The sequence below is a fragment of the Acinetobacter sp. LipI_15 genome, from assembly GCF_058242865.1.
Genome location: NZ_JBZAYN010000001.1, coordinates 2,306,122 through 2,363,792 on the forward strand (window position 1 = coordinate 2,306,122; position 57,671 = coordinate 2,363,792).

At 40.8% G+C, this 57,671-nt stretch carries 38 protein-coding genes and 2 pseudogenes (2 of these 40 only partly in view); 21 read left to right on the forward strand and 19 right to left on the reverse strand.

The genetic code is table 11. The features are described from left to right. Window positions 1-8,832, reverse strand: partial view of a BapA/Bap/LapF family large adhesin gene (locus AC4CU0_RS11035; protein WP_490743142.1) — the 5' portion only. Its footprint begins 111 nt before the window's first position; the window shows 8,832 of its 8,943 coding nt (coding positions 1-8,832); the start codon lies at window positions 8,830-8,832; the stop codon falls past the left edge of the window. Window positions 8,833-9,203: 371 nt separating this feature from the next. Further along, window positions 9,204-10,703 carry a cation:proton antiporter gene (locus AC4CU0_RS11040; protein WP_078189922.1) on the reverse strand — a complete coding sequence of 500 codons (1,500 nt, stop codon included), beginning with the start codon at window positions 10,701-10,703 and terminating at the stop codon, window positions 9,204-9,206. Between the two features lie 219 nt (window positions 10,704-10,922). Between AC4CU0_RS11040 and AC4CU0_RS11045 the strand changes: the two genes are divergently transcribed. Then, the gene (locus AC4CU0_RS11045; RefSeq protein WP_180134574.1) at window positions 10,923-11,480 is read left to right on the forward strand and encodes a hypothetical protein; all 558 of its coding nucleotides are present in this window, start codon (window positions 10,923-10,925) and stop codon (window positions 11,478-11,480) included. Between the two features lie 57 nt (window positions 11,481-11,537). Here the strand turns inward: AC4CU0_RS11045 and ypfJ are convergent, their stop codons facing one another. Further along, window positions 11,538-12,443 (reverse strand): KPN_02809 family neutral zinc metallopeptidase, encoded by a 906-nt coding sequence (ypfJ, locus tag AC4CU0_RS11050; RefSeq protein WP_180007459.1) that lies wholly within the window; start codon window positions 12,441-12,443, stop codon window positions 11,538-11,540. Between the two features lie 46 nt (window positions 12,444-12,489). Then, window positions 12,490-13,416, reverse strand: a complete 927-nt coding sequence (locus tag AC4CU0_RS11055; RefSeq protein ID WP_180007458.1) for a DUF808 domain-containing protein — start codon at window positions 13,414-13,416, stop codon at window positions 12,490-12,492. 202 nt (window positions 13,417-13,618) lie between these two features. On the opposite strand from AC4CU0_RS11055, the gene trpS reads away from it, so the two are divergent. Then, window positions 13,619-14,632 carry a tryptophan--tRNA ligase gene (gene trpS / locus AC4CU0_RS11060; RefSeq protein WP_168379231.1) on the forward strand — a complete coding sequence of 338 codons (1,014 nt, stop codon included), beginning with the start codon at window positions 13,619-13,621 and terminating at the stop codon, window positions 14,630-14,632. 355 nt (window positions 14,633-14,987) lie between these two features. Here the strand turns inward: trpS and lysS are convergent, their stop codons facing one another. Next, entirely contained in the window at window positions 14,988-16,514 is a 1,527-nt protein-coding gene (lysS, locus tag AC4CU0_RS11065) for a lysine--tRNA ligase (protein ID WP_490743143.1), read from the reverse strand. A 461-nt stretch (window positions 16,515-16,975) separates the two neighbouring features. Here lysS and AC4CU0_RS11070 point away from each other — a divergent pair, with 461 nt between their 5' ends. After that, entirely contained in the window at window positions 16,976-17,482 is a 507-nt protein-coding gene (locus AC4CU0_RS11070; RefSeq protein ID WP_180177990.1) for a YqiA/YcfP family alpha/beta fold hydrolase, read from the forward strand. Between the two features lie 99 nt (window positions 17,483-17,581). Here AC4CU0_RS11070 and AC4CU0_RS11075 read toward each other — a convergent pair whose 3' ends face one another. After that, entirely contained in the window at window positions 17,582-18,127 is a 546-nt protein-coding gene (locus AC4CU0_RS11075) for an adenine phosphoribosyltransferase (RefSeq protein WP_078189930.1), read from the reverse strand. Window positions 18,128-18,654: 527 nt separating this feature from the next. Between AC4CU0_RS11075 and rubA the strand changes: the two genes are divergently transcribed. The 5 genes from rubA (at window position 18,655) to AC4CU0_RS11100 (ending at window position 23,356) form a co-directional block, all read left to right on the forward strand. Further along, window positions 18,655-18,819, forward strand: a complete 165-nt coding sequence (gene rubA, locus AC4CU0_RS11080) for a rubredoxin RubA (RefSeq protein ID WP_005179369.1) — start codon at window positions 18,655-18,657, stop codon at window positions 18,817-18,819. Between the two features lie 77 nt (window positions 18,820-18,896). Beyond that, a complete protein-coding gene (locus tag AC4CU0_RS11085) occupies window positions 18,897-20,075 on the forward strand; it encodes an NAD(P)/FAD-dependent oxidoreductase (RefSeq protein WP_472584945.1) in 1,179 nt (392 codons plus the stop codon). Window positions 20,076-20,133: 58 nt separating this feature from the next. After that, window positions 20,134-21,072: an alpha/beta fold hydrolase gene (locus AC4CU0_RS11090; RefSeq protein ID WP_490743144.1), complete on the forward strand. Its 939-nt coding sequence runs from the start codon at window positions 20,134-20,136 to the stop codon at window positions 21,070-21,072. 11 nt (window positions 21,073-21,083) lie between these two features. After that, entirely contained in the window at window positions 21,084-21,989 is a 906-nt protein-coding gene (oxyR, locus tag AC4CU0_RS11095; RefSeq protein WP_180007453.1) for a LysR family transcriptional regulator OxyR, read from the forward strand. 755 nt (window positions 21,990-22,744) lie between these two features. After that, complete coding sequence (locus AC4CU0_RS11100; protein ID WP_490743145.1) at window positions 22,745-23,356, forward strand: DNA-binding response regulator; 612 nt, start codon at window positions 22,745-22,747, stop codon at window positions 23,354-23,356. Window positions 23,357-23,445: 89 nt separating this feature from the next. Here AC4CU0_RS11100 and ppk1 read toward each other — a convergent pair whose 3' ends face one another. After that, window positions 23,446-25,527, reverse strand: coding sequence for a polyphosphate kinase 1 (gene ppk1, locus AC4CU0_RS11105; protein ID WP_078189935.1), 2,082 nt, complete (start codon window positions 25,525-25,527; stop codon window positions 23,446-23,448). Window positions 25,528-25,673: 146 nt separating this feature from the next. After that, on the reverse strand, window positions 25,674-26,351 hold the full coding sequence (gene mtgA / locus AC4CU0_RS11110; protein ID WP_078193019.1) for a monofunctional biosynthetic peptidoglycan transglycosylase: 678 nt from the start codon (window positions 26,349-26,351) through the stop codon (window positions 25,674-25,676). A gap of 78 nt (window positions 26,352-26,429) precedes the next feature. On the opposite strand from mtgA, the gene AC4CU0_RS11115 reads away from it, so the two are divergent. Further along, window positions 26,430-27,254 carry a rhomboid family intramembrane serine protease gene (locus tag AC4CU0_RS11115; RefSeq protein ID WP_490743146.1) on the forward strand — a complete coding sequence of 275 codons (825 nt, stop codon included), beginning with the start codon at window positions 26,430-26,432 and terminating at the stop codon, window positions 27,252-27,254. 129 nt (window positions 27,255-27,383) lie between these two features. Here the strand turns inward: AC4CU0_RS11115 and AC4CU0_RS11120 are convergent, their stop codons facing one another. After that, window positions 27,384-29,885: an ABC transporter permease gene (locus AC4CU0_RS11120; protein WP_490743147.1), complete on the reverse strand. Its 2,502-nt coding sequence runs from the start codon at window positions 29,883-29,885 to the stop codon at window positions 27,384-27,386. Next, window positions 29,882-30,613: an ABC transporter ATP-binding protein gene (locus AC4CU0_RS11125; RefSeq protein ID WP_180122197.1), complete on the reverse strand. Its 732-nt coding sequence runs from the start codon at window positions 30,611-30,613 to the stop codon at window positions 29,882-29,884. The genes AC4CU0_RS11120 and AC4CU0_RS11125 overlap by 4 nt, the downstream gene beginning before the upstream one ends. A gap of 11 nt (window positions 30,614-30,624) precedes the next feature. Between AC4CU0_RS11125 and AC4CU0_RS11130 the strand changes: the two genes are divergently transcribed. After that, a complete protein-coding gene (locus AC4CU0_RS11130; RefSeq protein WP_180133809.1) occupies window positions 30,625-31,254 on the forward strand; it encodes an arylesterase in 630 nt (209 codons plus the stop codon). An 83-nt stretch (window positions 31,255-31,337) separates the two neighbouring features. On the opposite strand, the gene AC4CU0_RS11135 is transcribed toward AC4CU0_RS11130, so the two are convergent. After that, window positions 31,338-31,952 carry a carbonic anhydrase gene (locus AC4CU0_RS11135; RefSeq protein ID WP_111884438.1) on the reverse strand — a complete coding sequence of 205 codons (615 nt, stop codon included), beginning with the start codon at window positions 31,950-31,952 and terminating at the stop codon, window positions 31,338-31,340. A 391-nt stretch (window positions 31,953-32,343) separates the two neighbouring features. Between AC4CU0_RS11135 and AC4CU0_RS11140 the strand changes: the two genes are divergently transcribed. Continuing rightward, window positions 32,344-33,327 carry an alpha/beta fold hydrolase gene (locus AC4CU0_RS11140; protein WP_490743148.1) on the forward strand — a complete coding sequence of 328 codons (984 nt, stop codon included), beginning with the start codon at window positions 32,344-32,346 and terminating at the stop codon, window positions 33,325-33,327. A gap of 46 nt (window positions 33,328-33,373) precedes the next feature. Beyond that, window positions 33,374-34,381 (forward strand): hypothetical protein, encoded by a 1,008-nt coding sequence (locus tag AC4CU0_RS11145; RefSeq protein WP_490743149.1) that lies wholly within the window; start codon window positions 33,374-33,376, stop codon window positions 34,379-34,381. Between the two features lie 37 nt (window positions 34,382-34,418). Here the strand turns inward: AC4CU0_RS11145 and AC4CU0_RS11150 are convergent, their stop codons facing one another. Then, on the reverse strand, window positions 34,419-36,611 hold the full coding sequence (locus tag AC4CU0_RS11150) for a TonB-dependent siderophore receptor (RefSeq protein ID WP_490743150.1): 2,193 nt from the start codon (window positions 36,609-36,611) through the stop codon (window positions 34,419-34,421). A gap of 229 nt (window positions 36,612-36,840) precedes the next feature. Next, window positions 36,841-37,479: a Fe-S biogenesis protein NfuA gene (gene nfuA, locus AC4CU0_RS11155; RefSeq protein ID WP_078189947.1), complete on the reverse strand. Its 639-nt coding sequence runs from the start codon at window positions 37,477-37,479 to the stop codon at window positions 36,841-36,843. A gap of 158 nt (window positions 37,480-37,637) precedes the next feature. On the opposite strand from nfuA, the gene AC4CU0_RS11160 reads away from it, so the two are divergent. The 3 genes from AC4CU0_RS11160 (at window position 37,638) to AC4CU0_RS11170 (ending at window position 40,451) form a co-directional block, all read left to right on the forward strand. Beyond that, entirely contained in the window at window positions 37,638-38,255 is a 618-nt protein-coding gene (locus AC4CU0_RS11160) for a rhomboid family intramembrane serine protease (RefSeq protein WP_111884441.1), read from the forward strand. 246 nt (window positions 38,256-38,501) lie between these two features. Next, window positions 38,502-38,681 (forward strand): hypothetical protein, encoded by a 180-nt coding sequence (locus tag AC4CU0_RS11165; RefSeq protein ID WP_180005268.1) that lies wholly within the window; start codon window positions 38,502-38,504, stop codon window positions 38,679-38,681. A gap of 219 nt (window positions 38,682-38,900) precedes the next feature. Further along, the gene (locus AC4CU0_RS11170; RefSeq protein WP_490743151.1) at window positions 38,901-40,451 is read left to right on the forward strand and encodes a hypothetical protein; all 1,551 of its coding nucleotides are present in this window, start codon (window positions 38,901-38,903) and stop codon (window positions 40,449-40,451) included. A 165-nt stretch (window positions 40,452-40,616) separates the two neighbouring features. Here AC4CU0_RS11170 and AC4CU0_RS11175 read toward each other — a convergent pair whose 3' ends face one another. Next, window positions 40,617-42,236, reverse strand: coding sequence for an inorganic phosphate transporter (locus AC4CU0_RS11175; RefSeq protein WP_180024086.1), 1,620 nt, complete (start codon window positions 42,234-42,236; stop codon window positions 40,617-40,619). Window positions 42,237-42,715: 479 nt separating this feature from the next. On the opposite strand from AC4CU0_RS11175, the gene metH reads away from it, so the two are divergent. Both metH and AC4CU0_RS11185 read left to right on the forward strand, forming a co-directional pair. Then, window positions 42,716-46,405: a methionine synthase gene (gene metH / locus AC4CU0_RS11180; protein WP_490743152.1), complete on the forward strand. Its 3,690-nt coding sequence runs from the start codon at window positions 42,716-42,718 to the stop codon at window positions 46,403-46,405. 193 nt (window positions 46,406-46,598) lie between these two features. Further along, on the forward strand, window positions 46,599-47,897 hold the full coding sequence (locus AC4CU0_RS11185; RefSeq protein WP_180162782.1) for a hypothetical protein: 1,299 nt from the start codon (window positions 46,599-46,601) through the stop codon (window positions 47,895-47,897). Between the two features lie 122 nt (window positions 47,898-48,019). Here the strand turns inward: AC4CU0_RS11185 and AC4CU0_RS11190 are convergent. Continuing rightward, window positions 48,020-48,388: pseudogene (locus AC4CU0_RS11190) on the reverse strand (endonuclease domain-containing protein). Between the two features lie 293 nt (window positions 48,389-48,681). Between AC4CU0_RS11190 and dhaK the strand changes: the two are divergent. From dhaK to AC4CU0_RS11205, 3 genes and pseudogenes are all read left to right on the forward strand, one after another. Then, window positions 48,682-50,412: a dihydroxyacetone kinase subunit DhaK gene (gene dhaK, locus AC4CU0_RS11195; RefSeq protein WP_490743153.1), complete on the forward strand. Its 1,731-nt coding sequence runs from the start codon at window positions 48,682-48,684 to the stop codon at window positions 50,410-50,412. 222 nt (window positions 50,413-50,634) lie between these two features. Continuing rightward, window positions 50,635-51,312: a DUF421 domain-containing protein gene (locus AC4CU0_RS11200; RefSeq protein ID WP_180026487.1), complete on the forward strand. Its 678-nt coding sequence runs from the start codon at window positions 50,635-50,637 to the stop codon at window positions 51,310-51,312. 600 nt (window positions 51,313-51,912) lie between these two features. Next, window positions 51,913-53,101, forward strand: a pseudogene (locus AC4CU0_RS11205) (ammonium transporter). Between the two features lie 48 nt (window positions 53,102-53,149). Here AC4CU0_RS11205 and AC4CU0_RS11210 read toward each other — a convergent pair. Further along, a complete protein-coding gene (locus AC4CU0_RS11210) occupies window positions 53,150-53,848 on the reverse strand; it encodes an HAD family hydrolase (RefSeq protein ID WP_472584953.1) in 699 nt (232 codons plus the stop codon). A 163-nt stretch (window positions 53,849-54,011) separates the two neighbouring features. Between AC4CU0_RS11210 and AC4CU0_RS11215 the strand changes: the two genes are divergently transcribed. Further along, window positions 54,012-54,719 (forward strand): phosphatase PAP2 family protein, encoded by a 708-nt coding sequence (locus AC4CU0_RS11215; protein WP_472584954.1) that lies wholly within the window; start codon window positions 54,012-54,014, stop codon window positions 54,717-54,719. A 30-nt stretch (window positions 54,720-54,749) separates the two neighbouring features. On the opposite strand, the gene AC4CU0_RS11220 is transcribed toward AC4CU0_RS11215, so the two are convergent. The 3 genes in view from AC4CU0_RS11220 to AC4CU0_RS11230 are tightly spaced (at most 17 nt apart) and all read right to left on the reverse strand, a layout consistent with a single transcriptional unit that may run on beyond the window. Beyond that, a complete protein-coding gene (locus AC4CU0_RS11220; RefSeq protein ID WP_472584955.1) occupies window positions 54,750-56,081 on the reverse strand; it encodes an ATP-binding protein in 1,332 nt (443 codons plus the stop codon). A gap of 17 nt (window positions 56,082-56,098) precedes the next feature. Further along, window positions 56,099-56,767: a response regulator transcription factor gene (locus AC4CU0_RS11225; protein WP_472584956.1), complete on the reverse strand. Its 669-nt coding sequence runs from the start codon at window positions 56,765-56,767 to the stop codon at window positions 56,099-56,101. 3 nt (window positions 56,768-56,770) lie between these two features. Next, window positions 56,771-57,671: the 3' portion of a phosphoethanolamine transferase gene (locus tag AC4CU0_RS11230; RefSeq protein ID WP_490743154.1), read on the reverse strand. Its footprint extends 770 nt past the window's final position; the window shows 901 of its 1,671 coding nt (coding positions 771-1,671); its start codon lies off the right edge, out of view; its stop codon occupies window positions 56,771-56,773.

A 57,671-nucleotide genomic window follows, 5' to 3' on the forward strand; every position in this document is an offset into this window, starting at 1 on the left:
AATGCTGATCACGGTGTTGCCCTTGCCATCAGATTTCACCGAAACAAACTGATCAATATTCGACTGATTGACATTTTGACCTTGTAACAAGGCTTTGATATTCACTTTATCGCCTTCAGACGCATTAAAGTCATTCCAAGTATCATGTCCATTGCCACCCGTTGCATCTGCTTGATCCAATACTTTATAAATAACCGTATCAATCCCCGCTTTGGTGCTGAATTGATCATTGCCTGCAGTGCTAGTGATTTCATCGTTACCGACACTCCCTGTGAAGTTCACACCTGCTTTAATGGTCAAGGTTGCCGCTGAAATATCACCATTTGGTGCAACCAGTTTATACGTAAACTGTTCTGCTGCACCTGAGGTAAGATTCGTATCTTTAAGAGTGTAGGTGTAGCTACCATCTGATTTCACCACCATTTCGCCATATTTCGCCGTAATGGTTGTACCCGTAGAACTCACTTGGGTAAAGGTTAAGCCACCATCTTTAGACACATACAAATCTGTATATTTTGAAGCGACAGTATCAACACCAAATCCATCATTATCAGTTAATAAATTGCCTTTGGTTGCAGCGTTCGCAGCAGATTTTACGGTAAAGCTATCAAGGTCAATAATGCTCCGCGAAATGACCGCCGATACACTGCCGCCCAAGCTTATGCCTTTATTGGTTACGGCTTGAATCGTATAGGTTCCTGCTTTCAACCCATTGACCGTGACAGAATTACCATTTGGCAATAGACCAATAACATCAACTACAGTCGAAGCACCCGAAGTCGCAACTAATTTACCTTTTTCGTCGTAGACGTTAATCGTGGTATTACCCAGTAATGAAACCAGTTGTGAAGAACCAAAATCAACTTTGATGTCTTCTACAGTTCCATCTGCAACGGTGATTTTGGTCGAACCTGCTTTCGTGCCACCAAATCCAATCGACCAACTGTAGCTAATTGAACTTGAATTACCTGTAGATACCGTATTCGATGCATCCAAACCGATCATGTCAATATTGTTGGTAGCAACAACTGTACTTGCATGATCTTTTGGCTCCGCTGCATTCCAGTTCAACGCCAAATCGCTTTGCGTATCAATGTGAATTATCAGGTCAGCACTACTTGCTTTGCCCGAAACCGGATCAACCACGGAATAGCTAAACACTTCTGCCTTACCAATCGCTGTGACATCAGCTTTCGGTTTATAGCTATACGAGCCATCTTGATGAATGGTTAATGTGCCATAGTTCCCTTTGACTGTGGTCGTACCATTGATCAATTGGCCATTGATACTGTTGACGATTGCACCTGCTGGAACAGCGTCCTGACCATAAAGTGCATCATGATCTGAGATGACATTTCCTTTGGCTTCTTCTACATGGCTCACTTCAGGTTCTACTGAAGTATCAAACACTTTTAACGATAGATTTGCACTGACCGATGTTGCAAGACCAATAGCCGAACCACCGACAAACTCAAACTTATATTCACCTGATTGTAAGTTTTTCGCGCGTACAGCCGTTTCTTCGCCAAAGATGCCGATAAAATCTAATAAACCATAGTCTTTATTCGACGCGATCAGCTTCCAGCTACCATCGGCATTTTTCACAAATAGTCGCATTTCTGCTTTATCAAACAGGTTGATCAATGAACCTGTATGTACACTGATCGTTGCCTCACCAACTTCTTGATCCCCGATAGAGAAGTAACCTGTATGTACTTTTGAACCAATATTAATCAGATCAAAAACATTGAATAGTTTATTGGTACGGACTTCTTCAACTGGATATTCAAAGTTGATGTTAGCATTGACTCGATTATCTGCTGCGTGAATGCTAACAGTTGGCGCGATTAATTCTTGAGGTGCAGACTCACCACCATCATCTTTCGCAGTCACTAAAATGTGCTGACCATCTGTCACTGCTGGCTGTAAGACAACTTTGAAATTGCCTTCAAGATCAGCAATTGCAGAGCCTAGAATGGTTTTAGCATCGGCGGCATACACAGTGATATCTGAACCCGCTTCAGCATGACCCGTGACCACAGCACCTTGACTATCTAAAGCTGCAAATGGTGTTGCTGGTGCGTACAAGTCTGGTGCCAATGCTGGTGTAGCTAAAGATTCGCCACCTGCATCTTTTGCGGTCACTTTCACTTGCTCGCCATCCACAAGTGCAGGTACAAGTGCAATACTATAATGACCATTGGCATCCGCAGTCGCTGTACCCAATGGGGTTGTACCTTTGCTACCACCGTATACGGTAACAATGGCAAAAGCTTCGGTCACACCTTCCACAGCAGTTCCTGTTGCATTGACTTTCGCTGTCGGTGCATCAGGGGCAAATAGATCTGGAGCTTGCGCTGTGATTGCTGCTGATTCACCGCCCACATCTTTCGCCGTGACTTTTACTTGCTCACCATCCACTAAAGCAGGTTGAAGTTGAACGCTGTATGCCCCATTTGCATCGGCTACAGCCGTCCCAAGCTTTTGCTTTGCATCAGATGTATATACCGTCACTTCTGAACCCGGTTGAGCTTTACCAAAGACAGTAGAGCCATCTTTTTGGTTCACTTCCGCAGTTGGAATTACCGGCACAGTTGCATCTATTAAATCATCAGATGCAGAACTTTGATTTCCTGCTTGATCTGTAGCAGTCGCTGTATATGTGCCTTCTGCTGCTGTTGCAGGAACTTGTGCGATGAAATGACCATCGGCATAGACAGTGACATCCAGATCTTTGCCTTGTGGATCAGTTATTGAAACTTTCGCACCTGATTCAGTTTTACCTGTAATGGTTGCAGAGCCATCTGGATTTGATAAGACTTTAAAATCATAGATTTGCGGCGCAAGTTGGTCATCTAGATCTGCCGTTGCAGAACCTTGATTTCCTGCTTGATCAGTTGCAGTTGCGGTATATGTACCTTCCGCAGCAGGTGATGGAATCGTTGCTATAAACTGAGCGTTGGCATCAACAGTTGCCGGAAAGGTTTGTCCATCTGGCGTAGTGATTTCAACGCTTGCACCCGGTTCAGTTTTACCTGTCACCATTGCAGAACCATCGGCATTTGCATCGACTTCTAGATCAGCGATTTGCGGGGCAACTTGGTCATCTAGATCTGCTGTTGCAGAACCTTGATTACCAGCTTGATCGGTTGCTGTTGCGGTATATGTACCTTCCGCAGCAGGTGTTGGAATCGTTGCTGTGAATTGACCGTTGGCATCAACTGTTGCAGGATAGGTTTGACCGTCTGGCGTAGTAATTTCAACACTTGCACCCGGTTCAGTTTTACCTGTTACCGTTGCAGAACCATCGGTATTTGCATCGACTTCTAGATCAGAGATCTGCGGTGCAACTTGGTCATCTAGATCTGCCGTTGCAGAACCTTGATTTCCGGCTTGATCGGTTGCTGTTGCGGTATAAGTTCCTTCCGCAGCAGGTGTTGGAATCGTTGCTGTGAAATGACCATTGGCATCAACTGTTGCAGGATAGGTTTGACCGTCTGGCGTAGTGATTTCAACGCTTGCACCAGGTTCAGTTTTACCCGTTACCGTTGCAGAACCATCGGCATTTGCCTGAACCGCAATACTCACTTCAGCAGTGCTATCAATTGTTGTGCTCGTCGCTACTTTTTGACTCGAGTTTCCGGCAGCATCTTTCGCAATCGCTTCAATATGATAAAGACCATTTGTCAGGTTTGATTTTGCTTGGTAACTCCAGTTTCCTTGAGCATCAACAAGTGCCTGTCCTGTTTCGACAACATTTCCGAGTTGATCTTTCACACTTACGCTAACAGTTACGCCTTTTTCAGTTTTTCCACTAAAACTTGGAGATGGATCTGTAATAACACCGACATCATGAATATCAATAAGTGGTGGAATGGTATCGACAATAAATTGTTTCGTTGACGGCGCACTGATATTACCAGCGATATCTTTTGATATGGCTTCTAAGGTTAATAATCCCTCTGGTAAAGCAACCGATGGTGTATACGTCCACTTACCTGTTGCCGTATCGAGTTTCGCTAAGCCTGAATCCAATAATTTATTTTCAGCATCATAAATATTGATCTGAACTTCAGTACTCTTGCTCGATGTCCCCGAGAAAGTCTGTTTATTGTTGTTGGTTTGTGGAATTGACGGTGTGGATAACGTCGTCGCTCGCATAGCAAATGTAGCGAGTGGAGCCACTGCTGGAGCTGCAAAGAAATCAAAATCATCAATATCAACAGTTGGCGGAGTCGTATCGATTTCAAATCCGTCATTCGCTTCAGCTGTGTTACCTGCTTTGTCCGTTGCAATCGCAACAGCCGTATATTCACCATCATCTAAATTACGAGGAGGTGTAAATGTCCATGCGCCGTCTGCAAATACACTTGCTTGGCCTTCAAATTTCACCACACCTGCAAGGTCTTTAATATATACATAGACCGATGCACCCGGCTCAGTTTCTCCACTGATCGTTGGCGTTTGATCATTTGTAATGATTAGATCATCGATAGTAATGGTCGGTGCTGTACTATCGACACTTGCCACGCTGTGCGAAGCTGTCGCGGCTTGACCTGCATTGCCTGCAGCGTCGCTATAACTGCCTGCAGCAATATCCAGTTTCACGGTCGCTGCACTGCCATCGTTGCCATTCGCCACGACTTTAGCAGTCCAACTGCCATCGGCTTGTTGTGCCAAGTCTTTGAGTTTGCCACCAGTAACTTGTACATCGTCTGCATCAAAACCAACAATTTTTTCACTGAAGCTGATCTTCACATCGCCATTATCAGTAATGCTAATCGTCGCTTTTGGTGCTGTGCTATCGATACTTGCCACACTGTGCGAAGCTGTTGCTGCTTGACCTGCATTGCCTGCAGCGTCACTATAACTACCTGCAGCAATATCGAGTTTAACGGTCGCTACACTACCATCGTTGCCATTCGCCACGACTTTAGCAGTCCAACTACCATCGGCTTGTTGTGCCAAGTCGTTGAGTTTGCCGCCAGTGACCTGTACATCGTCTGCATCAAAGCCAATGACTTTTTCACTGAAGCTGATCTTCACATCGCCATTATCAGTAATGCTAATCGTCGCTTTTGGTGCTGTGCTATCGATACTTGCCACACTGTGCGAAGCTGTTGCTGCTTGACCTGCATTGCCTGCAGCGTCACTATAACTACCTGCAGCAATATCGAGTTTAACGGTCGCTACACTACCATCGTTGCCATTCGCCACGACTTTAGCAGTCCAACTACCATCGGCTTGTTGTGCCAAGTCGTTGAGTTTGCCGCCAGTGACCTGTACATCGTCTGCATCAAAGCCAATGACTTTTTCACTGAAGCTGATCTTCACATCGCCATTATCAGTAATGCTAATCGTCGCTTTTGGTGCTGTGCTATCGACACTTGCCACACTGTGTGAAGCTGTCGTGGCTTGACCGGCATTACCTGCCGCATCGCTATAACTGCCTGCAGCAATATCGAGTTTCACGGTTGCTGCACTGCCATCGTTGCCATTCGCCACGACTTTAGCAGTCCAACTGCCATCGGATTGTTGTGCCAAGTCTTTGAGTTTGCCGCCAGTAACTTGTACATCGTCGGCATCAAAACCAACAACTTTTTCACTGAAGCTGATCTTCACATCGCCATTGTCGGCAATCGTAATCGTCGCTTTCGGTGCTGTGCTATCGATACTTGCCACACTGTGTGAAGCTGTCGCGGCTTGGCCTGCATTGCCTGCCGCATCGCTATAACTGCCTGCAGCAATATCGAGTTTCACGGTTGCTGCACTGCCATCGTTGCCATTCGCCACGACTTTAGCAGTCCAACTGCCATCGGATTGTTGTGCCAAGTCTTTGAGTTTGCCACTAGAAACTTGAACATCGTCTGCATCAAAACCAACAACTTTTTCACTGAAGCTGATCTTCACATCGCCATTGTCAGCAATCGTAATCGTCGCTTTTGGTGCTAAACTATCAACAGTCACTTGGGTCTTTACATCATCACTGATGTTGTCAGCTTTGTCTTTTGCATTAGCAGTAACTTGATATGCACCATCCGTTAAATTTGCCTTAACGCTATAGTTCCAATCACCTTTCGCATCCACTGTCGCGGTACCAGTCTCAATAACATCTCCGTTCGGCTTTTTAACTGTAACCGTCACGGTAGAACCAATTTCAGTTTTGCCTTTTACATCAGGAGTTACATCATTGGTGAGTACTGCATTTTGAATTTCAATTACTGGATCAGTGATATCAATCACGAAGGTTTTAGATGCTGGGCTACTAATATTACCGGCTGCATCTTTTGATACAGCTTCAAGTACATAATAGCCTTCGAGCAATTCATTCGCTGGCGTGTAGGTCCATTTACCTGTAGCGGTGTCGAGTTTCGCTAGGCCTGAATCGATAACTTTATTATTGGCATCGCGCAGGTAAACCGTCACTTCTACACTTTTGGTCGAAGTTCCTGAGAATGTTGGCTTCGTTTGATTGGTCTGCGGAACGTTTGCAGGCACGCTTAATTTGCTGACACGAGAAAATGCTGCAGCAAAATTCGATGTACCAAATAAATCGTCAATATCAACCGTCGGTAAAGTGGTATTAACCGTTCCCTTTTCTGTCTGTTGATTACCCGCAGCATCAGTTGCAGTCACAGTCACTGTATAATCAGCTTCGGCAACAGGTGAATCTGGAGTAAATGTCCAAGTACCATCTTTTACCGTTGTCGTGCCAGCAATATCCTTGCCATTTGAATCTTGTACTTGGACTTGAATATTCGCATCTTCATTCACAGTACCTATAAAATTAGGTTCTTTAAAATCGTCAATCGTGACAATTGGTGCTGTAGCATCTATTGTAAATGATGTGTCTGTGGCACGACCGATATTACCAGCAGCATCTGTAGCAATGGCCTCAACTGAGTATTCTCCATCAATCAGGGTTTTATCAGCACGATAACTCCACTGATCACCGATGACCTCTGCCTTTCCTTGATTAACAATTTCGCCTTTAGTATCTCTGATAACAACGCTAACGTCAGTGCCAACTTCTGTTTTACCTTTAAATGTAGGCATTGAATCCTGAGTTAAAGTTGTATCTTCAATAGATATTTCAGGATTAATCGTATCTTTTGCACCAATCACGGTAGTTGGATCAGAGGTATTTCCTACTGCATCTTTCGCTGTCACTTTGGCAGTTTCACCATCGGTCACTGCTGGTGATACAGGGATTTCAAATTCACCTTGACCGTTTGCAGTTCCTGAACCAATTAATTTGCCATTTTCATCGCGCACTTCAACTTTTGCGCCCGGCTCAGTTTTACCCGTTACTGCTGTGCCGTCTGCATTTAATGTTGCGTCAGGCGATGCTGGTTTTAAAGTATCTTTACCACCTGTTACGGTAGTTGGATCAGAAGTATTTCCTGCTGCATCTTTCGCTGTCACTTTGGCAGTTTCACCATCGGTTACGGCAGGTGATACAGGGATTTCAAAGTCACCGAGACTGTTTGCTGTTCCTGAACCAATTAATTTGCCATTTTCATCACGAACTTCAACTTTTGCACCCGGCTCAGTTTTACCCGTTACTACTGTGCCGTCTTCATTTAATGTTGCGTCAGGCGATGCTGGTTTTAAAGTATCCTTACCACCAGTAACGGTTGTTGGATCAGAAGTATTTCCAGCTGCATCTTTCGCTGTCACTTTGGCAGTTTCACCATCGGTCACTGCTGGCGATACAAGGATTTCAAACTCACCTAGACTATTCGCAGTTCCTGAACCAATTAATTTGCCATTTTCATCGCGCACTTCAACTTTTGCGCCCGGCTCAGTTTTACCCGTTACTACTGTGCCGTCTGCATTTAAAGTTGCATTAGGCGCATCAGGTTTGGTGGTGTCTTTTGCAGTCGCTTCTGTCGGTTCTGACTCATTGCCTACTTTATCTGTCACAGTAACATCAACAGTTTCACCATTGGTTAATGGATCTTTAAGTTCAACATCAAAATTCCCTGATGAATCCACTGTACCTGTGCCAATGATTTTGCCGTCTTGATCTTTCACTTCTACAATAGTACCCGGCTCGCCTTTACCTGTGGCGTGCTCACCATCATCGGTAACCACCACATCTTTAGGTGCATCAGGTTTGGTCGTATCTTTTGCAGTAGCTTCTGTTGGTTCTGACTCATTGCCTGCTTTATCTGTCACAGTGACATCAACGGTTTCACCATTGGTTAATGGATCTTTAAGTTCAACATCAAAATTCCCTGATGAATCCACTGTGCCTGTGCCAATGACTTTGCCATCTTGATCTTTCACCTCTACCGTAGTACCCGGCTCACCTTTACCTGTGACGTGCTCACCATCATCGGTGATCACCACATCTTTAGGCGCGTCCGGTTTAGTCGTATCCTTAGAACCACCAGAAGAATCAGATCCACCACCAATAGCTGCACCCAATAAACCAGCGCCACCTGCTCCCGCAATCCACGGTAAAATTACACCTGTCAAAGAATCGTTATAAAGCAGCGGTTCAATTTCATCTAAAGGTTGATACTGAATAACATCCGCAATATCACCATTGGCTGTTGTAAATTTTGCCCAATACAATGTGCCGTCTTCATCCTCAAACACCAAACTATTATCTGGTGTCGCCTCACTAAAATAGTTTTGTACAGTAATCACTTCCCCATTTTTTAAGGTGATTATTGCGTCAACACCATTCTTTGTAATTGAAGCAACATCTTCTTTCGGGATTTTGACGACGATGACAGAATTTTCGATAAGCCCCACTTGATTGGATTCAACTTGATCCAAAACTTTATGACTTTCTTTAGAAATGACAGAAATTTGCGGCATGGGTAAAACCTCATTTATTTGTATTAGGGTCGTTTTTATGTTTTTAGTTTTGTAATGAATTGTTGGTGCTTAATAATTTCTTTAATTACAACTCATTAAAAACGAATTTTTAATTGTGTGCGTTATATCACGCTTTATATTTATTTTGCACAATTGCTTGAATATTGTATTATTTTTATCAATAGGCTCAGATTTTAGATCCATCTTTATACAAGTAATAACAAACACTTATTTGTGTGATGCAAGTCACAATAATACCGATGAATGACTAGTCATAATTTCACGCATTTTGATGTTACTTGGTGGAATACAACTAGTAATAAAAAAGGAAATGCCCTCGCATTTCCTTTTTTAAGTCAAACAAATCAGTTTTAGAAGTTTTCGGGGTTCTCCAAACGACGAACTTCTTGCACTTTTTCTGGGTTATGTACCGCAGCTACACCATCATCCGCTTTGGTATCTATTAACGCTTCAGGGTTATAAACCGTAATGGTTTCATTACCATGGATATCTTCGCCCACAATATATTGGAAGCCCTTTTTATTCATTTTATGGCACATTCTTTGGTACCAACCTTTGAAGCCTTTGGTTTCTTCATTCGGATTGTAATAAAAAGCATTCATCACAGCAGGTAAACCTAAGCCACACACGAGGCCCGACATTAATACTGCGATAAATGTATATCCAATCAAAATACTACTGTATTCACTAAGTTCAGGAATATTGGCAACCGCAAGGATTAGGGCCAATGAAATACCGCCACGAACCCCACCCCACGATAAAATCGCAAGACTACCGTTATAGCTTTTTTTGCGGAAACTCGGGAAAAATGCGAAGGATAAATAGTTTGCTGCAAAGCGCGATGCATGCAAAATAATAAACGCCACCATACCGCCTAAAATCAAACTGATACTTAAATCTAAGATAAATAACTCAAGACCGATCAGGGTAAATAAGAAGGAATTGATGATCCCTTCCACGGTATGCCAGAAATGATTGACTTCCCGAATTTCACGATCTTGAAGGATTTCTTTCCATTTATTCCCAACAATCAAACCACCAATAACGCATGCAATTGGTGCTGATGCATGTGCGAATAAAGCGACTAGATAAGAACCACTTGCCAACAATGCAGTGGTTAAAATCAAGGATTCCATCTCATGTTTACCACGGAGTAAACGTAATATTCCTAAACCAAATGCCCAACCAATGATGACTGCGACAACAATTTCATATAATAGCGTTTCAAGCGTACCAATGACGGTAAAATGTTCACCTTGCAAGACATTGAGTAAGGTCATAAACACGGCAATACACATGGCATCATTAAAGAGCGATTCGCCTTCTAATTTCACCATCAAATGATGTGGCGCACGCACCGAACTTAGTACACCTTTAACCCCAATCGGGTCGGTCGCACCTAAAGCAGCACCTAATAACAACAACACCAATAAATCAACATGATGACCAATTAAGAACTGATAACCATACAGAGCAACACCAAAGAACACCGCACAAAGCACCAAGGCTATACTGGCCAAAATACTGATTGGTTTCCAATGCAAACGTAAATCTGAAACTTTAAATTTCAAGGCAGAAGAGGTCAAAATAAAACAAATCACGCCATTAATTAAAAAGTCATAAAAGTCGATATGGCGAACGGCCTCTTCGATATTGTGCAAATTAATCGTCACAAATTGATTGCCATTGAGCAGGCTTGCACCCCATTGCAAAATAAAGACAAAAATTGCAGAAACAATGGGAACACCTATGGCTTGTGGAAAGCCCAAGATACGTTTATTAAAAATCGTGGTTGCAATCGAAAGTGCAAAAATAACGGTAAAAACCTGTAGAAAAAAATAATTTCCCATTTTGTTCCCAATTTTGGTGCTGTGTCGCCTACAGAGTGAGATATAGGTATTTTGAAAATAAATACTAAATTATTTAGTATTTGAAAATAAAATATTCTAACGAATTTTATCTAAATTCCGTGTATCAATTCAGTTTTTTTCACATCTTTTATCAAGATCATTTAACATAGCAAACCTGCATAGATTTTATGCATTTTCATCATCTACATGATTTCTCCTATGCATCAGACTATTAAAACTGTTTTTCGACTTTTTTTTGCTGCGGTGATCTTTATCATTACTGCGGCCCTGATCCTCACTTGCTATAGCAAGACACAGGAAATTTTACGTGCTAAGCACTATTTTAGTCAGGCAAAAACCATCTCACTCGATTCAACGCCCAAAGAACAATTGGTTTTGGTCTCCAATAATGAATCACCCGATCGTGCGATATTTATCATGCTGGCGAATAATGGTTATCTTACCAAACTGAATTGTGAAAACTATACACAAGATATTTGTCTCGATGAATTTAATCAGCAACACACCCGACAAATTCAACACCTCGATTTACTCAAAATTGGACAATTTCAATATATCCAAAATGTGAGTTTCACCAATAGCCGCACTGGACAAAAACAACAATTACGCTATAGCGATGCCCAATTAAAACAGTTCTATCAAAACGATATTTCAGGCCTTAAATATACTGTTTTTGGCGTGGCTTTATTCGCATTTGCCGCATTGTATGTCAGCTATCGTATTGTTCGAAACTTTAAATCATTTCTTAATAAATAAGTTTCAATCTATTTTTCAATGAAAAAAAGAGGATGTTTGCATCCTCCTTTTTTTGTTTTAAATGGCTTGGTTAAAGGTATCACAGCTATTGATATTGCCTGATTTCAACCCTGTCTGGAACCATTTCATACGTTGCTCACTGGTTCCGTGCGTGAAGCTATCTGGGACCACTTGCCCAGTTGCACTTTTCTGTAAATAGTCATCACCAATCTTATGTGCAGCGTCCATCGCTTCTTCTACATCACCCTGCTCTAAAAATTGGGTACGCTGTTGATTATGATGCGCCCAAATACCCGCAAAGCAGTCTGCTTGTAGTTCTTGCATGACCGAATAACGATTACCTTCAGCTTTAGACGCTTGCGCACGCGCCTGCTGAACTTGCTCAGAAATACCTAAAATCGTTTGGATATGATGTCCAACTTCATGGGCAACCACATAGGCTTGCGCAAAATCACCCGCCTGATCTTGACGACTCAATTCAGTTTGATTTTGTTCACCCGTGATGCCCATTTGCGTACGCATATCTTTAAAGAATGCAGTATCAATATAGACCTTCTGATCTGCTGGGCAATAAAACGGCCCCATTGCAGCTTGTGCTGTACCACAACCCGAGTTGACCACACCATTAAACATGACCAATTTAGGCGCTTTATACTGGGCATTTAACTGTTCTTGGAAGACTTTAGTCCATGTATCTTCCGTATCGGCCAAAACCGTTCCAACAAAATCCATCGCTTCTTGTTGTTCAGGTGTTGGATTATCCAAACCTTTGACTTCAGCCGTTTGACCCTGTGAAGTCACTTGTTTAGTCGCCTGATAAGCTTGCTGCGGATCTACACCAAAAAACTTCCACGCAACAAATGCTACAACCAAACCGAGAATACTGATACCACCCGCTTTTGCACCGCCACCACCGCGACGGTCTTCTACGTTTGAACTAACTCTTCGACCTTTCCAGCGCATAGTGATCTTCCTTATATAAAATAGTTGATATCCGTGCGTTTACAGATTAATCCTTTTGCGACTTTGGCCATACTTTTTGAACTAAAGACACGACGCACAGCACGATTAAACCTGCAATAAAACCTGTCACTAAATTGATTAAAGTCGGTGTTAATGCACCCACAATACTGCCAACTGTAGGAATATGTTCTGCATAATCCACAGAGCCTTCAATAAAATGATGTAGCAATGGCACACCATGGGTAATAATGCCACCACCCACTAAAAACATGGCAATCGTACCGACAATGGTCAATGTCTTCATCAACTTAGGTGCAAATGCTAACAAACCTTGTCCAACGGTCTTTTTAAATTGTGATGCTTGTTGCGTGAGATAAAGTCCTAAGTCATCAATTTTGACAATCATCGCGACAAAACCATAAACACCAACGGTCATTATAATTGCAATCACCGAAAGCACCATGACCTTGGTCCCAAATGCAGCGGTTGCAACCGTTCCCAGTGAAATCACCACAATTTCAGCAGATAAAATAAAATCGGTCCGGATGGCACCTTTGACTTTTTCTTTCTCAAAAGTCACCAAATCCGTTTCAATATGGGTCATCTCTTCACGAGCAACTTCTTCTGTTTTGGCTTTTTTATGATGCAAACTATGCAGGACTTTTTCCACACCCTCATAGCACAAAAACAAACCACCAATCATCAAAAGCGGTGTAATCAGCCACGGTGCAACCACACTGATCAATAAAGCAGCCGGAACCAAAATTAATTTATTAACAAAAGAACCTTTGGCGACAGACCAAACAACTGGAAGTTCACGATCGGAACGGACACCACTGACTTGTTGTGCATTCAGTGCTAAATCATCTCCAAGGACACCCGCTGTTTTTTTGGCTGCCATCTTACTCATGACAGCAACGTCATCCAACACAGTTGCAATATCATCGAGTAAGATTAATAAGCTACTCGCCATTATTTTTATCCTTTAGGCATTTTTTAATATTCTAATTCTATTTAACGCTAAAATTGTATTTAGTTTTTTAATAATTAACAAAATATTCACCCATTTTTCAGTCAATTGTGCTGTGTCAGTAACAATCAAAAATAGAATGCCGTACAATGGTGACATTCTTTGAAAATCAGCCGTAGCTTTGACTACCACTTTGGAACAGATAATGAGTACTCAAGATAATCGTCCAGTGATTTTGACTGGCGACCGTCCGACTGGACAATTACATTTAGGTCATTTTGTAGGTTCTTTACGTTCACGTGTAGGTTTACAAGATTCGCATCATCAACATCTCCTTTTAGCTGATGCTCAAGCCTTAACTGATAATGCCGATAACTTCGAAAAAGTTCGTCGCAATATTATTGAAGTCGCAACCGATTATCTTGCTGTAGGAATTGACCCGACTAAAACCACGATTTGCGTTCAATCATGCTTACCAGCATTGAATGAATTGACCATGTTATATTTGAACTTTGTGACGGTTTCTCGCTTAGAGCGTAATCCAACCATCAAATCTGAGATTCAAATGCGTGGATTTGAGCGTGACATTCCTGCAGGTTTCTTATGCTATCCAGTGGCTCAAGCTGCCGATATTACTGCATTTAAAGCATCTGTCGTTCCAGTGGGTGAAGACCAAATTCCAATGATTGAACAAACCAACGAAATTGTTCGTCGTTTAAATCGTCAAATTGGTCGTGACGTACTTCCTGAATGTAAAGCTTTACTCTCTAATGTCGGTCGCTTACCAGGTTTTGATGGTAAAGCAAAAATGTCTAAATCTTTGGGCAATACCATTGTGCTTGACGCGACTGATAAAGATATCAAGAAAGCTGTTAATGCAATGTATACCGATCCAAATCATTTACGTATTGAAGACCCAGGTCAAGTTGAAGGTAACGTCGTATTTACTTACCTCGATGCATTCGATCCTGATAAAGAAGCTGTTGCAGAGCTGAAAGAACACTATCGTCGTGGTGGCCTAGGCGATGGTACCGTGAAAAAGCGTCTTGAAGGCGTGCTTAAAGAGCTGATCGGCCCGATCCGTGAACGCCGTTTAGAATTGCAAAAAGATCCTGACTACATCATGGATATTTTAAAAACCGGTACCGATAAATGCCGTGATATTACCCAACAAACGTTAGATGAAATTAAATCTGGACTGGGTGTTTTCCACTTCTAAATTTATAAAATTCTATAAAATTAAGCCTTTCCAATGTGAAAGGCTTTTTTATCGGCACTTTTTGTGAAGGTATTCACAAAATCTCCTTAGTTTTAACGTTAGGTAACATCACTTAACGTGAACACCAATGAAATGACTGACCGTTCACTCTATTATCTATTTATGTTTTAGGAATACCTAAATTCATAACATTTCTCCTTTACCGAACCTGTGAAAACAGATTCGTTGTTATACGCAATGAACACCCCAATCATTGCGTATTTTTTTGTCTAAAAATTAATGTAAATATTTTAAATTTTACTATTGAAACAATAAAAAACCCGCATTAAGCGGGTTTTTTATTTCAAAAACTAAATTAGTTTTTATGACGCATATGTGGGAACAAGATCACTTCACGAATACTTGCAGCATTCGCAAATAACATCACCAAACGGTCAATACCAATACCCTCACCCGCTGTAGGAGGTAAGCCGTATTCCAATGCTTCAATGAAGTCTGCATCGTAATGCATTGCTTCATCATCACCTGCATCTTTTTCGGCAACTTGGGCTTGGAAACGTTCAGCTTGATCAATTGGGTCATTTAACTCTGAGAAACCATTTGCCAACTCACGACCACCGATGAAGAATTCAAAACGATCGGTAATATGTGGATTATCATCATTACGACGTGCTAATGGTGAAGTTTCCGCAGGGTATTCTGTGATGAATGTCGGTTGACGAAGTTCAGTTTCAACAGTTTCTTCAAATACGATGGTTTGAAGTTTACCTAAACCAAAACCAGGTTTTACTTGCTCTTTCAGTTCATTTTTAACAAAGTTTGCAAGGAACTCACGATCAGATACATTTTCAGCAGTGAACGTTGGGTTGTGTTCAAGAATCGCATCAAACATCGAAATTTTCTTGAATGGACCTTTGAAGCTATACACTTCATCACCATAAGGCACATCAGTCGAACCTAAGATGTCAATGGCCAATTTTTCAAGCATATTTTCTGTCAAAGCCATCAGGTCTTTGTAGTCTGCATATGCTTGGTAGAATTCAATCATGGTGAATTCTGGATTATGACGTGTTGATACACCCTCGTTACGGAAGTTACGGTTAATTTCGAACACGCGCTCAAAACCACCAACGACCAAACGTTTTAAGTAAAGTTCAGGCGCAATACGCAAGAATAAAGGCATATCCAATGCGTTGTGGTGAGTTTCGAATGGACGCGCAGACGCACCACCCGGAATCACATGCATCATTGGTGTTTCAACTTCCATGAAACGCTCATTGCTCAAATATGAACGAATACCTGACACCACTTTTGCACGAATTTCAAAAGTTTTACGTGTTTCTTCGTTCATGATGAGGTCTAAATAACGCTTACGGTATTTAACTTCAGTATCAGTCAAACCATGGAATTTGTCTGGAAGTGGACGGAGTGATTTGGTTAAAAGCTCAAAATGTTCAATATGAACATAAAGGTCACCTTTACCAGAACGACCAATATAACCTTCAATGGCAATAATATCGCCCAAATCGAGTGCTTTAATAGTTGCAAGAACATCAGCATCCAACTCTTTACGTGGTACATAAAGTTGGATACGACCAGTCATATCTTGGATTACGATGAATGAACCGCGGTTCAACATCACACGACCAGCAACTTTTACATAAACCTTTTCGCCTGCTTCAATTTCTTCTTTTGATTTTTCAGCGAATTGATCTTGTAGGTCTTGTGCATAGTGTTCACGCTTAAATGTGTTAGGCCACGGGCTAACACCTGTTTCCTTGGCGTGCTCTTTGATGTGCTCTAACTTGGCATGACGCTGTGCAATTAAATCGTTTTCGGAAATGGCTTGTTCAGAAGTCGATTGAGCGTTATGTTGCGTCATCTCTGTCTCAAATAGTTAAAAAACGGAAGTTGCATAGCATAGCAGATTTCCTTTGAATTGAGCAGTAAGCAATGCGCGCATTTTTTTAATAAGTAGAAATTTATCGAAGTAAGATGTTTTAATCGTTATACCTTCAGGTAGACATAGAACCTACCTTACAGATGTGCAGTAGATAAAAATTAAATACTCAAGCTCGAAAACCTACATTTTAATGATATCAGATGATAACTAAAAGCTTTAAAAATACTTATAATTATCAATACATTAAAATATATATCAATAACTTAATTCAACCTTTTAATCTATTTTCTTTAAGACTAAAGTCTTTTAAATGCCTATAAATTAGACCAAAAGCTAAATTCTCTTTTTGACAATTCTCTCTACAATGAAGTCATAAAATTGTTGAAAAATAAAATATTCAACACATCCAAAAATGTTTTAAAACAGTGTGTAGAAAAACAATGACTTCCTGCTTATCGAAAATTCTGTTTTTACATGGATTGGATTCTTCCCGTGAATCTACGAAGTTCCATGCCATCAATGCAAAACAAAAATTCTGCATTGAAGTGGACTATCGCAACTTAAATTTTCAAACTGTTGCGGATTTTTACCACGAGAGTATTGAAACCATTAAGCCCGATATCATCGTTGGGCATAGTCTCGGGGCATATTGGGCATTAAAAATGTCGCTGTTTCATCGTATTCCGTGTGTGATTGCTAACCCGAGTCTGCATCCAGACTTTCGTGACGACTACCCTGCAATCAATGAAATGGATTTGGATCACGATATTCCACAAATTGCCTATATCGAACGTGGTGATGAAATCTTGGATATGTATGAGGCAGAAAAACAACTCGAAGACTATATGCAGCTTCAAGTCATGGATGGCGGACATCATCGCCTACAATGCCCTGAAAATATTAATGATTTAATCCAACATCTCGAATTAAATTACTTAAAAAAATAAATCATAATATTAATATTAACCTTAAGCAGCAATGTCGCTTTTATCAGACATAAAAAAGCCTTGTCTTAGACAAGGCTTTTTACATTTTAAAACTGACGCTTAAGCTGCATCTGCTTCAGGACGTGTTTTATCATCTAAAACAGACCAAATATTTAGTCCTAAATCTTTATGCAAGTCAGGCAAATCTAAGAAAATGCTTGCGCCTAAAACTTGGTGTTTACATTTTTCAGCCAATTGTTTCACTGCACGAAGCGTACCGCCCGTCGCCAATACGTCATCCACAATAATTACTTTTTGTGATTCGATTTCAGCTGACATTTCAAGACGATCTAAACCGTATTCAAGGCTATAACCAACACCGACAACAGGTGGTGGTAATTTTCCGGCTTTACGTACCAACACCAAACCTTTGCCTGTACGCTGAGCAAGTAAGCTTGCCAAAACAAAACCACGCGCTTCAACTGCAATAAAGCTATCTACTTCTGCCAATTGCTCAGCTGGAATACTTGCAATTAGGGCATCAGTTAACGATTCGATGTTATTCATAAATAACGGCGTAAGGTCAAAGAAGCAAATTCCTGGTTTTGGAAAATCTTGGACAGTACGAATGTTAGACCACAATGCCGCAGCAGTAGAATTACTCATAATAGGAGAAAATAAATTAAGGAAGGAATGTGTGAATTTTAACGCGATTTGAGAGAAAAGAACAGCTAACCCCCGACTAAAATGCATATTTAAGATACAGCAAATTTACATAAGTTACTGATTATTAATATTGTATTTATTTAAAAAATATCAAATATATATTTTCCTAATCATAAAATAAAAGATTTTAGAGTTTTTTTCTGCAAGACTTTAGTCTATGAATATAGAAAAAGCGGTATTTAGAACCCAATTCACGGAAATGAATTCCAATATAGCTTTCAATAGGCATAAATATTGTCAGACAATTTTTCACAGATCTGGGGTTTTGATGATATTTATTGTCCCTCACTGCCATTCTGCTTTTAATTTCACTCATTAAACTCTTAGCCACTTTACTTTATCGTTAGAACTGCGTAAAAATTTAACATAAGAGTCTACTGTATAAGGTGATTTAACCTTAAGGTATAAACTTATACAGTTATGAAGTATTTACTGACTTAATTTTGTGTCAGTTTTTGGAGAATGGAATGAAAAAGTATCAGTGCATCGTTTGTGGATGGATTTATGACGAAGCAGAAGGCTGGCCACAAGACGGTATCGTGGCAGGAACGAAATGGGAAGATATCCCAGATGATTGGACTTGCCCAGACTGTGGCGTCTCAAAAGTAGATTTTGAAATGGTTGAAATCTAATAAATAGAATCTAAGGCCATCATCGTTATGGTCTTTTTTTTGTCTTTAAAAAATATGAAATGTGTTTGGAGTTGAGTATGCACCCTATTGTCATTATTGGTTCTGGTATGGCGGGATATGCCGTTGCACGTGAATTTCGAAAGTTAAATACTGAACTAGAACTTATTATGATCTGTGCGGATGATGCCATTAACTACGCTAAACCGACATTATCCAATGCGCTCGTTGGTAATAAAACTCCTGAGCAAATCCCTCTAGGGGATGCCGAAAAAATGTCGGCTCAACTCAATATGCAAATCATCAATAAGAGTTGGGTTAAAGCTATCGATGCAGCAAAACATGAGCTCACTATTGAAAGTCAAAACGAAACTCAAACACAACTGTATTCAAAACTCGTTTTAGCCGTCGGTGCAAATCCAATTCGCTTAGCCATTTCGGGTGATGGCAGTGAAGACATTCATGTGGTCAACAATTTAGATCACTACAAAGCATTCCGCAAACAGCTTGCAGCACGTGAAGATAAACGTGTGGTGATTTTAGGGGCAGGTTTGATTGGCTGCGAGTTTGCCAATGACCTCCAAAATACTGGAGCGAAAGTATCTGTGGTCGATTTAGCTCCGCAACCTTTAGGTCGTCTACTGCCGTCTCATGTGGCCGCTAAATTCCAAAGTAATTTAGAAGAAACGGGCATTCAATTCGTTTTAGGCACAACAGTCGACAAAGTGTCACGTATTGAAAATGGTGACTATCAAGTGAGCCTTGCCAATGGTCAAAGCTTAGTGGCAGATGTCGTGTTGTCTGCGATTGGCCTACAGCCTGAGATTAACTTGGCAAAACAAGCCGGCATTCACACCAGTCGTGGTGTATTAACCAATAAAGGCTTAGAAACCAACTTGGCAGATATCTATGCTGTCGGTGACTGTGCTGAAGTTAATGGTACCCTTCTGCCATACGTGATGCCAATCATGCAACAAGCACGTGCTTTGGCAAAAACCCTCAATGGTGAGCATACCGCTGTGCATTATCCAGCCATGCCTGTAGCCGTGAAAACACCTGCTGCACCTTTAACTGTCCTTCCTGCGCCAATTGATGTAGAAACCCAATGGGAAACAGAAGAGCTTGAAGATGGCATGATTGCCCGTGCGATCGATCAAGATGGCGTATTACGTGGATTTGTACTGCTCGGTGCAACTGCTGGGAAGCAACGCTTAACTTTGACTAAGCAGGTTCCGGACTTGATTCCTGCTTCAGTTTAGGGTTTAAATACAAGGACGTCCTGATAATAATAGACGTCCTTTTTAAAGGAAAATAAAAATGAATAGTGCCCTTCAGTTTAATATTTCACCTTATGCCTCTTTTATGCATGAAACTCGCGTAGAGTTAGGCAATGGCATTGAACTTCATGTCGAGGTGGGTGGTCATCCTGAAGATCCTGCAATCTTATTGATTATGGGACTCGGCGCACAAATGTTGTATTGGCCCGATTTCTTTTGTAAGTCCCTAATAGATCAAGGTTACCGAGTTATTCGCTTTGATAATCGTGATATTGGTCTGTCGAGTAAAATTCGTAACCCAGGCCCACGTCTTAACACCTTTAAATTGATGGGACGTTTTGCCTTAGGTCTAGAGAATCAGGGTGCGCCCTATGATCTATACGATATGGCAGACGATGTTGCACTATTAATTGATCGTATGGGACTCGATAAAGTCCATATTTTAGGCGCTTCAATGGGCGGCATGATCGCTCAAATCGTGGCAGCACGCTATCCAGACAAAGTGCACAACTTAAGCTTACTTTTTACCAGTAACATCCAACCCTTACTTCCACCGCCATTTCCAAAGCAATTATTTAGTCTAATTGAAAAACCTGAATATAACGATGAAGATGGCATTATTAACCATAGCCTGAAAGTTTTTAATATTATAGGCTCTCCAGGCTATATTAATCAGCTTGAAGTGATACAAACTGCACGTAAACTCTATAAGCGGAGTTTTTACCCAGCGGGTGTACTTCAACAGTTTTTAGCAATATTATGTACAGGTTCCCTGCTGCAGTTAGATAAACAAATTCAGCATAAAACCATTGTGGTTCATGGAGCTCGTGACCGTTTGCTGCCGCCAAGCCATGGTAAGGCCGTTGCAAAGGCTATTTCAGGTGCTAAATTTGAATTAATTGATGGAATGGGGCATGATATCCCACCGCATTTTATTCCATATCTTAGCGGTTTGTTTGCTGATCACTTTAAATCATAAATTAGGACACTATGGCTGCATTACCATCCTTAAGACAGCTGTCATATCTAGTAACACTGTCAGAAACGCTACACTTTACTGAAGCTGCGCGTCGTTCTTTTGTCACCCAGTCTACTTTGTCTGGCGGGATCATGGAACTTGAGCGTTTACTAGGTGGCGTATTGGTAGAACGCGACCGTCAAAACGTGCGTTTAACTCCTCTTGGTGAACAAGTTGTCGGAAGAGCTCGAGTTCTATTGGCAGATGCGCAAGACCTAATGCGTTTAAGTCGTGAAATGAGCGAACCTCTAACGGGTGATTTACATCTAGGGGTCATTCCTACTATTGCGCCATTTTTACTTGCACCATTATTAGAAGAAGTGCATAAGCAACTACCAAAAATTCAATTGCATTTACATGAAGCACAAAGTGAAAAAATTGTTGAGAAACTCGAGCACGGTAATCTAGATATCGTACTACTTGCTCTTCCTTTCGATACACGTAGCTTGAAAGTTGCAGAAGTAAACAAAGAAAAATTGTTCTTGGTGTACAACAAAGCTGACCAAAATGCAGCTCAAGCGAAATCTTTAGACGACCTAGATTTATCTCGTTTAATGTTGCTTGAAGAAGGCCATTGCTTACGTGATCATGCTTTGAGTGCTTGCCCGATTGGTGAACGTAAAAATGACCATCGTTTAAAAGCAAGCTCATTGCCAACTTTGGTTGAAATGGTTTCCGCAGATTTAGGCTTTACCTTATTGCCTGAAATTGCAGTTCATACCAATATGATCAAAGCCAATGAAGATTTGGCTGTGAAAGAAATTGAAGCAAGCCCTACACGCACATTAGCATTGGTGACGCGTAAAAGTACGCCGCTTCAAAGTGAATTTGATGTATTGCTTCAAATCTTGCAGAAAATCACTAACAATCTGCACTAACTAATCAGTGTGAAAATTAAAGAGAGCCCTGTGCTCTCTTTTTTATTTTGCAGAAATGAATAATCCAGAAATAATAATATTGAGATGAATTTAAAATTGAAAATAAAAATATAGTATCTAGAAAAAAGAAAAGGCTAACCCAAATAGGTAGCCTGATAAGGTAATATATGACTTGATGTATATCTCAATTCATCGCCTCGATAATATCTTCACACTAGCCAGATAAGTAAGAAGATTAATACATCTTAGTAAAATATAACTTTCGTTAAAATCACTAGTTTCAGGTATTTTAGATAAAGTACGTCTGATTCATTTTCAAAGGGCTTTTTTCATAATTATGTTTTGTGCTATAAAATAACCATACATGAGAAATAAATCACATTATTTTAAATAGTCACTAATATTCATGTTTAAAATAACTAAGCAATAGGTGAATATTAACTCACATCAGAAACAGTTCAATTTATTAGTTGTCAAAATACTGCTTTCACATTTCATTTATTATTTTCAATTCGAATCGAAATCTGATGATTATTTAATCAATATTCTAAAAATAAAAACGAAAAAACTATAAATCTTTGCATTCAACATAATGAAAAACACAAAAACCATACATTAATTAAATTATATTATATCACAATAACTTAATTATACTTTGATGTATAAATCACTACTTCTAGGTATATTTTTCTAATTCACTTCCATGCACATTATGGAAATGCAATTTGATTAAAAATAATAAATGAGCGAAATGTATGATGAGTGAATTTTTATTACCAGTACCCGTTTTGATCATTGATCATCAATCAATGACTTCAAAAACAGTGCTGTTTAACATCTTAGGAGACCTCGGTTATCCTGAAGACCTCATTACATTTTCAGAAAATTTAGCAGATGCAGAACAACAAATTTTCAATCAATTGCCAAATTTAATCTTTTTAGTGGTCACGCAACAGTCTGATATCTCATTCATACATAAAATTAAGAAAATCTATCCTTCAAGTAAACTCATCATTTTAGTCAATGAACAGTCTGCAGATTTAACTTTACATGCGATTCAGTTAGGTGCAACTGCCTATATGTTGATTCAACAACCAATTGAAGACACTTATAACCAACTGAAAACCATTTTAAGAGGTGGCGCTGCCCTTCATCCTAGTTTTGCTAAATTTTTATTGAGTGAAACTTTTAGTCCGCAAAATGCAGCGCCGAAACAGCTCAGTCTAAATCCAGCAGAATATCAAATTTTGGATATGGTCAGCCATAGTGCGACTCAAGAGCAGATGGTCAATGAATTAAAACTTTCAACGTATCAAATTGATGGTTTTGTCAAAAATATCTATAGAAAAATTTGTAGCTACAGCTAAATTTAGCTGAGATAAACGATTCAAAAACAATCTAGAAAATTTAAAAAAAATAAAGGGAGCATTGCTCCCTTTATTTTTGTTCAACACATTTATTTAAATGCGTCTAAAAGCACATGCTGTGAATTATGTGCTTCCTCGCCCTCTTGGACATGGGTACGAATCCAACGCCCATCACTTTGGAGCAACCAAGCTTGCTGATTATCTTTTAGATAATTCACTAAACCTAATTGATAAATACGCTTTTTCAAGGCTGGATCTTCAATTGGGAAACAGGCTTCCACACGATTAAATAAATTACGATCCATCCAGTCTGCACTTGAACAGTAAATCCGTGCATCGCCATTATTACTGAAATAATATACTCGGGTATGTTCTAAGAAACGGCCAACAATAGAACGTACACGAATATTTTCAGACAGCCCCGGTAAACCTGGACGTAAACAACAAATAGAACGAATAATTAAATCAATCTGCACACCCGCTTGTGAAGCTTCATACAGTTTATTGATCAACTGGACTTCAGTTAATGCATTGACCTTGACAATGATTTGCGCAGGCTTACCTGCTTTTGCATTGGCAATTTCATTATCAATATAATTGATCAGTTGAGCATGTAAGGTAAATGGCGCATGCAGCAGTTTTTTCAACTTCGCCATTTTGCCCATACCAGTCAGCTCTTGGAAAATGCGATGTACATCCTCACAGAGTTCTTTATCAGTGGTTAACAGGCCATAATCGGTGTAGATGCGCGCATTGCCCGCATGATAGTTACCCGTACCTAAATGCACATAACGCACCAATTTATTATTTTCACGGCGTACCACCAAAATCATTTTGGCATGGGTCTTATAACCCACGATGCCATACACCACCACTGCGCCCGCTTCTTGTAATACATTGGCTACAGCAATATTTGATTCTTCATCAAATCGTGCTCGAAGCTCAATTACAGCGGTGACTTCTTTACCATTACGTGCTGCTTCCGCTAAAACTTGCACAATCTCCGAATCTGCGCCACTTCGATAAAGCGTTTGTTTAATGGCCAAAACTTGTGGATCACGTGCAGCTTCACGCAGTAGGTTAATTACAGGTGCGAATGATTCAAAGGGATGGTGCAGCAAAATATCTTGCTTTTGCATCGCACTAAAAATGTTTTCAGATTTTTTGAGTACTTTCGGTATAACAGGAATATGCGCGTCATAACGTAGATGTGGACGTTTAAAGTTTGACAGTAAACGTGCAAGGTTAACTGGTCCATCTACTTTATAGAGTTGCTCTTCTTCTAAATCGAACTCATCAAGCAAATATTCATAAATATGCTGCGGACAATTTTCTGTCACTTCCAAGCGAACGGCGCGACCAAAACGACGTGAATTCAACTCACCTTTGAGGGCTTTAGCCAAATCTTCAACATCTTCATTTAAAGCCAAATCGGCATTACGCGTCACGCGAAATTGGTAGCAACCCGTCGCCGTCATGCCGGGGAACAAATCAGAGACATGTTCATGAATAATTGCCGATAGCATCACATGATGCTCTTTGCCACCGGTTAACTCATCAGGGAGTCGAACGACACGTGGCAGCGAACGTGGTGCAGGTACAACGGCTAAGTCAATCTGACGACCAAACGCATCCTTCCCCTCTAGAGTCACAATAAAGTTCAGCGACTTATTCACTAAGCGTGGGAATGGATGTGCCGGATCTAAGCTAATTGGCGTTAAGACTGGAGCAACCTGTTCTTGGAAATATTTTTTTACCCATGCCGACTGTGCAGGGGTTAACTCACCACGACGCAAGAAGCAAATGTCTTCTTCACGCAATTTGGGTAAAATTTCTTGATTTAAAATACGATACTGGCGCTCAATTGCCGCATGCGCTGTCGCAGAAATTTCATCTAATACTTGTTTTGGTGTTAAGCCATCTGGACTGCGGCTTTCATTGCCTAAGTCTAGTTGCTCCATCATTCCCGCAACACGAATCTCAAAAAATTCGTCTAAGTTACGTGAAAAGATCAGCAAGAAATTCATGCGTTCAAGTAATGGATGTATCGGATCAACCGCTTGTTCGAGCACACGCAGATGAAAGTCGAGAATCGATAACTCTCGATTGATATAACGATCATTATAAGTATATTCAGTTGGTACTTGCGCGACTTCAGCTGCGGTATTCATTTCAAACCCATATTAAAAAATGTGTGCTGTACTCAGTTTAGTATGCTTCAAATTTGTGACAATTTCATAAAAAAAGCCCATAAAGATGAGCTTTTTGTTGTAATTCAAATCGCTGCCATGCCATTTGACAAGTGTTTAGATCATTCTTAATCTGGGATATGGCTATAACGCATATATTTTTGGATCATACGTTTACGATAATTCAGCTTACGATCTTGTCGATTTTCATCATAATATTTTGGATTAGGTAAAATAGCCGCAATAAATGCCGCTTGCTCTCGGCTCAAACTCCGTGAACTTTTACCAAAATAGTGCTGTGTTGCAGCTTCTACGCCATAGATATTGTCCCCAAACTCAACCGAGTTGAGATATACCTCTAAAATGCGTTGCTTCGTCCACATACGTTCCATCATCCATGTTGCAACGGCTTCCTGCCCTTTTCGGATAAATGAACGCTTATTATATAAAAATAAGTTTTTTGCCAATTGCTGCGAAATGGTAGACCCACCTGCAACTACTTTGCCTTTATCTTTATTGCGTTCTAAAGCATTTTGCATGCCTTCCCAATCAAAACCTTTGTGTTGTAAAAACTTGCCATCTTCCGCGGCAACAACAGCATGTTTGACATAATCACTGATTTGGTCGTAATCACGCCATTCGTGTTTAATCGGTTTCGATGGCTCAGACCAATAATCTAAACGCATCATCATCGTGGATTCCACAGGATGCGTACGCCACCACACTAGACTACCAAAGATCCAAAGCTGCACCAAAAGCACAAGACTGACAAGAATTAACAATGTACGAACAATAAAGGCTTTCATGTCAGTGTGTTACTCCAGAAATTCTGTTTTTTCATGTTAAGCTTATTTTTAAATATTTTGACACAGTACAAGAATAGCATGTCTGAACTCAGCCCTCCTGCTGTATCAACCCGTAAGCTGCAAATCCAACTGTGGTGGATCACGGTACTCTTAATTACCATCAATGTTGGACTCTTTGGCTGGCAAGTGTTGCATGGAATGAACGTTAGCCAACCCGACACACTGGATGCTTTGCGTTGGGGTGCTGATTATGCACCTTTAACCTTTTTAGAGGAACCCATCCGCTTATTCAGCAGTATGTTTTTTCATTTTGGCCTGATTCACCTGATGTTGAATATGTGGGCTTTGTATATTTTTGGCAGTGTTGCCGAGCAAATGTTAGGTCGTTTCTACTTCCTCGGTCTGTATGTTTTAGCCGGACTGATGGGAAGTTTATTGAGTGGGTATTTAACCATTCAAGACAGCTATGCTTTATTGGCCGAAGGTGCAGCCAATCAGCAGCTTTTCCCAAGTATTGGTGCAGGTGCATCGGGAGCAGTGATGGGACTGGGTGCCGCGCTGACGATTATTTCGCTGCTCCCTATGTTACCTAAACAGCAATTTTATCTGGATAAAAAAACCTTATTAATGGTGATGGGAATTAACCTCGCGATGGGCTTTATGATTAGTGGGATTAATAATGCCGCGCATATTGGCGGCATGTTGATGGGCGCTGCCTTGGCTTTCATTTGGTATGTGGGACAAAAATTACATCAATCCCTAATCATTCAAATCATCGGTCTAATCGCCGCAACTGTCGGATGCTATCTGTTTTATCTGCATTGCCAACAATTAATCCAACCGATTTTACCGCTTTGGGAACACTTTATCCTGCTGATGAAGCAATCGCTCACAGCACATTAAATAGTGGAATGAACCCAGTGGCTATCAACACAGACATGTTGAAAACACGTCAAATCTTGTCTAAATCCAAACTACGCACTAGGTTCTTGCTCCACTTTTAATTAGCTCAACCGTTAACCTTCTCCACGCTTAACTATTTAGTTCACGCAAACTTTCTAAGGGTGGGATGTCGCAAAGATAACTTAAGCGATAACGTCCGATCAATGTACAGACTAAGGTCATTACCAATGGGAGGATCAACCAAATTTCTGCATGTAGTTGGATGACCAGTTCCATTTTATAACTGACAATCGCACTGATTACTTCGGCAAAAATACACGCCACGACACCTGAAATTAGCCCCATCAAACCAACTTCCAAACTGAGCATCGACTTTAGCTTTTGCTTGGAACTGCCAAAGGAACGCAGTAATGCCACTTCTTTTTTGCGTTCATCCATAAATAAGTTCAAACATGCGATCAAGACCAAAATGCCTGAAATACTGACCAATAGCGCCAAGATAGTAATAATCTGAACCAATACACTGACGATGCGTTTGATCTCATCCAAAATTAGACTAACATCAATAAACACGGTATTCGAAAACTGCTGAATCAGATCAATTAACTGACTTTTATCTTGCGGTGGAACATAGAAACTCCCCAAATAACTGCCTGCATTTTCATCCATAGTTTGGGGAGAAAAAATAAAGAAGAAGTTTGGACTAAAGCTTTCCCACTCTACACTGCGAAGGTTAATTACCTTGGCTTGTAAAATCCCTTCAGGAAGGCTAAAACTCAGTCGATCTCCAATTTGAATACCCAGTTCTTGTGCGGTTTTCACCTCTACCGATACTTCGTTAACCTGTTGAAACTGCTGACTACCCGCGATGATTTGATTATCTTTTGGAAAAGTTGCAGCCTGCGTAAGATTTAATTCACGGCGTAATGAATTATTGCTTTTAATTAAGGCATCCGAAAAAGGGAGATCATTTTTGGCAACTAAACGCCCACGAATATTTGGGTACATCGGCGTCCCTTGCCAACCATGCAGCTTGAGTTGTTGATTAAAATCCTGCAACTCAAATGGCGGTAATCCATAGACAAATTGGTTAGGTGTCCCTTGTGGTAATTGTTGTTGCCAACGTTCCAGCAAATCTGTACGTAATACCGCTAAAACCGTAATCAGACTTAGACCCAATGCTAATGCGGTAATTTGAAATGCCGTTTGATACGGTGTGCGTATATACGCTGAGATTTTCGTCCCCCAACTTTTCAAGGCCTTTAAACTGAGCCAGACCATCATATATAAGCCGATACACAGGAAGATGATTGCGCAAATCAGCCACAGGGTGAGTTGTAAATTTTCAGTTAAAACCACACAAAACACCACCAAACTGAGTGTGCCGAAACTGAGCATCCAAAGCATGGAACGTACAGAACGCTCTTGTTGTCGTATCACTCGTGCAGGCGGAGTCCCTAATAATTGCCAAAGACTTGGAAGAACAAACCCTAATAGCACGATTGCACTGGTAAATATTGCAATGGGAAGCGGGCCAAGCAGCATGGAAAGAGCTGAAAACTCTAATTGTAAATTTGGAATCAGCTGTAGCATCAGTTGCAATAAGCCATAGCCCAATCCCAGACCAATCAAACTTCCAAACAGGATTGAAAGCCCGAGTACAACCAACAGTAAAGCCAAATAAGCACTTAATATTTGCTGTTTGGTCGACCCAATACAGCGCATCAGTGCAATGGCATCCTGATTTTGTTGGACATAGCGCTGACTGGTTAATGCGATGGCGATACCACAAAGTAGAATGGTTAAAATATTCGCCAGTTGTAAAAACGTTTCTAGGTTTGCAATCGGCTTCATCAAGCGAGTATTGCCTTCACTGGCATTTCTCAATTTCAAACTGCTTTGAGCCGCATCCTGAACCTGCGCTTGATCTGAATTGGCAGCACTACTTTCTGTTTGATCGCCAAATTTCTGCTTATACAGTTTTTCAAAGCGCTGGGTATTTTGTGCATCTCCTGCCATTAACAGGCGATATTCAATCCGACTCCCGACTTGAATGGCATTGGTTCTCGCCACCTCAGACTGCGCAATCATAACTGTCGGTGAAAAACCACTGAAGCCAAGCTCTTGATTGGTATCATGAATGATTTTGGCACTGACTTGAAAAGCAGCATCAGCAATATTGATCTGATCTCCAACCTTAACACCCAACAAATCCATGGCACGAGGACTTAACCAGACCTCACCTGCTTGTATGGAACGGTTTAGTTTCGGTTCTGTTTCGAGTTCACCTCGTAATGGAAATGCGGCATCAACGGCCTTGACATTGACCATGACAAATTGCTGATCGGTGTGCGCCATACTGCTAAATAGCGTGACATTGGATTGTTTTAATTGCAGTGCTTTGGCTTGTTGTTTCCACTCTTGTGGAATTGGTTCATTGGCTGTCAGCACCAAATCTGCTGCCAACATTTCAGCAGCTTGTAGCGCTACTGCATTTTGAATTTGTACATTGCTAAACTTTAAAGCAGTGGTGGCACTGATCGCCAAGGTCAGTGCGATCAATAATAAATACACACCCGTGGTTTTAAAACTCAGCTGTAAGAGTGGTCGAAACAGTGCCAAAAGATTCATGCAGCATCTCCTGTTCGATGCTCAATCAATTGACCATTGACCAATTCAAAGTGGCGCTGACATTGACGGGCCAAATCGGCATCATGCGTCACCAATACCAAAGTGGTTCCCATTTCACGATTTAACTGAAATAACAGTTGTTCAATTTCCTGTGCCGTTGCACTGTCTAAATTACCTGTCGGTTCATCTGCAAAGATCAGATCGGGTTCACTCACCAAAGCACGGGCAATCGCAACCCGTTGCTGCTCACCACCCGATAAAACTTTGGGAGCTTGTTGCGCTTGACGTTCTAATCCAACCTTTGCTAACAGTTTTAATGCTTTTTCTTCGGCGGCTTTGACCTGAAAATTTGCTTGTAGCCGTAGCGGCAGCATGACATTTTCCAATGCCGTTAAATGTGGCAACAACTGGAAAGACTGAAAGACAAAACCAATATGGGCCAAACGAACTTGAGCACGCTGTTCTTCATTTAATAGATGAATGTCCTGACCACAGACCCGTAATTGTCCCGAACTGGCCTGATCTAAGGTCGCCAAAATCCCCAACAAGGTGGATTTACCTGAACCAGAACGACCGGTAATCGCAACTTGTTCCCCTGCAAATATTTCAAGATCGAGTTGTTCAAAGATCGATAACTGTTTTTGTGGAAGTTGTATCTTTTGTGTCAATTGCTGTGCAGAAATAATCGCCTGTGGCATGATGTCAACATCTGTCGTGAGTTGGGTCATATCTTCCCTATATGCAAAATCGCATTCAAAATAATCGTCTATTGAGTTACTTGCTGGCTATTGCACTGATGTTCTGCCCGATGCTGCTCTCTGCCAAAACCATTATGATTTTGGGCGATAGCTTAAGTGCAGGTTACGGTGTTTCAGTGCAGCAAGGTTGGGTCCACTTATTACAAAAACGTCTAGACCAACAGTATCCGAAACAACATAAAGTGGTCAATGCAAGTGTCAGCGGTGAAACCACCAGTGGAGCTTTGGCACGACTGCCTAAACTGTTGCAAACTCATCGTCCAGACCTTGTGGTGATTGAATTAGGTGGTAATGATGGTTTACGCGGACAGCCCCCTGCACAAATTCAAAAAAACTTAGCGCAGCTGATTCAAAAAAGCCAACAGGCCAAATCGAAAGTCATTTTATTTGGAATGAAAATTCCACCGAATTATGGCAAGGCATATAGCCAAGCTTTTGAAAATAACTATCAAGTGCTGAGCAAACAGTACAAAGTCAAATTATTGCCTTTCTTTATGCAAGGGGTTGCGGGACATAAAAACTTAATGCAACAAGATCAGATTCACCCGAATGCCAAAGCGCAAACAATTTTGCTGAACAATGCTTATCCATTGATCAAAGCAAGTTTATAAATTTAGTTGGTGAAAATCGATTCATTAAAAAAGGCGCTTCATGTGAGCGCCTTTTTTTAAATCTTGTCTTTACTGTAGTTTGCTTAGAAATCGTAGAAGCTCACTTCACCCGTTTCGAGTGAATACTCAGCGCCCACCACTTTTAATTTGCCTTGCGCAATTAAGTTTTCGAGGACTGCTGAACCATGACGAAGTTGATTTACTGATGCAAAAACGTTTGAACGTACTGCATGCATTGAAAGTTTTTCAAGATCATCTTTCAATTCAGTTTGCATGAGTATTTCTACAGATGGACGAACGCGATTCACAATCGACATCAAGTTAGCTGATGGTGGTGTCGCAGGGTTAGTTAAAGCTTCAATCGTAGAATGAATCGCGCCACAGTGTGTATGGCCCAATACAATTACAACAGGACAACCGAAGCTTTCTGCTGCAAATTCCACGCTACCGACTTGAGACGGTGCCACAATATTACCTGCAACACGAATCACGAATAAATCGCCTAAGCCTTGGTCAAATACCATTTCAGCAGGAACACGTGAGTCTGAACACCCTAAAATAATCGCAAAAGGTTCTTGGCTTTCGGCCATTTCAGCACGTTGTTGATGCGTCAAAAGCTTTGGGTGATTCGTTTCACCGTCTACAAAACGTTGATTCCCTTTTTTTAAACGATCTAAAGCTTCTGCTGCTGTTAGCATGTTCTAATTACCCTTATCCGAAGTTGCAATATTTTAATCCCAGTCGAATCGATTGTCACTTGCAAAAACAATTGCTATGAATTTTTTCTAAGACGATGCTACTTGATAGAAAATGCTAGTCTACATTCATCAAAAAAAAATATTTTTTCTGTAATGGTTCACATTATTAAAACGCAAGTTTAACCACGTCAAAAAAGCAATGGATGACAAAGGTCATTTTTAATTTACAATATATTTCATAAATATACGCTTTCGCTATTTCAGCCCATTCTGATAATAGTCATATAAATGATCTAAAAAATATATCGATTCGATTTAACTGGGGTAAACGTCAATGAAAGGACATCATTTACGCGTTTTTGGCTTTTTCAAGCTAGCAACAATTTGCTGTATGACGTTTACTGCCAACAACACTTTGGCTGCAAATCCGTCTCCCATCAGCAAAAACTTTGCCGTACCCTCTATCGTGCAAAATTATTTGAGCCAAGAGCGTAAAGCGGCAGGTTTAGTCACACACAGTGTTCAAGTCGGCAATGTGAATTGGAGTTATAGCGAAGGCGGTCAACGCTCTAAACCGACCATCTTGCTCATTCATGGTTTAGGCGGCACACGTGATAATTGGAATCGTGTTGCGCATTATTTAACACCGAACTATCACGTGATCATCCCTGACCTTCCGGCCAATGGCGATACCCATGTCCCTGTCGATTTTGATGTCTCAGTGCCGAATGTCACGGAACAACTACGCCAGTTTGTCCTTAAAATAGATATTGAAGATAAACTAAATGTTGCAGGTCACTCATTGGGTGGTTCCATTGCCACGGTATATGCCTCTCAATATCCTTTTGACACCCAAAGCTTATTTTTACTCAACAGCGCGGGCATTTATAAACAAGCCAATACCAGTTATACCCGTGACCCGTATAAACTTAAAAATTTAATCGTTTCAAAACCGGGGGATTTAGATGATGTTATGCATAAACTCATGCAAAATCCGCCCAATGTTCCAACACAGCTTAAAGAAGCGCAGGAAAATATCTTAATTGCGCGTGCGCCCTTCACCAGTAAAATGATCGATCAAGTCGTCACACTCAATCGAATCTACACCCCTGAAACTTTTGCACGATTAACACGAACGGTGGAAGCACCAACCCTGATCCTTTGGGGCAAACAAGATAAAATCTTTAATGTTGAAGTGGCTAGCGAACTCAAGTCTTTACTGAAACGTGCGGAAACCCCAGTGATTTTAAATAACGTCGGTCATATGCCAATCTTAGAAGCCGAACAACAAGTTGCAGACCATTACTTGCCTTTCCTTGCGAAAAGTCAAAAGTTTAAAAACCCTTTGGTAGATAAACTGATTCAGTTAAACTGAGCATTCGCCATTTTTAGATCCCCATCACTGGGACTTCAGGGAAAGTATGCAGAAAAACCCGATGATTGAGCAGTTGATTGACGCTCAACTGAACTTTTTAGATCAGAGCTTTTCACACAATGATATCGTAGCCACTGAATTCACCCATTTTTATCAATGGTTTCGTAAACAATCTTTGCAGCAGATTTGGAGTTTTGATCAAATCAATGCCTTGTTGCAGAAACAAATTTTAAATACCCCTGCAAGTCAATTTCTGATTGAGCAAATTGCTGAACATATCAAATTTGCACTGATTCATCCTGCAAATGACAGCACCACGATTGCCGAAATCATTCCTGTGTTGACCATTGATAAAATTGCACAGTATGTGGCGAGTAAACAGGGACATCGTCAACGTTTAATTCATACCATGGTCAACAATCCTGCATTTTCAGCCATGATCAGTCAGTTGATTCAACATGCGATACAAGATTATTTAGACAACTCAGTTATTGCGAAATCTGTCCCCGGTGTTTCACGATTTATGAAAATGGGGAAATCGGTACTGGAAAATGTCACTGATACCAATTTAGATAATGCAGTCAGCAAATACTTACAAAAGAATATTTTAAAGCTCAGTCAAATGAGTGAAACCGTGTTAAATCAGCACTTTGATGATCATAAGCTGTACCATTTTCAAGCCAATTTGTGGCATAAAATTAAAGCGCTGCCAGTTTCAGTATTAAAGAACTATGTTGAAGTTCAGGACTTGCCGCAAACAGTTGCCATGGGTCATGAAATTTGGGACTTTATGCGACAGTCTGAGTATATGAAACAGCAAGTGCATGATGGCGTATACGCTTGGTACGTGCGCAATGCAGAACGCCCTTTTGATTTATTGCTACGTGATTTAAATATTGATGAAGCACTGATTCAGCATGAACTTCAAAACTTACTCAATCCTATCGTTCAACAAATGATTGAGTCGGGTTATTTGCGTGAGCGTTCACGTCTCTATTTAGAACAATTCTACTACTCAAGTGAAGCACTGAAAATTTTAAATATCCCAACATAAAAAAAGCCGCGTGAAGCGGCTTTTCTTTTGGAAATACTTAGAATTGGTATTTCAAACTTGCATAGTAAGCTCGACCCGGCTCGTTATATGTTTGGTTGACCGTTTTATCACGCAGTTTTTGCTCATCAAATAGGTTATTCACACCGATACGAGCACTCAAGTCCGCATTAAATTTATAACCAAAGTTAATGCCTGCAATGCCATAACTTTTCACGCTATCCATCGCCAAGCCATTTTTGCTTTCAAGACTAGTTTCTGCATATTGACGTGGTTTTTGACGACCATATTGGGTATAGACAAAGTTACTGTCTAATCGATCCGTGATGTTGTAGTTCAAAATAGAGTTTATGGTGTAATTTGGAATCACTGAAAGTGGATTGCCAGTACGTTTATCTTCAGAGTTGATCATATAGGTGACGTTATTGGTCCACGTGATATCACCCCAGTCCAAAGAAATACTTCCTTCAACACCTTCCACCAAGGCTTCTGGCGTATTCATCCAACGCAGTACATTATATGTTGTTCCATTTACTTCTAGTTCTTCTAGACGTGTATCCCCTGCAACGATCTTATTTTTATAATCATTACGGAACCATGCAAAGCTTGCATTTACGATGTCTTTTTCAAACTGTACACCTAATTCTTTATTCACTGAAGTTTCAGGTTTGAGATCACCATTACCTTGTAATAAACATTGGCTCAGCCCAATTGGACAGCCATTACCGCGAGTGCTTAACAGATAACCTTCCGCATTTTGGTACATATTGGGTGCTTTATACGCCTTAGCTACACCACCTTTTAGTGTCCAATAGTCACCAAGTTTTTGCGTAATATTGAGACTTGGACTCCAGCTATCTCCCGATTTACTATGATTATCATAACGCAGTGCCAAAACAACATCGGTGCTTTCGCCCAAATTCATATTATTTTCAATATAGGCCGACGCAATCCGTGAATCCATTTGTGAACGGTCACCTGAAGTCAGCGCATCACCAAAACCGCCTGCGCCAGCTTGTGTATTAACCGTATCGGTAAAGTCATCTTCGACCCACTCAGTGCCTAAAGTTAATACTTGTGGGACATACCATTGGAACGGTAGATTGGCTTCTGCATTAAAACGAATGGTTTCTAGATGTGACGTTTGTTTATTCTCGAGATTATTAATTTGTCCCTCAGTACTACCGCCTGTCCCTTCAGGTAGGCGTTTATTTTTAGTTTTGTCATATTGCGCAATGAGTTTACTATCACCCCAACCCCACGTACCTTCATGAGTTAATGCAAAACTATCACGATAAATGGTATTGGTTTCTTCACCGATTAAAGCCGATAAAATTGGTGCTTTGTTTGGATCGGCTGGATCAAATACACTGTTTTGACTGTCGCCTGCAAAACGGTTGCCTTGGCGGCCAACACTTGCATCAAACATCAAGACTTGTTGATCATTCAACTGCCAAGCCAAGCGCCCAGCAATATCTTTATTCTCTACGCCTTCTCGACCCGCCATACGCGCGCCATTGTTCATTAAAGCATTAATATCCGCAGCATCTGAATCGGTTTTGTTATAACTACCGTAGAAACGATATGAAAGGACATCTTTGAGAATTGGGCCGCTTAAGTTAAAGCTTTCACGGTGACTTGCGCCCTCTTTAGCATCTTCAGGCTGATTGGTAAAAACCTCCACAGAGCCATGCACGTCGTTGGTCACTTTCTTGGTTTTAATATTGACCACACCACCCATCGCACCTGAACCATAACGCGCTGCAGCTGGACCACGCAGCACTTCAATTGATTCAATAGCATCTGCAGGTACCCAGTTCGAATCACCACGTGTATCACGCTCACCGCGCCAGCCATAACGTACTGAGTTTCTCGAATTTACTGGCTTGCCATCAATTAAGATCAACGTGTTTTCAGGCCCCATACCACGGATATCAATCTGACGGTTATTACCACGTTGGCCTGTGGCACTGTTACCAGTCAAATTCACACCCGGCATACGGCGCACATACTCTGAAATATCATTCACAACCGGCATTTTTTCTAAATCTTCTGCCGTAATTTTTGAAGCACCTAATGATTGTTTAACTTGTTCTGCTGCAGTAACAACAATAGTTTCCATTTTAACTGCAGATTCATCGACTGCTTCTGCTGCTTCATTCGCATGGCTGAGGCTTACCATTGCGCTAAGAACTGAAAGTGTAAGCGTTGATTTTAATAGTTGTTTGGTCATTGAGTGCTTCCAAATAAACGTATTTATGGAGAAATCTAGAATAATGTGTTGCACATTGTAACCACCACAAACAATATTGCAATTAATTTTAATAATCATTCTCATTTATATTTGTGATATCGCTTATCATTTTGATGTAAAAACCCTAGAAATATCTAAAAATCTTCGTTTTTTTGATTTAGACAATAAAAAAGCCGCAAGGTTGCGGCTTTTTATAAAAATACTGAACTTATTTGAAATAAGCACCTTCAGTATTACTGTGATCCGTTTGGTCAACAACACGCATTAACTCAGGTACATGCTGCTTCAATGTTGTTTCAACACCTTGTTTCAAGGTTAAATCGATTGAAGAACAACCTTGACAACCACCACCGAATTTAAGCACTGCAGTTAAACCATGTTCTGCATCTTCAACCACTTCTACCAGTGCACAGTTACCACCATGACCTGCAAGGCCAGGGTTAATTTCTGACTGTAGAACATAAGTGATACGCTCTTCTACAGAGGCATCAGGACCCACACGGGGCACTTTAGAGTTTGGTGCACGGAAAGTTAACTGACCACCAAAACGGTCTTTGTTATAGTCAATCACCGCATCCAAAAGATATGGAATTGATGGGGTATCAATAAATGCAGGGAAATCTGGATAGTCTTGTTTATAGTCTGTAGGCACAACTTCTTCTGGTGCACTGTAAGCCATACAACATTCAGCACGTGGCGTACCCGGATTTTCCACAAAAACACGTACACCAATGCCCGGTGTATTTTGTTTATCCAAAAGATCTTTCAAATACTCTTGGGCATTTGGAGTGATCAATAGGTTTGGAATTTCTTCAGCAACTGCTGTGCTGTTGTTCTCAGTCGACATTACAATATTTCCTCAAGCTGAAGTCGCTATTTTAACTTAAGATGCGGGGCATTAGAAAAAAATCAACTAAAATTGTCGGAATTATTCTGAAAGTTCACGCTTTAGGCAGATTTAATGGCATTATTGAGCATAAATTTTAACAAGTAGAATAGTCATATATGTTGGGCCTACCCTTTAACCACACCGTGACCATTATCCTGATTACGGTGGTGATTTCACTGATTGCATTTTCAAATCAGAAAGTGATGAATCGTTTGTTATTTTGGCCGCCAGCCCTCAGTCGTGGCGAATATGATCGATTTATTAGCCATGGTTTTATTCATGCAGATGGCGCGCACCTATTGTTCAACATGATTACCTTATTTTTCTTTGGTAGCGTGATTGAAAGTTTTTATCGCCAATATTTCTTCGACATGGGCTTTGTATTGTTTTATTTAGGCGGTTTGATCGCTGCGATTATTCCGAGTTATTTAAAACATAAGCATGATACCCATTGGGCAAGTTTAGGGGCTTCTGGGGCAGTATCTGCAGTACTCTTTGCTTATATCTTGTTTGAGCCGTGGAAACTGATTTTTGTATTCTTTATTCCTGTTCCTGCGATTATTTTTGCCGTGCTGTATGTGGCTTACAGTATCTGGTCAGGTAAACGTGGCAACAGCAACATTAACCACAGCGCACACCTTTGGGGCGCAGCGTATGGTGTAATCATGACGATTATTCTTGAACCGAAGCTTATTCCGCATTTCTTAAGTCAGTTATTAAACGTTCCTTTCTAACGTTAAGTCTAAAAAATCAGTCTGATTTAACCAGTAAAATGACAGCCTAAACCGTTTCAGTTTAGGCTTTTTTATTGTGCTGCGTTAAATCGAAATGTCCTTTAATTTTTTTCTTTAGCCAATTTCCCACATTTACAGCACCGCACTTTGAATATCGAGCTATACAATTTCACAGCAGATTGAAACGCTATCTCCCCTTGCCCTGATTTAAACTGAAATGACACAGAATAAAAAAGGAAAATTCCAATGAAAATAGTCCTGATGTTCTCAAGTTTGCTGTTGACCTGCGTGTTGAGTGCTTGTGCCGTTCACACTCGTGAAGGCAGTATCGTGGTCGACCCAGATCGTAATCACTATCCTTATAATTACCCAGATCGCCATGGCGACTTTTGCCCGCCCGGACAGGCTAAAAAAGGCCGTTGTTGATTTGCCGTTATTGATTTAATGCCCTCTTCTTTTAAGCCTTCAAACCGAAGGCTTTTTCAATTCCGACAATAAAAATTGACGCTGTATATTCTACGAAAGTTCACAAAAGCACATGACAAATCATATAAATCTGGCACTTTATGCCACCCTATTTTTTAATTTGGCATAGATAATGTATACATCTGTATATTAATGACAAAATTAGCTGAGATATTTTGCATGTCGAGTTCAACTGAAGGTCTTCAATTTCCCATTTCGGCTTCAAACCAAAAGCCGAGTACATCTAAAACTGGTCGTGAAATTATTGCTGAAGCCTTAGCTGCAGTTGACCATCACTCTTCTGTACGTGCAAAACAAGAAAAAAACTGGCGTAAAAAATATCCTGAATATTTTAAAGCCTTGGTTGAACAAGGGATTCAATCATCTGAAGCAGCGATCAACATTGCTGAGCAAGGTTTAAATAAAGCGCATCACGTCTTTGAGTTTTATCGTAATCAAGAAAAGTATACGCTCAAAGATGCAGTAGCTTTGACTGCACATCCGCTGCATACCGTGAAATTAAAAGGTGAAAGTGACGCAGCGCCTGAGTGGTATGTGCCCTATCATGGTCAAAAACTTCAAGGTGAGGCTTTACTGGCTCAGATTCAAAAATGGCAAGATGCTGGCATCATTGAAGCCAGTCATGCCGACGCATTACGTGAAGCCATTGCACACCCAGAATGGTTCGATTTGTCAGATCGGACTATGGTGCTTTTTGGTGCTGCTTCCGAAGCTGGCCCACTGACGTGGTTAGCAAAATGGAAAGCCAATATTGTGGCAATCGACCTCAATAATGAACGTGTTTGGGATCGAATCTTAAGCACGGTTCAGGTCGGTAATGCCACTTTATATGCACCAAGTCTCGACGCTGTGCATGAAGACACACCCATTCAAGAACTAAAACACAAATTGGGCGCCAATTTACTGACACACATTCCTGAAATTGCACAATGGCTTGCAAAAAGTGAACATCAACTAGATCTGGCTGCAATTGCCTATTTAGATGGTGAAAAGCATGTTCGTGTTGCAATGGCAATGGACAGCATCATGGCCTATGTCAGCCAACAAAAAGCCGACACTAGCTTGATGTTTATGTGTACTCCGACCGATGTCTATGCTGTTCCAGAAGAAATTGTTACGGCAGCGCAAGCCAAATTTCAAAACCGTGCGTCTGCACAAAAACTATTGACACAAAGTATTGCCAAAGTCACAGGCCAGCATTTCTTTAAGCAAAATAACGAGCAAACCACCACAGCAGACAATGGAAAATCCTATGGTATCGCTGACTGTTTGGTGGTGGAACAAGGTCCAAACTACGCACTCGCAAAACGTATCCAACAATGGCGCGCAACTGTCGCACGTCAAAATGGTCAGCGGGTTAGTATCAATATTGCGCCATCCACCACGACCCGCTCAGTGACGAAGAATCCATTATTAAAAGCCGCATTTAATGGTGCGAGTTTATTTGATGTGGAATCGTTTCAACCTGAAACCACCAATGCACTCATGGCGGCTTTATGGATTCACGACTTGAGAAACCCTCAATCGGTTGCTAACCCTGAAACAGCGCTAGACCATCCATTAGAACTCATGATGCATGGTGCCAACCATGGTGGCTTATGGCGTGTGGCTTATTTGGCGCGTACTGCCTTACCTTTTGCAGCGCTGTATGGTTTTGCTGAAGAGAAATTGCCCGTGAAAAAAGTATTGGGGCTGTTTAAAAAAGCATAATTGCATTGGTTTAAATAAGTGTTGAACTTTGCAAAGCTTCAACTCGCTAGTTTGATTGTTCTAATTCGGCTCTCAGTCATCTCGTTAAAATCGGTGATGTCTGAGATAAAGCCATAAAAAAACGCTGCCGAAGCAGCGTTTTTTTATATCTGGAATTTGAGTTGCTTAGAACACTTTCAAGAATAACCAGTACAAGCAACCTGATAGACAGATCGTTGCAGGTAAAGTGAAGACCCAAGCTGATAGAATGGTTTTCACTGTTGCAAAGTTCAGACCCGATTTATTCGCGACCATGGTACCTGCAACCGCAGAGTTAAGTACGTGTGTAGTCGATACAGGCATACCAAAACCATCCGCAGCAGCAATCGTTGACATAGCAACAAGCTCGGCAGACATACCCTGACCATAGGTCATGTGGTTTTTACCAATACGCTCACCTACAGTCACGACAATACGTTTCCAACCCACCATGGTTCCAAGACCCAGTGCCAATGCAACAGCGACTTTCACCCATGTTGGAATGTACTGTAAGAACGAATCTAAGTGACTACGATATTCCTTCACTGTCTTTTGTTCAGCTTCTGCCATTGCTGGTAGTTGGTCAGCTTTATCTAGACGTTTAAAAGCAGTAGTACTTAAGTACATGTCATTACGAATCGAAGATACTTCTTGTTCAGGAATATCTTTTAAGTCGCCATACTGTGCAACACGCTCACCTAAATGATCGGTCAAACTTGCCAAAGCTGGCACAACTTCTGGGCTGACTTCTTTGGTTTGAATGTATTTGGTGAGTACATCACGTGCTTGTGCATCAGGAATATCCTTATGCTCTGCGTAGATCGCAGTCGCAGTTTGAGCAGATAACTGATGGAAAGATTGAATATGTTGATTATCTAAGTTCTTATTCAATGAATAAGCCAATGGCACACATCCGATCAAAATCAGCATGATCAGACCCATACCTTTTTGACCATCATTTGAACCGTGCGCAAAACTTACACCTGTACAGGTAAAGATCAAAATTGCACGAATTAGTGGTGGTGGCGGCTTGTTGCCTTCTGGTGGCTGAAACAATTCTAGCTGTTTGCGGAAAATACGCTTCACCAACAAGAAAACGAGAGCCGCAAATGCAAAACCAATCAGTGGAGAGAACAATAACGCCTTACCCACTTTAAGCACCTGCTCCATATCTACACCGCTCGCACCACCACCTGCATTTAACAGGTAATTCATGATGCCAACGCCAAGAATAGAACCAATCAAAGTATGCGAACTAGACGCTGGGATGCCCAAGAACCAAGTCCCTAAATTCCACAAAATCGCTGCGATCAACATAGCGAAAACCATGGCAAAGCCAGCACCTGAACCGACATTCATAATCAATTCAACAGGTAACAAGGCAATAATGCCGTAAGCGACTGCACCACTGGCAACCATTACGCCTAGGAAGTTACAGAAACCCGCCCACATTACCGCAACCGGTGCTGACAAGGCGTTGGTATAAATCACTGTTGCTACTGCATTTGCAGTGTCATGGAAACCATTTACAAATTCAAAGCCAAGTGCGATGAATAAGGCTGTGCCCAATAAAATCATTGAATAAAGACTTAAAGGCGGAACATGCGCTAAATCGGCAGTCACCTGAAAACCAATATAAATCAACGTTGAAATAATCACCGTTAAAAATACCGGCATAAAGAATTTCGGTGTAGGCACATGAACATTCGTGGACTTTTGAGGAGTCGACGTGTGCGCTGAATCTACGGGAGTTTGTTTAGAATTCATGCAGGCAGGAATAGAGGATTTTAAAATCCCCATATTGTTCAATTTAATTATGACAATTATATGACAAAGCGGTGTCATATAAAGCAATTTTTCATGCTTTATTTGTTTTTTTTAGGTGTTTAAAACCGACTCCTACACTCTACTTTCATAAAGTAAATCAGTTATTTAATCTACGTATTTAAACTTTATTTTCTTTGAAACCCAATGTTTCAGCTTATATTTCATCTGTCATGTTTTTTTGTCATATTGCATAGCCCTGCTGGATGTTTTTTAATCTTGCCTGAGCAATATGACAAATTCATGAAGCTTTCCATACATTTATATGAAATTGGAATATGAAATTAGCAAGTTGCAATATTGCTCATTAATTCAACAAGCTAATAATTGCGCGCTGTGAAGATGATTGAATATCAATAAAACTGCAATGAATTCTGTTAATATATTTGCCGATTTTATATTCCATCGGATTGGGGTTATTTATGTCCACGCTTGCCACCCTAAAAGAGCTGCTCGCTCAACGGATTCTGATTATCGACGGTGCAATGGGCACCATGATTCAGCGTCATAAACTCGAAGAAGCTGACTACCGTGGTGAGCGTTTTGCAGATTGGGCATCTGACCTCAAAGGCAATAATGACCTATTGGTGTTGACTCAGCCGCAAATCATTCAAGGCATTCATGAAGCCTATCTCGATGCTGGTGCAGACATTATTGAAACCAACAGCTTTAACGGCACAAAAGTTTCAATGTCTGACTACCACATGGAAGATTTGGTATCAGAGATCAACCGTGAAGCAGCGCGTATTGCCAAAGCAGCTTGTGAAAAATACTCAACGCCTGAAAAACCGCGTTTTGTTGCAGGTGTGCTTGGCCCGACTTCACGTACTTGCTCGATCTCGCCAAATGTAAATGACCCAGCATTTCGTAACATTACTTTTGATGAGCTTAAAGAAAACTATATTGAAGCTGCGCATGCCCTGATTGAAGGCGGTGCAGACATTCTTTTAATTGAAACAGTATTTGATACTTTGAACTGTAAAGCTGCCATTTTTGCAGTGAAAGAAGTGTTTAATCAGCTTGGCTATGAATTGCCATTGATGATTTCAGGCACGATTACCGATGCCTCTGGCCGAACTTTAACTGGCCAAACTGCTGAAGCGTTCTGGAACTCTGTGCGTCATGGTGATTTATTGTCGATTGGCTTTAACTGTGCCCTAGGTGCAGATGCCATGCGTCCGCATGTAAAAACCATTGCTGACGTTGCCGATACTTTTATTTCGGCGCATCCGAACGCTGGCTTACCAAATGCCTTCGGCGGTTATGATGAAACCCCTGAACAAACCGCTGCCTTTATTAAAGAATTTGCAGAAAGTGGCTTGATTAACATCACTGGCGGCTGCTGCGGTACAACGCCGGATCACATCCGTGCTATTGCCAATGCCGTAAAAGACATTGCGCCGCGCCAAGTGCCAGAAACCAAACCCGCTTGCCGTTTAAGCGGTTTAGAGCCGTTCAACATTACAGAAGATTCGCTGTTTGTAAACGTCGGTGAACGTACCAACGTGACAGGTTCTAAAAAATTCCTACGTTTAATCCGTGAAGAAAACTTTGCCGAAGCTTTAGAAGTTGCACAGCAGCAAGTTGAAGCCGGTGCTCAGATTATCGACATCAACATGGATGAAGGCATGCTGGATTCAGAAGGCGCAATGGTGCACTTCCTGAATCTTGTAGCCTCTGAACCTGAAATTTCACGTGTGCCGATCATGATTGACTCATCTAAATGGGAAATCATTGAAGCGGGCTTAAAATGTGTACAAGGTAAAGCGGTTGTAAACTCGATTTCCTTAAAAGAAGGCTATGACGAGTTCGTTGCAAAAGCGCGTTTGTGCCGTCAGTATGGGGCTGCCGTGATTGTGATGGCCTTTGACGAAAATGGTCAGGCCGATACAGCTGCACGTAAAAAAGAAATCTGTAAGCGCTCTTATGATGTATTGGTGAATGAAGTGGGCTTCCCTGCTGAAGACATCATTTTTGACCCGAACGTGTTTGCCGTGGCAACTGGTATTGAAGAACACAATAACTATGCTGTGGACTTCATTGAAGCGACTGGCTGGATTAAGCAAAACTTGCCGCATGCCATGATTTCTGGCGGTGTGTCTAACGTATCGTTCTCTTTCCGCGGTAACGAGCCTGTACGTGAAGCGATTCACTCAGTGTTCTTATACCATGCCATTCAGCAAGGCATGACTATGGGTATTGTCAACGCAGGTCAAATGGCGATTTATGATGATATTGATGCTGAACTGAAAGCTGCGGTTGAAGATGTGATCTTGAACCAAAACCAAGGTGAAAGCCATCAAGAAGCTACAGAAAAGCTGCTTGAAGTTGCTGAAAAATACCGTGGTCAAGGTGCTGCGCAAAAACAAGTGGAAAACTTGGAATGGCGTGAGCTTCCAGTTGAAAAACGTCTTGAGCATGCGCTTGTAAAAGGTATCACCACCTTTATTGATGGAGATACTGAAGAAGCACGCCTGAAAGCTAAACGTCCACTCGATGTGATTGAAGGTCCGCTGATGGACGGCATGAATGTGGTAGGTGATTTGTTCGGTTCAGGCAAAATGTTCCTGCCGCAAGTCGTGAAATCTGCACGTGTCATGAAACAGGCTGTAGCTTGGCTCAACCCATTCATTGAAGCGGAAAAAACAGCTGGCCAATCTAAGGGTAAAGTCCTGATGGCAACTGTGAAGGGCGATGTGCATGACATCGGTAAAAATATCGTAGGCGTGGTGTTGGGCTGTAACGGCTATGACATCATCGACCTTGGGGTGATGGTGCCTTGCGAGAAGATTTTACAAACTGCGATTGATGAAAAAGTCGATATCATTGGCCTGTCTGGCCTGATTACGCCGTCACTGGATGAAATGGTTTTTGTTGCGAAAGAAATGCAGCGTAAAGGTTTTAATGTTCCGTTGATGATTGGCGGTGCAACAACATCTAAAGCACATACTGCAGTGAAAATTGATCCACAATATTCAAATGATGCGGTGATTTATGTTGCCGATGCATCGCGTGCAGTGGGTGTAGCAACAACTTTACTTTCTAAAGAAATGAAGCCTAAATTTGTTGAAGACACACGTGCTGAATATGAAAAAGTGCGTGAACGTATTGCTAACAAACAGCCGAAAGCCGCTAAGCTGACGTATGCTGAATCTGTTGAAAATGGTTTGAAAATTGACTTTGCAGCCAATGCGCCTGTGAAGCCAAACTTCATTGGTACGCAAACGTTGACCAATTATCCATTGGAAACATTAGTTGAGTACTTTGACTGGACACCGTTCTTCATTTCTTGGAGTTTGGCAGGTAAATTCCCTGCTATCTTAACTGATGAAGTTGTAGGTGAAGCAGCAACTGACTTATATGAACAAGCACAGACCATGCTAAAAGACATCATCGACAACAAACGTTTTGATGCTCGTGCTGTGTTTGGTATTTACCCTGCAAACCGTTCAGCAGCGGATTCGGTTGAAGTGTATAGCGAAGATGGTCAATCGGTTACGCATACCTTCCATCACATTCGTCAACAGTCTGATAAAGTGACAGGTAAACCAAACTTGTCATTAGCGGACTTTATTGCGCCTAAAGGTGTCGCAGAAGACTACTTGGGCGGTTTCACTGTATCGATCTTTGGTGCAGAAGAAATGGCCAATGAGTACAAAGCTAAAGGCGATGACTACTCTGCAATTCTTGCGCAATCTTTAGGTGACCGTTTTGCGGAAGCGTTTGCGGAGCATTTGCATGAGCGCATCCGTAAAGAGTTCTGGGGTAACCAAGCGTCTGAAACCTTAAGCAATGAAGAATTGATTAAAGAGAAGTATGTGGGCATCCGTCCTGCACCGGGCTACCCTGCTTGTCCTGAGCATTCTGAAAAAGCGCCATTGTTTGATTGGTTAGGTTCTACCGATAAAATTGGTACGCAATTGACTTCTAGCTTTGCAATGTGGCCGCCTTCATCTGTCAGCGGTTTCTACTATGCAAACCCTGAAAGCCAATACTTTAACGTGGGTAAAATCGCAGGCGATCAGCTTGAGGATTATGCAAAGCGTAAAGGCTGGACTTTGGATGAAGCGAAGCGTTGGTTAGCACCGAATTTGGATGATTCGGTTCAATAATTTGCATTAATAAAAGCCCTCACAGTGAGGGCTTTTATTTTTTAATCCCCCTAAATCCCCCTTTTTCAAAGGGGGACTTTGTCATGTGATTACATGAATTACGTGACAACTCCTCCCTTTTTTAAAGGGAGGTTAAGAGGGATTTATGCAATAATATTGCATTAAAATTCTAAAAACTTTGTAATAAACACTTATGGACAACAAAACATTCACTGGAAGTGGGCCAACATGGGCTAATGCATGTGTTGGGGATAATGGACAACCTAATTATATAGAATATTCAAAAGGCTATTCTAAAGCGGCTAATCTTCTTTTAAATTACATTTTAAATTCCAAAGGTGAACAAATTGATCATTTGATTTATCCAATCTGTTTTAATATGCGCCATTCTATTGAGCTTAGACTTAAAGGTGCTATTGAAGAAATTAGATTATTAGCTCACATCAAAAAGATTGATTTACCCTGTTTTAATTTGATTACTTCACATGATATTGGGAATATTTGGTCATATTTCAAAATAAATGCAAATTTGCTTGATACCCGTTTTAGAGAGTTAATTGATCGAATTAATGAAACAATATGTGATATAGCAAGTATTGATCCTACAGGACAAACTTTTAGATACCCTAGAAGCAATGATGATCAGACACATTTAGTCGAACAAGGTGTTATCAACTGTTATATTCTCAATACAAGATTCAAAGATTTAGAAGATAATCTAGATGATTTAGTTTATTTGATTGATTCGTTGATAGATGAATACAAACTTGGGACATTCACAAAAAACCTATCACGCCAACAAATATTTGAGTTAACTACACATCTTCCGCCATACGAACAATGGAGTGATAACTCCTTCAAAGCCATTAAAGAGGAACTGACAAAATGTTATAAAATTTCTAATAATGAACTAGCTAAAGCCATAAAGCTTATTAAAGATCATTATGAATTAAGTCATAAAATCGGAATCAAAAAACCTCTTGCTTTTTTGAATGATGTCCAAATTTTAGAACTATGTGACATCTGGATAACTTATTTTTCTCCTGACTTTAAAGAAGTTTATAGTCATAAAGAAACAACTGTAGATAAGGATGAAAAAGATTCAAATTTTATAGATGATTTTTTCCGATGTGGTTCATTGCATAAGAAAGGAATGATACTTTTAGAAAAAGACTTATCAGACAATTATGTTTCGGACTTACAATCTTTATATTACTTATCTATAGATAAACATAAGTACAGTGAGAACTATATTTCTTCATATGAGCTTTTTCAAAAACAAGCTAAATATAAGAACATTAGAGACTCTCTAAGTAATATTTTGTCAAAAGTTATATTCTTAGAAGAGTTAGTAAAAAGCCTGTTTTTCCTTCATCAAATTGATTTAGCCGAAAAAATTATCAAAATTTATAATTTAGAAACAATATTCAATTTTATACCTGAAGCAAGAAACAGACTGTTTTTTAGACATTTTGAATTAATGGGCTATTAAAGCTATTTTCTCTATAATTTTCGTATGTAATCCCTCATAGCCTCCTTTTAAAAAGGGAGGAACTATGCGACTCCATAACCGCAATCAAATTCGTATCAAGTCTCCCTTTGCAAAAGGGGGATTTAGGGGGATTCTTTAGAAAATACTTCCAAACAATACCGATAAATCACTTCCACCACATCATCAATCTGCGCCATTACCTGCCCATTATCAAATCTCAACACCTTTAGCCAAAGCTTCATCTCGCACTCGATCTGCCTCTAATCCTTCAGGCGAAAAGTGCTGACTACCATCGCACTAAAGCCTACATTCAAGCCCTCACCCCAGCCCTCTCCCAAAGGGAGAGGGCGCACCATCTAATTTAATAATCAGGTTAATTCAATAGTGAAAGTTCCCTCTCCTCTCAGGAGAGGGTTAGGGAGAGGTAAATCAGTCATGTTATTGCGTAAATCACCTGCGGCTTGTTTTAAGTTTTTATTGTAGGGTTTCATTTTATTCTTCTATTTTAATATTTTTAATCCCTCCTAACCTCCCTTTAAAAAAGGGAGGGACTATCACGTAATTCATTTAATCACATGAAAAAGTCCCCTTTTGCAAAAGGTGAGAAGCGTAGCTTCGCAAGAAGGGGATTCTATCGAAGAATATATACAACTGAGACGTCAATTTTCCACCACACTCATCGATCAACTGCCCTTTTTTACACTTTTATGTCAGCAAACATTATGTTTTTCGATAATAATAAACTTTTTTACATTCTCCCCTATAAATACAGATTGGTACATCCATGAAAAAACTCATGAACGGTGCAGAAAACATCGTAATTGAAATGTGCAAAGGCTTTGTTCTTGCCCATCCAGAACTCGCATTTAACGAGTCGCACAAAATCATTTCACGCAAAGAAAAGCACAATAACGTGGCACTTATCAGTGGTGGTGGTAGCGGTCACGAACCTGCCCATGCAGGCTTTGTAGGCACAGGCATGTTAGACGCTGCCGTATGTGGTGATGTATTTGCATCTCCGTCGCAAATTCAGGTTTATAAAGCCTTACAGCAAGTCGCAACTGACAAAGGCGTGCTGATGATCATCAAAAACTATTCTGGCGATATGATGAATTTCCAGAATGGCGCAGCCCTTGCGACTGAAGACGGCATTAAAGTTGACTATGTAAAAGTGGCAGATGACATTGCGGTTAAAGACAGCCTATATACAGTCGGTCGTCGTGGTGTTGCAGGCACAGTATTTGTACATAAAATTGCAGGCGCAGCAGCATCAAAAGGCTTAGAACTTGCAGACGTAAAAGCGATTGCTCAAAAAGCTGCGGACAACGTCATTAGCCTTGGTTTTGCTTATAGCTCATGTACTGTTCCAGCCAAAGGCACGCCAACGTTTACTTTGGCTGATGACGAAATGGAATATGGCGTTGGCATTCACGGTGAACCAGGCATCCGCCGTGAAAAAATCTTGCCATCCAAAAAAATGGCACAGCGCATCGTGGATGATTTATTCCTCGACCGTCCAGACATGAAAGAAGTTGCAGTCTTGGTCAATGGCTTTGGTAGCACACCGCTGCAAGAGTTGTATGTCTTTAACCATGATGTATGCGAACACCTTGCACGTAAAGGCATCAAAATTTACCGCACATTTGTCGGCAACTACATGACCAGTATCGACATGAATGGTGCATCTGTGTCCTTGCTTGCTGTCGATGATGAATTGAAAACCTACCTCGATGCAGCAGCCAATACCCCTGCATTTAAAATGGATGGTTCAGCAGCACAGCCTTTAACTTTTGTGTCCAAAGATTCTTCAGCCGAAGCTGTAGTAAACACCCAAGTTGAAACACAGCCTGAACATGCGGTGATTAGCAATGAGCAATTCACCATCGAAAACATGCGCTATGTGGTGGATGTGATGTCTGCCTGTATCATTAGAAATGAAGTGCCATTCTGTGAGCTGGACGCGCATGCTGGTGACGGCGACTTCGGTATGAGCGTGGCGAAAGGCTTTAAGCAATTAAAACGTGAATGGCAAAGTCTGATTCAAGCGCAGCAGATGGATGAATTCATGCTGAACTGCTCAATGATCATTATGGAACATTGTGGTGGCGCGTCTGGCCCAATCTGGGGTTCAGCATTCCGTGCGGCAGCGAAATCAATTCAAGGCAAATCAGTTTTAACTGTCGCTGATTTTGCCGAGATGCTGCAAGCAGCGGTCAAAGGCATTCAAACTACAGGTGAGCGTTCATTTGGACGCGGCGCAGTGGTGGGTGATAAAACCCTGATTGATGCACTTGTACCATGCGCAGATTCTTGGTCTGCCCATACCGATAAATCCTTTAAAGAAAACTTTGTACTTGGTGCAAAAGCGGCGGTTCAAGGCGCTGAAAAGACCAAAGAAATCGTAGCGCGTATGGGACGTGCGGGAACTGTAGGCGACCGTAGTCTTGGCTATCCAGATGCTGGCGCACATGGTTTAGGTGTAATCTTTACGGATATTGCAGAACATATTAAATAACTGAGCATCTTTAAAAATTGCCAGACCACATCAAAAGCATCGATTCGTCGGTGCTTTTTTATGACTATTTTAAAGCACTTTTTTTATCAAATATCTCATGCATACAATACCCTTAGCATGAAATCCATTTTCAAATAATGCTTAAAAATTAACACAATTGAGCTGCTTTATCGCCCAGCGCTTTGCTAAGTTAAAACACATAACGATTAAAAAGGATGAGACATGGATATCACTCAAATTTTCATCCATGACACGACATGGAGCTTTGCTGCTGAAGTTATCTTACGCAGCATCATTATGTTCGTTTTAATTATCGTTTTTTTACGCCTTACAGGGAAACGTGGCGTTCGTCAGTTGTCTATTTTTGAGGTCGCGATCTTACTCGCTTTAGGCTCAATTGCTGGCGATCCGATGTTTGATGAGGAACTCCCCATCTTACAAGCTCTCATCGTGATGACGGTGGTGATTGGTTTATACCGCGTAATCACTTGGCTAATGATGAAATACCAACCCTTTGAAGATTTAATTGAAGGCAAAGCCCTCTACATTGTGGAAGATGGTGAATTGGTTTTAGAAAAGATTAAACAAGGTAAAATGTCACATGATGAATTCTTCTCTGAAATGCGTCAGCAAAATGTTGAGCATCTAGGACAAGTTCGAGTTGGTTTATTAGAAAGTGATGGCAAGTTTAGTATTCTGTTTTACCCACCTGAACAAGTGCGTTATGGACTGCCACTATTTCCGAAACCCTATAAAGCGGTTCGAGATATCAAAATGCATCAGCTGTATGCCTGTACGCACTGTGGCAAAACCATGTACATTCACGGTGCTCAGGATACCTGCCCGCGCTGCGGATGTTGTGGCTGGGCTGAAGCGATTAATACACAGCGTTTAGCTTAAGCATTCAAGGCTTAAACTTAAAATTCTGTGCCTCTTCAATTAAACACGTCATCAAATACAGTCAGACCCAACGACCATCACCTCAAACCCACCCTTCAATGTTTTATTCGCCATCTAAAAGTGCAGCAGCAGAGATTTCATGGGTTAATATCTGTGCATCATTTCAATTCAGGCAAGACATCAAGCTTTCATCTTTTAAAGACCCCAAGATGCTCAGACAGACTCCCAAAAATGTATCATTCGTCAATTTTCAGTTTCATTCTCGCGCTAACATCTATCAATCAGATAAAAATACAAAATAATGAATTGCCCTGAATTAACTCAGAAATGGCGCTATTTGTTTTTCATTTTTTAAACAGATTCAAAAAACATAGTTTTTCACTTAATAATCATTCATTTAATTTTCTCATTGCAAAACACTATTGCACCACTTTAGTGCGTTAATATCACACCCATGCAAGTCTTTGCTTTATATCGAGTCTTATGTATTTTTAAGTTTTTTTAATCAAAATTTCCCTAGCGCCAATCTCTTTTCCATTTTTTTTCGCTCGATATACTGAAGTTCTTTTCGTGAACTAGCGCACTAAACTGGAACACCTTATGCAAAATATAGATCTCCTCTTTCTCCTTCTTGGTGCAGTCTTGGTTCTTGCCATGCATGCAGGCTTTGCATTTTTAGAATTAGGTACCGTACGACATAAAAATCAGGTCAATGCGCTCAGTAAAATTCTGACTGACTTTTCTATTTCCGCAATTGCATACTTTTTTGTGGGTTATTACATCTCTTATGGGCACCATTTTTTCCATATTGGAGATACGCTTGCAGCCGATCATGGCTATAACTTAATGCGTTGTTTCTTTTTACTAACCTTTGCAGCCGCAATTCCTGCCATCATTTCTGGCGGCATTGCAGAACGTGCCAAAATGCGTTCTCAAGCGATCGCAACATTATTGTTGGTTGCTTTGGTTTACCCATTTTTTTGAAGGTATGGCTTGGAATGGTAATTTCGGACTACAAGCATGGTTAGAACATCAGTTCGGTGCAGCTTTTCATGACTTTGCTGGCTCTGTTGTCGTGCATGCCATGGGCGGTTGGATCGCTCTTGCCGCAGTACTTTTACTCGGTGCGCGTCATGGTCGTTACAAAAAAGATGGCCGTATCAGTGCGCATCCACCTTCAAGTATTCCTTTTTTGGCACTCGGTTCTTGGATTCTCATTGTCGGTTGGTTTGGCTTCAACGTAATGAGTGCTCAACGGCTTGATGCGATTTCAGGATTAGTCGCGATTAACTCTCTCATGGCGATGGTCGGTGGCACATTGGCGGCAAACTTCATAGGTAAAAATGACCCAGGCTTCCTTCACAACGGCCCATTAGCAGGTTTAGTCGCTATTTGTGCAGGTTCTGACGTGGTTCACCCTGTAGGTGCCTTAATCATTGGAGCAATTGCTGGAGTGATCTTTGTAAAATTATTCACTTACACGCAGAACAAACTCAAAGTTGATGATGTACTCGGCGTTTGGCCACTACATGGTGTCTGTGGAGCTTTTGGTGGCCTAGCTGTAGGCTTATTTGGGCAAAAATGGTTAGGCGGCTTAGGTGGTATTTCAATGATGTCGCAAATCATTGGTACATTCTTAGCCATTGCGATCGCACTAATTGGTGGATTTATCGTTTACGGTACATTAAAAGCTGTAATGGGTATCCGCCTAGATCAAGAAGAAGAATTCCGTGGCGCTGATTTAAGTATTCACCGTATTTCAGCCAACTCGGATGAAAATATGTTTTAAAAATGACTAAAAACAGCGGCACTGGATGCCGCTTTTTTTATGCTGCCTTTATTTCAAATAGGGCCAAAGCTGATCGAGCTGTTGAATTTTATGCCGAATATTCGTCTGTTGATGATCATTTAAAGGATGAAAACCTTCCAATAAGACGGCCTGCATGCCCGCCTGCTGCGCACCATAAATATCATTTACTGGATGATCACCCACAAATAAACATGCCTCAGGATCTACCTTAAGTTTCTGACTAGTATGTTGAAAAATTTCAGGTTTGGGTTTACTGATCCCGACCAATTCCGAACTAATCACAGCATCAAAATATGGCGCAAAGCCCAGTCCATTTAAAATATTGAGTCGCGTTGCATGCCCCCCATTAGATACCACTGCTAATTTATACTGCTGTTGCTTCAACTGTTTTAACAGCTCTAAAGCCCCGTTCATCGCGACAGCAAACTGCCCAAATTTTTGAAACCAAAATTGCGTCAATTCATCAAAATCTACGGGCTGCTGCCATTCCAATTCCTGCTGTAAAGCATCAGCCACAGAAGCACCGATACTTGGGTAAGTAAGTAATTCTTTTTTGGGATAGCCCCCATTATCAATACGATTAACAATGCTTTTAATATGCGCTACGTCAACTGTATTCAAATGCTGCTGATAATAGCTTGCTAAATGCTCTGCGTATGCTGCCACACTTTGGTCACGGTGCGTTAAGGTATTATCAAGGTCAAAAAGCACAGCTCGAATAGTCATAATTTTCAGCATTTAAACGTTTTCGAAACTTTAGCACAGCCCAATTTCCAACTCATGCAACATCTGAGATATGTATATCTCATAGATAGGTTTACAGTATTAAGACTGATTTAAGCTGAGTTTTATCTAATAGCGCTTATGTAACAATAACAAAGCGATTGCTATGCCCTCATCTCGCCATTTTTTGCTCTACCAAATTATTTTTTTGATTATCAGCTTTTTGTTTTTAAGCTATTTTTTTCCTGTCGCAGGGCAACTCGACCAAACATTAATCCAACCGTGGATGGATGCTCAGGGTGGCTTTCCATACCGTAATGATTGGTCTCTTGCTGTACTGAATCATAAATACGTGAAAGAGATCCTAATCGCGGTCTATGTATTTTACGTAGCGGCATGGTTGATGAGTTTTAAACATAATGAGTTGAAAACACGTCGTCGTGAATTGGGCTATTTTTTTATCGTGGCCATACTCAGCACAGCACTCATCGGTTTAATCAAATCACATTCACCACATGCTTGCCCATGGAATATGACCAGTGCAACAGCGCAAGGTTTTATCTGGAAATTTAATACAACCAATGGACATTGTTTTCCCGGTGGTCATGCTGCTACTGGCTTTGCCTTAATGACTGGTTATTTTGTCTACCGGCTGTCGCGACCTGCACGAGCTTACTTCTTTTTAATTACAGGCATCATTTTAGGTTTTTGTTTTGGTTGGGCTCAGATGATGCGTGGTGCACATTTTCTCAGTCATAATCTATGGACAGCATGGTTTATTTGGGCCTTTAACACGGTCATCTATACATTTTGCTATCGCTATCTACCCACAGAAAAAGTCAAAAACACCTATAAACACTTTGAATGGATATAGGCTTTATTAACAAATTGTAAATTAAAAAAATTAGGCGTTTAAAGGTTTTAGCGGAATCTGAATCGTTACTTTCAAGCCACCTAGCGTTTCACTTTTCGCAAAATCTAAATGTGCACCAATATGCGCAGCGGCCTTATCCACAATCGCCAAACCTAAACCACTGCCTACTTCTTCATGATTATAAATACGATAAAACCGTTTACGGATTTGTTCATATAAAGCAGGGTCAATACCAGGCCCACTATCTTCAACCACGACTAATGCTAGTTCTGCTTGTTGCATTACCGACACATTAATCACCCCTTGTACAGGCGTGTATTTAATCGCATTATCTATCAAATTAAAAATAATCGAATGCACAGTCGGCTCTAGACTATATAAAGCAATACTCTGCTGCTGCTCCATGCCCAAATCGATATCTTTTTGCATTGCGAGATGAATCAATTGTTCAACACAGTTGGCCGCAACTTGTTTCAAGTCAAATGTCTGTTTACGCTCTAACTCAAACACCGAGGCATCTTGTTTGGCCAAACTTAAAAGTTGGCTGACCAAATGTTGAATCCGAATTAATCCTTTACTTAAATTATGCAAAGCTTCGTCTTGTGGGAACTTTTGCAGCAAAATTTGCATTTGTAAATTTAAAGCTGTAATTGGCGTACGGAGTTCATGTGCAGCATCGGCAATAAATTGACGCTGTTCCTGTTGCGACAACAAAATACGTTCAAATAAATGATTCATCTCGTGAATAGTTGGTGCAATTTCTTCAGGATACTGCTCATGTGAAATGGCAGAGAGTTCAAATGCATCACGTTTTGCCAACTCTTGTTTAAAGTCTTCTAAAGGTTTTAAACTGCGCTGGATTAACCATCCCAATGCCAACAAAGCAAACGGAATAAACACCAAATATGGAATGAACATATTCCCTGCTAATTCCACTGCCAAATGTTGACGAACAGATTCCTGTTGACTCACCTGAATCTGCATATCACCTAAGGGTAAAATATAAGTATGCCATTCGTCCTGTGGGGTGTTATGGGTATAAAAGCCCGCTTCTTCTACAGGCGGTACCAACAGTTTTAAATGATGCGTTTGATGTGCTTTCGACTCATAAGTCCATACATCAACGAATAAATCTTCCTCATGATAGCGCTTATGTTGATCAAACTGACTTTTGGTTGGCTTCGGATCATGTGCAGCGACGCGTTCAGCCAAATTCTGCATTTGCGCATCGAGGATTTCGTTAATCTCTTCAAGTGCCGTTTTATAAGCAGCAAAAACCAGAACACAGCCCAAAAGTAGACTGAAAATAGATACATAAACAATCAGCCTCTTTTTCAGTGAATACGATTGGTGCTGCTGCATGAAAGATTAATCCTGTTTTAACCGAGTCGGTAGCCAAGTCCACGAATGGTACGAATAAAGTCTTTATCCAATTTTGAACGAAGGTGATGTACATAAACTTCAATGGTATTACTACTGATATCACTGTCAAAATCATAAAGTTTATCTTCCAAATTTGCTTTGGAAAAAATTTTATTCGGATGCGTAACCAATGGAATTAAAATTGCCCATTCACGGTTAGACAAATCGACATATTCACCTTTATAACGTGCAAGATGCTGCTCAATATCTAAAATCAATTCACCATGTTTTAAAATTTTCTGTGGTGCTTCGACTGAACTCAGCCCTGTGCGTCGAAGGAGCGCATGAATCCGTGCAAGTAATTCATCAAACTCATAAGGCTTGATCAGATAGTCATCTGCCCCATGGTTTAATCCATCTACACGATTTTGTAATTGATCACGTGCGGAGATGATTAATACCGGCAATTTGGGCTGCATTTGACGAATTTGTTTCAGGACTTGCATACCATCCATCATCGGTAAACCCAGATCCAGCAAGACGATATCAATTCCCCCTTGCATTATGAGCTTTAAGCCATCGATACCATTATTCACCCACTCGACTTCAAACTGTTGATAGTTCAACAAGGTTTTAGTCGATTCGGCAATCATGAAATCATCTTCAATAATAAGTATTTTGTGCATGGCTTAAGTCCTGCGCTGTACTGAAGTACATTGTTGCAACATATTGTTTTTTTCATCAATCACTTGAGTCTGCACATCGAGCAAACTCAATAGCGATGGAAATAGATTATCCTGACTTAATTTTTGGCTTTTTTTTGCCATTAAACAAGTATATTGCGCTGAATTATTTTTTTGCCACGCCGGTGAAAACCACATCAACATCGGTACATGGGTTTGCTGTGACGGTGCAATTGCGTATGGAGAACCGTGTAAATACAAACCATGCTCACCTGTCGACTCGCCATGATCGGACAAATACCACAGTCCTGTTTGATAGTGGTCAGTCACTTTTAAAGTGTTAATCAATTTACTCAGTACATGGTCGGTATAGACAATACTGTTGTCATAACTATTTATTAATTCCGTCGAGCTACATCCCTGTATGGCATTGCTATTACAGGTTGGCTTAAATTTTTGAAACGCTGCGGTACTTCGTTTGAAATAAGCAGGGCCATGACTGCCCATTTGGTGTAACACAATTAAACGGGGAGTTGGATCTGCTTTGGGGATCGAAGCCAAATATGCCTTCAAACCATCCACCAAGATTTCATCATGACATTCGCCATCGGCATCACACCACTTTTTCTTCAGCGCTTCAGGAAATTCATATTTTTCAACACGTGTGCATGTGCCCTTACAGCCTGAATTATTATCTAGCCACGTCACCTTATAGCCTGCACGCTGTGCAATATCGAGTAAACCTTCGCGATGACTTGCAAGCTGTTCATCATATTCGGTTCTCGGCATACCCGAGAACATACAAGGAACAGACACAGCGGTTGCGGTGCCACATGAACTGACTTGGCTAAAATTGATAATATTTTGCTGACTGAGTTCAGGATTTGTATTTTTAGCATAGCCATTG

Bases quoted from the DNA above. Each gene is read 5' to 3' on its own strand.
- AC4CU0_RS11040 (WP_078189922.1), bottom strand. From the start codon at position 10,703: ATGGGAAATTATTTTTTTCTACAGGTTTTTACCGTTATTTTTGCACTT.
- AC4CU0_RS11045 (WP_180134574.1), top strand. From the start codon at position 10,923: ATGCATCAGACTATTAAAACTGTTTTTCGACTTTTTTTTGCTGCGGTG.
- ypfJ (WP_180007459.1), bottom strand. From the start codon at position 12,443: ATGCGCTGGAAAGGTCGAAGAGTTAGTTCAAACGTAGAAGACCGTCGC.
- AC4CU0_RS11055 (WP_180007458.1), bottom strand. From the start codon at position 13,416: ATGGCGAGTAGCTTATTAATCTTACTCGATGATATTGCAACTGTGTTG.
- trpS (WP_168379231.1), top strand. From the start codon at position 13,619: ATGAGTACTCAAGATAATCGTCCAGTGATTTTGACTGGCGACCGTCCG.
- lysS (WP_490743143.1), bottom strand. From the start codon at position 16,514: ATGACGCAACATAACGCTCAATCGACTTCTGAACAAGCCATTTCCGAA.
- AC4CU0_RS11070 (WP_180177990.1), top strand. From the start codon at position 16,976: ATGACTTCCTGCTTATCGAAAATTCTGTTTTTACATGGATTGGATTCT.
- AC4CU0_RS11075 (WP_078189930.1), bottom strand. From the start codon at position 18,127: ATGAGTAATTCTACTGCTGCGGCATTGTGGTCTAACATTCGTACTGTC.
- rubA (WP_005179369.1), top strand. From the start codon at position 18,655: ATGAAAAAGTATCAGTGCATCGTTTGTGGATGGATTTATGACGAAGCA.
- AC4CU0_RS11085 (WP_472584945.1), top strand. From the start codon at position 18,897: ATGCACCCTATTGTCATTATTGGTTCTGGTATGGCGGGATATGCCGTT.
- AC4CU0_RS11090 (WP_490743144.1), top strand. From the start codon at position 20,134: ATGAATAGTGCCCTTCAGTTTAATATTTCACCTTATGCCTCTTTTATG.
- oxyR (WP_180007453.1), top strand. From the start codon at position 21,084: ATGGCTGCATTACCATCCTTAAGACAGCTGTCATATCTAGTAACACTG.
- AC4CU0_RS11100 (WP_490743145.1), top strand. From the start codon at position 22,745: ATGATGAGTGAATTTTTATTACCAGTACCCGTTTTGATCATTGATCAT.
- ppk1 (WP_078189935.1), bottom strand. From the start codon at position 25,527: ATGAATACCGCAGCTGAAGTCGCGCAAGTACCAACTGAATATACTTAT.
- mtgA (WP_078193019.1), bottom strand. From the start codon at position 26,351: ATGAAAGCCTTTATTGTTCGTACATTGTTAATTCTTGTCAGTCTTGTG.
- AC4CU0_RS11115 (WP_490743146.1), top strand. From the start codon at position 26,430: ATGTCTGAACTCAGCCCTCCTGCTGTATCAACCCGTAAGCTGCAAATC.
- AC4CU0_RS11120 (WP_490743147.1), bottom strand. From the start codon at position 29,885: ATGAATCTTTTGGCACTGTTTCGACCACTCTTACAGCTGAGTTTTAAA.
- AC4CU0_RS11125 (WP_180122197.1), bottom strand. From the start codon at position 30,613: ATGACCCAACTCACGACAGATGTTGACATCATGCCACAGGCGATTATT.
- AC4CU0_RS11130 (WP_180133809.1), top strand. From the start codon at position 30,625: ATGCAAAATCGCATTCAAAATAATCGTCTATTGAGTTACTTGCTGGCT.
- AC4CU0_RS11135 (WP_111884438.1), bottom strand. From the start codon at position 31,952: ATGCTAACAGCAGCAGAAGCTTTAGATCGTTTAAAAAAAGGGAATCAA.
- AC4CU0_RS11140 (WP_490743148.1), top strand. From the start codon at position 32,344: ATGACGTTTACTGCCAACAACACTTTGGCTGCAAATCCGTCTCCCATC.
- AC4CU0_RS11145 (WP_490743149.1), top strand. From the start codon at position 33,374: ATGCAGAAAAACCCGATGATTGAGCAGTTGATTGACGCTCAACTGAAC.
- AC4CU0_RS11150 (WP_490743150.1), bottom strand. From the start codon at position 36,611: ATGACCAAACAACTATTAAAATCAACGCTTACACTTTCAGTTCTTAGC.
- nfuA (WP_078189947.1), bottom strand. From the start codon at position 37,479: ATGTCGACTGAGAACAACAGCACAGCAGTTGCTGAAGAAATTCCAAAC.
- AC4CU0_RS11160 (WP_111884441.1), top strand. From the start codon at position 37,638: ATGTTGGGCCTACCCTTTAACCACACCGTGACCATTATCCTGATTACG.
- AC4CU0_RS11165 (WP_180005268.1), top strand. From the start codon at position 38,502: ATGAAAATAGTCCTGATGTTCTCAAGTTTGCTGTTGACCTGCGTGTTG.
- AC4CU0_RS11170 (WP_490743151.1), top strand. From the start codon at position 38,901: ATGTCGAGTTCAACTGAAGGTCTTCAATTTCCCATTTCGGCTTCAAAC.
- AC4CU0_RS11175 (WP_180024086.1), bottom strand. From the start codon at position 42,236: ATGAATTCTAAACAAACTCCCGTAGATTCAGCGCACACGTCGACTCCT.
- metH (WP_490743152.1), top strand. From the start codon at position 42,716: ATGTCCACGCTTGCCACCCTAAAAGAGCTGCTCGCTCAACGGATTCTG.
- AC4CU0_RS11185 (WP_180162782.1), top strand. From the start codon at position 46,599: ATGGACAACAAAACATTCACTGGAAGTGGGCCAACATGGGCTAATGCA.
- dhaK (WP_490743153.1), top strand. From the start codon at position 48,682: ATGAAAAAACTCATGAACGGTGCAGAAAACATCGTAATTGAAATGTGC.
- AC4CU0_RS11200 (WP_180026487.1), top strand. From the start codon at position 50,635: ATGGATATCACTCAAATTTTCATCCATGACACGACATGGAGCTTTGCT.
- AC4CU0_RS11210 (WP_472584953.1), bottom strand. From the start codon at position 53,848: ATGACTATTCGAGCTGTGCTTTTTGACCTTGATAATACCTTAACGCAC.
- AC4CU0_RS11215 (WP_472584954.1), top strand. From the start codon at position 54,012: ATGCCCTCATCTCGCCATTTTTTGCTCTACCAAATTATTTTTTTGATT.
- AC4CU0_RS11220 (WP_472584955.1), bottom strand. From the start codon at position 56,081: ATGCAGCAGCACCAATCGTATTCACTGAAAAAGAGGCTGATTGTTTAT.
- AC4CU0_RS11225 (WP_472584956.1), bottom strand. From the start codon at position 56,767: ATGCACAAAATACTTATTATTGAAGATGATTTCATGATTGCCGAATCG.